The sequence below is a fragment of the Pseudomonas khavaziana genome (assembly GCF_019145205.1).
In the GTDB taxonomy this organism is placed as follows: Bacteria; Pseudomonadota; Gammaproteobacteria; order Pseudomonadales; family Pseudomonadaceae; genus Aquipseudomonas; species Aquipseudomonas khavaziana.
In genome coordinates this window covers 1-55,522 of record NZ_JAHSTT010000020.1, presented here as the reverse complement: position 1 = coordinate 55,522, position 55,522 = coordinate 1, and the positions used below count along the sequence as shown (strand labels likewise).

At 57.1% G+C, this 55,522-nt stretch carries 60 protein-coding genes and 4 tRNA genes (1 of these 64 cut by a window edge); 8 read left to right on the top strand and 56 right to left on the bottom strand.

What is annotated here, in order from left to right; all coding sequences use genetic code 11:
* A protein-coding gene (locus KVH01_RS28245) for a DEAD/DEAH box helicase (protein WP_217883678.1) crosses the window boundary here: on the top strand, positions 1 to 2,987 show its 3' portion. It extends 1,261 nt beyond the left edge of the window; 2,987 of the gene's 4,248 nt are visible here — the last part of the coding sequence; its start codon lies beyond the left edge, outside the window; the stop codon is at positions 2,985 to 2,987.
* Positions 2,988 to 3,095: 108 nt separating this feature from the next.
* Here KVH01_RS28245 and KVH01_RS28240 read toward each other — a convergent pair whose 3' ends face one another.
* Positions 3,096 to 5,186 (bottom strand): mechanosensitive ion channel family protein, encoded by a 2,091-nt coding sequence (locus KVH01_RS28240; protein WP_217883677.1) that lies wholly within the window; start codon positions 5,184 to 5,186, stop codon positions 3,096 to 3,098.
* 280 nt (positions 5,187 to 5,466) lie between these two features.
* Here KVH01_RS28240 and KVH01_RS28235 point away from each other — a divergent pair, with 280 nt between their 5' ends.
* Genes KVH01_RS28235 through KVH01_RS28220 form a run of 4 tightly spaced genes read left to right on the top strand, consistent with a single transcriptional unit; the run spans position 5,467 to position 9,371 of the window.
* Positions 5,467 to 6,393, top strand: a complete 927-nt coding sequence (locus KVH01_RS28235; RefSeq protein WP_217883676.1) for a DUF72 domain-containing protein — start codon at positions 5,467 to 5,469, stop codon at positions 6,391 to 6,393.
* Positions 6,390 to 7,166 carry an endonuclease/exonuclease/phosphatase family protein gene (locus tag KVH01_RS28230; protein ID WP_217883675.1) on the top strand — a complete coding sequence of 259 codons (777 nt, stop codon included), beginning with the start codon at positions 6,390 to 6,392 and terminating at the stop codon, positions 7,164 to 7,166. Before KVH01_RS28235 ends, KVH01_RS28230 begins: the two co-directional genes overlap by 4 nt.
* Positions 7,163 to 8,425: a cardiolipin synthase ClsB gene (gene clsB / locus KVH01_RS28225; RefSeq protein WP_217883674.1), complete on the top strand. Its 1,263-nt coding sequence runs from the start codon at positions 7,163 to 7,165 to the stop codon at positions 8,423 to 8,425. The genes KVH01_RS28230 and clsB overlap by 4 nt, the downstream gene beginning before the upstream one ends.
* Positions 8,415 to 9,371, top strand: a complete 957-nt coding sequence (locus KVH01_RS28220) for a lysylphosphatidylglycerol synthase domain-containing protein (RefSeq protein WP_217883673.1) — start codon at positions 8,415 to 8,417, stop codon at positions 9,369 to 9,371. The genes clsB and KVH01_RS28220 overlap by 11 nt, the downstream gene beginning before the upstream one ends.
* Positions 9,372 to 9,375: 4 nt before the next feature.
* Here KVH01_RS28220 and KVH01_RS28215 read toward each other — a convergent pair whose 3' ends face one another.
* The 3 genes from KVH01_RS28215 to KVH01_RS28205 all read right to left on the bottom strand — a co-directional run bounded on the left by KVH01_RS28215 (position 9,376) and on the right by KVH01_RS28205 (position 12,374).
* Positions 9,376 to 10,131, bottom strand: coding sequence for an alpha/beta hydrolase family protein (locus KVH01_RS28215; RefSeq protein WP_124379631.1), 756 nt, complete (start codon positions 10,129 to 10,131; stop codon positions 9,376 to 9,378).
* Positions 10,121 to 11,230 (bottom strand): DUF3182 family protein, encoded by a 1,110-nt coding sequence (locus KVH01_RS28210; protein ID WP_217883672.1) that lies wholly within the window; start codon positions 11,228 to 11,230, stop codon positions 10,121 to 10,123. Before KVH01_RS28210 ends, KVH01_RS28215 begins: the two co-directional genes overlap by 11 nt.
* Positions 11,231 to 11,402: 172 nt before the next feature.
* On the bottom strand, positions 11,403 to 12,374 hold the full coding sequence (locus KVH01_RS28205; protein WP_217883671.1) for a GlxA family transcriptional regulator: 972 nt from the start codon (positions 12,372 to 12,374) through the stop codon (positions 11,403 to 11,405).
* Between the two features lie 96 nt (positions 12,375 to 12,470).
* Between KVH01_RS28205 and KVH01_RS28200 the strand changes: the two genes are divergently transcribed.
* Positions 12,471 to 13,034, top strand: coding sequence for a cysteine hydrolase family protein (locus tag KVH01_RS28200; RefSeq protein WP_217883670.1), 564 nt, complete (start codon positions 12,471 to 12,473; stop codon positions 13,032 to 13,034).
* Between the two features lie 22 nt (positions 13,035 to 13,056).
* Here KVH01_RS28200 and tam read toward each other — a convergent pair whose 3' ends face one another.
* Entirely contained in the window at positions 13,057 to 13,818 is a 762-nt protein-coding gene (tam, locus tag KVH01_RS28195) for a trans-aconitate 2-methyltransferase (RefSeq protein WP_217883669.1), read from the bottom strand.
* A gap of 278 nt (positions 13,819 to 14,096) precedes the next feature.
* Between tam and KVH01_RS28190 the strand changes: the two genes are divergently transcribed.
* Positions 14,097 to 14,921 carry an alpha/beta fold hydrolase gene (locus tag KVH01_RS28190; RefSeq protein ID WP_124402061.1) on the top strand — a complete coding sequence of 275 codons (825 nt, stop codon included), beginning with the start codon at positions 14,097 to 14,099 and terminating at the stop codon, positions 14,919 to 14,921.
* A gap of 73 nt (positions 14,922 to 14,994) precedes the next feature.
* Here the strand turns inward: KVH01_RS28190 and KVH01_RS28185 are convergent, their stop codons facing one another.
* On the bottom strand, positions 14,995 to 15,510 hold the full coding sequence (locus KVH01_RS28185) for a single-stranded DNA-binding protein (protein ID WP_043050064.1): 516 nt from the start codon (positions 15,508 to 15,510) through the stop codon (positions 14,995 to 14,997).
* A gap of 9 nt (positions 15,511 to 15,519) precedes the next feature.
* Entirely contained in the window at positions 15,520 to 16,914 is a 1,395-nt protein-coding gene (locus KVH01_RS28180; RefSeq protein ID WP_217883668.1) for an MFS transporter, read from the bottom strand.
* Between the two features lie 178 nt (positions 16,915 to 17,092).
* Here KVH01_RS28180 and uvrA point away from each other — a divergent pair, with 178 nt between their 5' ends.
* Positions 17,093 to 19,927, top strand: a complete 2,835-nt coding sequence (gene uvrA, locus KVH01_RS28175; RefSeq protein WP_043050066.1) for an excinuclease ABC subunit UvrA — start codon at positions 17,093 to 17,095, stop codon at positions 19,925 to 19,927.
* A gap of 65 nt (positions 19,928 to 19,992) precedes the next feature.
* On the opposite strand, the gene bfr is transcribed toward uvrA, so the two are convergent.
* The 49 genes from bfr to birA form a co-directional block, all read right to left on the bottom strand.
* On the bottom strand, positions 19,993 to 20,457 hold the full coding sequence (bfr, locus tag KVH01_RS28170; protein WP_003176400.1) for a bacterioferritin: 465 nt from the start codon (positions 20,455 to 20,457) through the stop codon (positions 19,993 to 19,995).
* 155 nt (positions 20,458 to 20,612) lie between these two features.
* Positions 20,613 to 22,061, bottom strand: a complete 1,449-nt coding sequence (locus KVH01_RS28165; protein WP_217883667.1) for a catalase — start codon at positions 22,059 to 22,061, stop codon at positions 20,613 to 20,615.
* A gap of 238 nt (positions 22,062 to 22,299) precedes the next feature.
* The gene (gene rplQ / locus KVH01_RS28160; protein WP_003176402.1) at positions 22,300 to 22,686 is read right to left on the bottom strand and encodes a 50S ribosomal protein L17; all 387 of its coding nucleotides are present in this window, start codon (positions 22,684 to 22,686) and stop codon (positions 22,300 to 22,302) included.
* 41 nt (positions 22,687 to 22,727) lie between these two features.
* The gene (locus tag KVH01_RS28155; RefSeq protein WP_003176403.1) at positions 22,728 to 23,729 is read right to left on the bottom strand and encodes a DNA-directed RNA polymerase subunit alpha; all 1,002 of its coding nucleotides are present in this window, start codon (positions 23,727 to 23,729) and stop codon (positions 22,728 to 22,730) included.
* A 22-nt stretch (positions 23,730 to 23,751) separates the two neighbouring features.
* Positions 23,752 to 24,372, bottom strand: coding sequence for a 30S ribosomal protein S4 (rpsD, locus tag KVH01_RS28150; protein ID WP_003176404.1), 621 nt, complete (start codon positions 24,370 to 24,372; stop codon positions 23,752 to 23,754).
* An 18-nt stretch (positions 24,373 to 24,390) separates the two neighbouring features.
* Positions 24,391 to 24,780 (bottom strand): 30S ribosomal protein S11, encoded by a 390-nt coding sequence (gene rpsK, locus KVH01_RS28145; protein ID WP_002555466.1) that lies wholly within the window; start codon positions 24,778 to 24,780, stop codon positions 24,391 to 24,393.
* A 30-nt stretch (positions 24,781 to 24,810) separates the two neighbouring features.
* Positions 24,811 to 25,167, bottom strand: coding sequence for a 30S ribosomal protein S13 (gene rpsM / locus KVH01_RS28140; protein WP_003194635.1), 357 nt, complete (start codon positions 25,165 to 25,167; stop codon positions 24,811 to 24,813).
* A gap of 129 nt (positions 25,168 to 25,296) precedes the next feature.
* Entirely contained in the window at positions 25,297 to 25,413 is a 117-nt protein-coding gene (gene rpmJ, locus KVH01_RS28135; RefSeq protein WP_002555468.1) for a 50S ribosomal protein L36, read from the bottom strand.
* Between the two features lie 27 nt (positions 25,414 to 25,440).
* Positions 25,441 to 26,769 carry a preprotein translocase subunit SecY gene (secY, locus tag KVH01_RS28130; RefSeq protein WP_003194637.1) on the bottom strand — a complete coding sequence of 443 codons (1,329 nt, stop codon included), beginning with the start codon at positions 26,767 to 26,769 and terminating at the stop codon, positions 25,441 to 25,443.
* Entirely contained in the window at positions 26,770 to 27,207 is a 438-nt protein-coding gene (gene rplO, locus KVH01_RS28125; RefSeq protein ID WP_003176407.1) for a 50S ribosomal protein L15, read from the bottom strand. It lies immediately after the preceding gene.
* A gap of 3 nt (positions 27,208 to 27,210) precedes the next feature.
* Positions 27,211 to 27,387 (bottom strand): 50S ribosomal protein L30, encoded by a 177-nt coding sequence (gene rpmD / locus KVH01_RS28120; protein WP_003176408.1) that lies wholly within the window; start codon positions 27,385 to 27,387, stop codon positions 27,211 to 27,213.
* A 2-nt stretch (positions 27,388 to 27,389) separates the two neighbouring features.
* The gene (gene rpsE, locus KVH01_RS28115; protein ID WP_003176409.1) at positions 27,390 to 27,890 is read right to left on the bottom strand and encodes a 30S ribosomal protein S5; all 501 of its coding nucleotides are present in this window, start codon (positions 27,888 to 27,890) and stop codon (positions 27,390 to 27,392) included.
* Positions 27,891 to 27,893: 3 nt separating this feature from the next.
* Positions 27,894 to 28,244 (bottom strand): 50S ribosomal protein L18, encoded by a 351-nt coding sequence (rplR, locus tag KVH01_RS28110; protein WP_003186037.1) that lies wholly within the window; start codon positions 28,242 to 28,244, stop codon positions 27,894 to 27,896.
* Between the two features lie 10 nt (positions 28,245 to 28,254).
* Positions 28,255 to 28,788, bottom strand: a complete 534-nt coding sequence (rplF, locus tag KVH01_RS28105) for a 50S ribosomal protein L6 (RefSeq protein ID WP_003194640.1) — start codon at positions 28,786 to 28,788, stop codon at positions 28,255 to 28,257.
* 12 nt (positions 28,789 to 28,800) lie between these two features.
* Positions 28,801 to 29,193: a 30S ribosomal protein S8 gene (rpsH, locus tag KVH01_RS28100; protein ID WP_003176413.1), complete on the bottom strand. Its 393-nt coding sequence runs from the start codon at positions 29,191 to 29,193 to the stop codon at positions 28,801 to 28,803.
* 208 nt (positions 29,194 to 29,401) lie between these two features.
* Entirely contained in the window at positions 29,402 to 29,707 is a 306-nt protein-coding gene (gene rpsN, locus KVH01_RS28095; RefSeq protein WP_003176414.1) for a 30S ribosomal protein S14, read from the bottom strand.
* A gap of 13 nt (positions 29,708 to 29,720) precedes the next feature.
* Positions 29,721 to 30,260 (bottom strand): 50S ribosomal protein L5, encoded by a 540-nt coding sequence (gene rplE / locus KVH01_RS28090; RefSeq protein ID WP_003194642.1) that lies wholly within the window; start codon positions 30,258 to 30,260, stop codon positions 29,721 to 29,723.
* Between the two features lie 22 nt (positions 30,261 to 30,282).
* Positions 30,283 to 30,597 (bottom strand): 50S ribosomal protein L24, encoded by a 315-nt coding sequence (rplX, locus tag KVH01_RS28085; protein WP_003176416.1) that lies wholly within the window; start codon positions 30,595 to 30,597, stop codon positions 30,283 to 30,285.
* Between the two features lie 11 nt (positions 30,598 to 30,608).
* Positions 30,609 to 30,977, bottom strand: coding sequence for a 50S ribosomal protein L14 (gene rplN / locus KVH01_RS28080; RefSeq protein WP_002555479.1), 369 nt, complete (start codon positions 30,975 to 30,977; stop codon positions 30,609 to 30,611).
* Positions 30,978 to 31,000: 23 nt separating this feature from the next.
* Complete coding sequence (gene rpsQ / locus KVH01_RS28075; protein ID WP_003444370.1) at positions 31,001 to 31,267, bottom strand: 30S ribosomal protein S17; 267 nt, start codon at positions 31,265 to 31,267, stop codon at positions 31,001 to 31,003.
* Between the two features lie 2 nt (positions 31,268 to 31,269).
* Complete coding sequence (gene rpmC / locus KVH01_RS28070; protein WP_002555481.1) at positions 31,270 to 31,461, bottom strand: 50S ribosomal protein L29; 192 nt, start codon at positions 31,459 to 31,461, stop codon at positions 31,270 to 31,272.
* On the bottom strand, positions 31,461 to 31,874 hold the full coding sequence (rplP, locus tag KVH01_RS28065; protein WP_003176421.1) for a 50S ribosomal protein L16: 414 nt from the start codon (positions 31,872 to 31,874) through the stop codon (positions 31,461 to 31,463). The genes rpmC and rplP overlap by 1 nt, the downstream gene beginning before the upstream one ends.
* Before the next feature lie 12 nt (positions 31,875 to 31,886).
* Entirely contained in the window at positions 31,887 to 32,573 is a 687-nt protein-coding gene (gene rpsC, locus KVH01_RS28060) for a 30S ribosomal protein S3 (RefSeq protein WP_003176422.1), read from the bottom strand.
* Between the two features lie 13 nt (positions 32,574 to 32,586).
* Positions 32,587 to 32,919 carry a 50S ribosomal protein L22 gene (gene rplV, locus KVH01_RS28055; protein WP_003103908.1) on the bottom strand — a complete coding sequence of 111 codons (333 nt, stop codon included), beginning with the start codon at positions 32,917 to 32,919 and terminating at the stop codon, positions 32,587 to 32,589.
* An 11-nt stretch (positions 32,920 to 32,930) separates the two neighbouring features.
* A complete protein-coding gene (rpsS, locus tag KVH01_RS28050; protein ID WP_002555486.1) occupies positions 32,931 to 33,206 on the bottom strand; it encodes a 30S ribosomal protein S19 in 276 nt (91 codons plus the stop codon).
* Between the two features lie 16 nt (positions 33,207 to 33,222).
* The gene (rplB, locus tag KVH01_RS28045) at positions 33,223 to 34,047 is read right to left on the bottom strand and encodes a 50S ribosomal protein L2 (RefSeq protein ID WP_003210080.1); all 825 of its coding nucleotides are present in this window, start codon (positions 34,045 to 34,047) and stop codon (positions 33,223 to 33,225) included.
* Positions 34,048 to 34,061: 14 nt separating this feature from the next.
* Complete coding sequence (gene rplW / locus KVH01_RS28040) at positions 34,062 to 34,361, bottom strand: 50S ribosomal protein L23 (RefSeq protein WP_002555488.1); 300 nt, start codon at positions 34,359 to 34,361, stop codon at positions 34,062 to 34,064.
* Positions 34,358 to 34,960, bottom strand: a complete 603-nt coding sequence (rplD, locus tag KVH01_RS28035) for a 50S ribosomal protein L4 (RefSeq protein WP_003176424.1) — start codon at positions 34,958 to 34,960, stop codon at positions 34,358 to 34,360. Before rplD ends, rplW begins: the two co-directional genes overlap by 4 nt.
* Before the next feature lie 12 nt (positions 34,961 to 34,972).
* Entirely contained in the window at positions 34,973 to 35,608 is a 636-nt protein-coding gene (gene rplC, locus KVH01_RS28030; RefSeq protein WP_003176425.1) for a 50S ribosomal protein L3, read from the bottom strand.
* Positions 35,609 to 35,689: 81 nt separating this feature from the next.
* Complete coding sequence (gene rpsJ, locus KVH01_RS28025; RefSeq protein ID WP_003186070.1) at positions 35,690 to 36,001, bottom strand: 30S ribosomal protein S10; 312 nt, start codon at positions 35,999 to 36,001, stop codon at positions 35,690 to 35,692.
* 158 nt (positions 36,002 to 36,159) lie between these two features.
* Positions 36,160 to 37,353 carry an elongation factor Tu gene (gene tuf / locus KVH01_RS28020; RefSeq protein WP_003176426.1) on the bottom strand — a complete coding sequence of 398 codons (1,194 nt, stop codon included), beginning with the start codon at positions 37,351 to 37,353 and terminating at the stop codon, positions 36,160 to 36,162.
* A gap of 30 nt (positions 37,354 to 37,383) precedes the next feature.
* Positions 37,384 to 39,489: an elongation factor G gene (gene fusA / locus KVH01_RS28015; RefSeq protein WP_043050068.1), complete on the bottom strand. Its 2,106-nt coding sequence runs from the start codon at positions 39,487 to 39,489 to the stop codon at positions 37,384 to 37,386.
* Between the two features lie 30 nt (positions 39,490 to 39,519).
* Entirely contained in the window at positions 39,520 to 39,990 is a 471-nt protein-coding gene (rpsG, locus tag KVH01_RS28010; RefSeq protein WP_002555493.1) for a 30S ribosomal protein S7, read from the bottom strand.
* Positions 39,991 to 40,108: 118 nt separating this feature from the next.
* Entirely contained in the window at positions 40,109 to 40,480 is a 372-nt protein-coding gene (gene rpsL / locus KVH01_RS28005) for a 30S ribosomal protein S12 (protein ID WP_002555494.1), read from the bottom strand.
* Between the two features lie 216 nt (positions 40,481 to 40,696).
* Positions 40,697 to 44,896, bottom strand: coding sequence for a DNA-directed RNA polymerase subunit beta' (gene rpoC / locus KVH01_RS28000; RefSeq protein ID WP_005791982.1), 4,200 nt, complete (start codon positions 44,894 to 44,896; stop codon positions 40,697 to 40,699).
* Positions 44,897 to 44,960: 64 nt separating this feature from the next.
* Positions 44,961 to 49,034, bottom strand: a complete 4,074-nt coding sequence (rpoB, locus tag KVH01_RS27995) for a DNA-directed RNA polymerase subunit beta (protein WP_046069767.1) — start codon at positions 49,032 to 49,034, stop codon at positions 44,961 to 44,963.
* 219 nt (positions 49,035 to 49,253) lie between these two features.
* Complete coding sequence (rplL, locus tag KVH01_RS27990; protein ID WP_003176432.1) at positions 49,254 to 49,619, bottom strand: 50S ribosomal protein L7/L12; 366 nt, start codon at positions 49,617 to 49,619, stop codon at positions 49,254 to 49,256.
* Between the two features lie 78 nt (positions 49,620 to 49,697).
* The gene (gene rplJ, locus KVH01_RS27985; RefSeq protein ID WP_003232405.1) at positions 49,698 to 50,198 is read right to left on the bottom strand and encodes a 50S ribosomal protein L10; all 501 of its coding nucleotides are present in this window, start codon (positions 50,196 to 50,198) and stop codon (positions 49,698 to 49,700) included.
* Between the two features lie 199 nt (positions 50,199 to 50,397).
* The gene (rplA, locus tag KVH01_RS27980) at positions 50,398 to 51,093 is read right to left on the bottom strand and encodes a 50S ribosomal protein L1 (RefSeq protein WP_003176434.1); all 696 of its coding nucleotides are present in this window, start codon (positions 51,091 to 51,093) and stop codon (positions 50,398 to 50,400) included.
* Complete coding sequence (gene rplK, locus KVH01_RS27975; RefSeq protein ID WP_003176435.1) at positions 51,093 to 51,524, bottom strand: 50S ribosomal protein L11; 432 nt, start codon at positions 51,522 to 51,524, stop codon at positions 51,093 to 51,095. The genes rplA and rplK overlap by 1 nt, the downstream gene beginning before the upstream one ends.
* Before the next feature lie 117 nt (positions 51,525 to 51,641).
* Positions 51,642 to 52,175: a transcription termination/antitermination protein NusG gene (gene nusG / locus KVH01_RS27970; protein ID WP_003176436.1), complete on the bottom strand. Its 534-nt coding sequence runs from the start codon at positions 52,173 to 52,175 to the stop codon at positions 51,642 to 51,644.
* Positions 52,176 to 52,184: 9 nt separating this feature from the next.
* Positions 52,185 to 52,553, bottom strand: a complete 369-nt coding sequence (gene secE, locus KVH01_RS27965; protein WP_003194658.1) for a preprotein translocase subunit SecE — start codon at positions 52,551 to 52,553, stop codon at positions 52,185 to 52,187.
* Positions 52,554 to 52,598: 45 nt separating this feature from the next.
* Positions 52,599 to 52,674: transfer RNA gene (locus tag KVH01_RS27960), tRNA-Trp, on the bottom strand.
* Positions 52,675 to 52,837: 163 nt separating this feature from the next.
* A tRNA-Thr gene (locus KVH01_RS27955) sits at positions 52,838 to 52,913 on the bottom strand.
* A 26-nt stretch (positions 52,914 to 52,939) separates the two neighbouring features.
* Positions 52,940 to 53,013, bottom strand: a tRNA-Gly gene (locus tag KVH01_RS27950).
* Positions 53,014 to 53,036: 23 nt separating this feature from the next.
* Positions 53,037 to 53,121: transfer RNA gene (locus KVH01_RS27945), tRNA-Tyr, on the bottom strand.
* A 142-nt stretch (positions 53,122 to 53,263) separates the two neighbouring features.
* Positions 53,264 to 53,710 carry a hypothetical protein gene (locus KVH01_RS27940; RefSeq protein ID WP_217883666.1) on the bottom strand — a complete coding sequence of 149 codons (447 nt, stop codon included), beginning with the start codon at positions 53,708 to 53,710 and terminating at the stop codon, positions 53,264 to 53,266.
* 7 nt (positions 53,711 to 53,717) lie between these two features.
* The gene (locus KVH01_RS27935; protein WP_217883665.1) at positions 53,718 to 54,467 is read right to left on the bottom strand and encodes a pantothenate kinase; all 750 of its coding nucleotides are present in this window, start codon (positions 54,465 to 54,467) and stop codon (positions 53,718 to 53,720) included.
* The gene (gene birA / locus KVH01_RS27930; RefSeq protein ID WP_217883664.1) at positions 54,457 to 55,416 is read right to left on the bottom strand and encodes a bifunctional biotin--[acetyl-CoA-carboxylase] ligase/biotin operon repressor BirA; all 960 of its coding nucleotides are present in this window, start codon (positions 55,414 to 55,416) and stop codon (positions 54,457 to 54,459) included. Before birA ends, KVH01_RS27935 begins: the two co-directional genes overlap by 11 nt.
* Positions 55,417 to 55,522: the final 106 nt, after the last annotated feature.

Sequence of the window (55,522 nt, the reverse complement as noted above, 5' to 3'; positions counted from 1 at the left end):
AGATCATCGCCGAGGTCAGCGCCCAGGAATGGCCGGAACAGACGCTGCTGGCGCTTATCCACCGCGCCGCGCCCTACGCCGAACTGGATGAACGCCACTACCAGGCTCTTTTGCAGATGCTCAGCGAGGGCTACAACGGCCGCCAGGGCATGCGCAGCGCCTACCTGCACCGCGACGCCGTGGCCCACACCCTGCGCGGCCGCCGTGGCGCCAGGCTCACGGCGGTAACCAGCGGCGGCACGATCCCCGACAATGCCGACTACAGCGTGTTGCTGGAGCCGCAAAGCCTGAATATCGGCAGCGTCAACGAAGACTTTGCGGTGGAAAGCATCGCCGGGGATATCTTCCAGCTCGGCAATACCTCCTATCGCATCCTGCGGGTCGAAGCCGGCAAGGTGCGGGTCGAGGATGCCCAGGGCCAACCTCCGACCATTCCGTTCTGGTTGGGTGAAGCCCCCGGGCGCAGCAACGAGTTATCGGTGGCCGTGGCCCGCTTGCAAGGGCAATTGGACAGTTTGCTCGGTGCCACGCCCGGCGACCTGCAACCGGCCCTCGACTGGCTTACCGGCACCCTGGGCCTCGATGTCGCCAGCGCCGATCAACTGTTGGACTACCTCGCCCGGTCGCGCCAGGCCCTGAGCGCCCTGCCGTCCCAGGACACATTGATCATGGAACGGTTTTTCGATGCATCCGGCGGCACCCAACTGATCATCCACACGCCGTTTGGCAGCCGCATCAACCGCGCCTGGGGCCTGGCCTTGCGCAAGCGCTTTTGCCGTACCTTCAATTTCGAGCTGCAAGCGGCGGCCAGTGAAAATGCCATCGTGCTGTCGTTGTCCACCAGTCACAGCTTCGCGCTGGATGAGGTGTGGCGTTACCTCAACAGCAACAGTGCCGAACACATCCTGATCCAGGCCGTGCTGGATGCGCCACTGTTCGGTGTGCGCTGGCGCTGGAATGCCGGCGTGGCCCTGGCGCTGCCGCGTTATACCGGTGGGCGCAAGGTGGCACCGCAGATCCAGCGCATGAAGAGCGAAGACCTGATCGCCAGCGTATTCCCCGACCAGATCGCCTGCCTGGAAAACCTCGCCGGCGAACGCGAAATCCCCAACCACCCGCTGGTGGAGCAAACCCTCGACGACTGCCTGCACGAGGCCATGGACAGCGACGCCTGGCTGGCGCTGCTGCGGCGCATGGAACGCGGCGACGTGCGGTTGATCAGCCGCGACCTGCCCGCGCCCTCGCCCATGGCCGCAGAAATCCTCAGCGCTAAACCCTATACCTTCCTCGACGACGCGCCCCTGGAGGAGCGCCGCACCCAGGCCGTGCTCAACCGCCGCTGGAGCGACCCGCAGAGCACTGACGACTTGGGCGCCCTGGATGCCGACGCCATCGCCGGTGTACGCGAAGAAGCCTGGCCGGCCCCCAATGGCCTGGATGAAATGCATGAAGCGTTGATGAGCCTGGCCTGCATCGCAGCGGGCGAAGTTACGCCGCAATGGGCCCAATGGTTGCAGGCATTGCGCAAGGCCGGGCGGGCCTATCAGTTGCCCAACGGCATGTGGGTCGCCGTGGAGCGCTTGAATTGTTTGCAGGCGCTGTATCCCAACGATCTGCCGTTGCTGCCGGGGTTCGATGAACCCTGGTCCTTTGATGAAGCGCTGGTGGAAGTGCTGCGTGCGCGCCTCAGTGGTTTTGGCCCGCTGACCCTGGTCGAGATCGCGTCGCCCCTGGCCTTACCGGTGGTGTCGATTACCCAGGCCCTGGCACGCCTGGAACAGGAAGGCTACGTGCTGCGCGGCCACTTCAGCCCCGGCGTGGCTGAAGAACAATGGTGCGAACGTCATTTGCTGGCGCGCATTCATCGCTACACGGTCAAGCGCCTGCGCCGGGAAATCGAGCCGGTGGCATTGCAGGATTTCACGCGCTTTCTGTTCGACTGGCAGCACCTGTCCGACAGCACCCGCGGCCAGGGCAGCGCGGTGTTGCCGCAGATTGTCGGCCAGTTCGAAGGCTATGCCGCCGCCACGTCGGCCTGGGACACCGACCTGCTCAGCGCCCGCATCAAGGATTACTCATCGACCTGGCTCGATGACCTGTGCCGCAGCGGCAAGCTGGTCTGGACGCGCCTGAGCAACAAGGCCGGGGCCATGGCGTTGCGCAGCACCCCGGTGGTTTTGCTCCCCCGTAGCCAGGTAGCGTTGTGGAGCGGGCTGACCGAGCCTACCGACAGCACCACCTTGTCGCTCAAGGCGCAGAAGGTCCACCTGGCCCTGCGCGAGCATGGCGCGCTGTTTTTCGATGAACTGGTGCACGAGGCCCATTTGCTGCGCAGCGAGCTGGAGACCGCCTTGCAGGAACTGGTAGGCGCCGGCCTGGTAAATGCTGACAGCTTCGCCGGCCTGCGCGCCTTGACCACTCCCGCCAGCAAACGCCAGGCGCGCAGCAGTCGACGTGGGCGCGGGGCGTTTGTCGGCGGCATGGACGACGCCGGGCGTTGGGCCTTGGTTCGCCGCTCGGCGACCGCCGCCGGCGCGCATTCGGCCGAGACCCTGGAGCATGTGGCGATGACCCTGCTTCGCCGTTATGGCGTGGTGTTCTGGCGGCTGCTGGAGCGCGAGGCGGATTGGTTACCGAGTTGGCGCGAACTGCTGCGCACTTTCCATCGGTTGGAGGCGCGGGGCGAGATCCGTGGCGGGCGGTTTGTCAGTGGGTTGGCGGGAGAGCAGTTTGCATTGCCGGAGGCGATACCGTTGCTGCGCGAGGTGCGGCGGCGGCCCCATGATGGGAGTTTGATTGCGGTGTGTGGGGCCGATCCGTTGAATCTTGTCGGCACGCTGTTGCCGGGAGCCAAGGTGCCAGCGGTGAGCGGTAATCGGGTTGTCTATCGTGATGGGGTGCCGGCGGCGGTGATGGTCGCCGGCAAGCAACAGGTGTTGCTGGAGGTGGATCAGCAGGCGGTGCAGGAGAAGTTGATCAGGCGCTGAACTTGAGGGCCTCATCGGGAGCAAGCCCCCTCCCACATTTAGATGCGTGAACACATTTCAAGTGTGGGAGGGAGCTTGCTCCCGATGAGGCCAGAACAGCCACTTTCATCATTGAGACCTGGGCTGCTCGGTCAGCACCGGCGCATCCGGCTCTTCCACCTGCGCCACACGCTTAGGCAACAACACCTGCTGTGGATAAGTCTGCGCAAAGTGCACCTCATCACAGTTATCCACAAGCTTTTTCAGCCGCTGGTTAAACGCCCGGCTGACCGCATACTGCCCACCCGACACCGTACGGAACTGTGCGGTGAGCACCACGCCATTGAGGTCCATCTTGTCCACGCCAAATACTTCCAGCGGCCCTTGCAGGTTGTACTTGAGGAACACGTCGTCGCGAATCGATTGGCCCGCTTCGCGGATCAGCTCCACGGCCTTGTCCACGTCGGTGTCGTAGGTGAACTGCACCGAGAAGAAGGCATAGGCGAACTGCCGCGACTGGTTGGTGACCGCCTTGATCTGCCCGAACGGCACCGAATGCACAAAACCCTTGCCGTCGCGCAGGCGCAGGGTGCGAATGGTCAGGCCTTCGACGGTGCCCGCATGGCCGGAGTCGAGCACCACCCAGTCGCCGATGGACAGGGTGTCTTCGATAATGATGAACAGGCCGGTAATCACGTCCTGCACCAACTGCTGGGAGCCGAAACCGATGGCCAGGCCCACCACCCCGGCACCCGCCAGCAACGGCGCGACGTTGATGCCAAGATTTGCCATGGTGGTGATCGCGCAAATCACCACCAGGATAATCTTCACCGCATTGCGCAGCAGCGGCAGGATGGTTTTCACCCGGGTGCTGGGCTGGCGGCCGGAGCGTTTATTCACCGGCGGCTTGAGCGCTTCCTGGATCGCCGTATCGAGCACCACCCAGAACAGCCAGGTCACCAACAGGATCAGGCCGATGCTGCTGAGGGAATCACTGATGGCCCGGCCCACCGAGTTGCGCTGGGCGAACTCAAATAGCGATACGCCCCAGATACGCCCGAGGATTTCGATAAAGGCAATGGCCATGACGATACGCAGGATCGCGTGCAGCAAACTGAGGAAGCGCTCCTTGTAGGCGCTGCTGCGTTGGATCGACACTTGGCTGCGGGACTTGAACAGGTGTTGCAGCACGGTGCTGAGAAACACTGTGCCGATCAGCAGCAGCGTGGTGAGCAGTGCGCAACGCAGGGCCTTTTGGTTGTCGTCGCCGGCGCCGATCAGGTTCACCGCGGACACCAGCACCATCAACAGGATCGGCCAGTACCAAAGCCCGGAAAACACCCGCAGCGATTGCTGCAAGGCCGGATGCTGGAGGCGCTGGGCCAACGGGCGGTTACGGATCAAATGGGCCACCGGACGACGCAGGCGCACCACCAGCACGCCGAAAATCACTGCGGCAAACAGGCCGGTAAATACCGCGATACTGCTGGTGATATTGCCGCCCAGTTGACGAGCGATCTGCGGGCTGGTCAACGCGTCGCTGAGGGCGGCAAGGAAGCCGATCAGGAACAGCGGCTTAGGGCAGTAGTCACGAATAATCTGCACGGCGGGCCGCTTGTGCCCGACGTTAAACATCACAATGACGCACAGCAGCATCGAGGTCGAAAAGATGCCGCTGCTGGTGGCATAGGCAAAACACAGCGCCAGCGCACGGCCCACCGAAGCGGCCAAGAAGTGGCTTACATAGAGGGTCAGCGGCAGGCAGATCAACGCTGGAATCGTGTAGGGCACTACGTAGCCGAGCAAGCCTTGCAAGCGCTGGCGTCGTGCGACGAACGAGCGGCGGCTGGAGCGCTGCACCACCCAGTGCCCCAGTAAAGTCAACGCGGCAAAGGCACCGATCCACACCCCGGACAACAGCAGAAAATCGCCGGCCACACTCCACGGCGAGCGCGCGGCGGTCTGGTCGACCAGGCGCCCCACTTCATCCGCCGCCCGGTCGGCACGTAGGCGCCAGGCGTCGACGAGGTTCTGGTTGAGGTCGAGCTTGTCCTGCACGTCATCAATACTGGAACTGATGGCTCCGAGTAGCCCGCCCTCCACCAACAGCTCCGGCTTGGCCGGCGTTTCGGATGCAGGCGCAGTGGCCGCAGCTTGCAGTGCGCCGTTGCCGCACAGCAACAGCGCGGCGAGCAGAAATGCGGTCTTTAGATTCAGCAAAACGGCGGGCTCCTTCGGCAGGGTCTGTAAGGAACTGACGGGTTTGGCCTTGGATCGTTCCCTGCGCTTTTTGGGCATGTGATTTAAAACGGTGGGAGGGACTTGCCCCCGATAGCGGCGCATCAGTCGGGGAATCTGTTGACTGACACTCTGCTATCGGGGCAAGCCCCCTCCCACATTTGGTACCCCATACCGTCTGTAGGAACGTGGAAACTTTCAGGCAAATATCGCAGTCATCCCATAACGGAGGTCAATCCACCCATCATTTACGGGAGCAAGCATGGCGGCGATTCATATCGGCATTTCCGGCTGGCGCTACACGCCCTGGCGCGGGGACTTCTACCCCGAGGGGCTGACCCAGAAACGCGAGCTGCAGTTTGCGTCACGTGCCGTCAACAGCATCGAAATCAACGGCTCGTTCTACGCGCTGCAAACCCCCAAGCGCTACGCCGAATGGTATGCCGATACGCCTGAGGGCTTTGTGTTCAGCGTCAAGGCGCCGCGCTATATCACCCATATTCTGCGCCTGCGGGAGGTTCACAAGCCGATGGCGAATTTCTTCGCCTCCGGGGTATTGGAGTTGAAGGAAAAACTCGGCCCCATCCTTTGGCAGTTCCCACCCAGTTTCAAGTTCGACGCCGCGCTGTTTGAAACCTTCCTTGCCGAACTACCCACCGACACCCATCAGGCCGCCGCCCTGGCCCGCCAACATGAGTCACGCCTGAACGGCAAGGCCAGCATGAAAGCCTACGCCAAGAAGCCGTTGCGCCATGCGGTGGAGATTCGCCACAAGAGTTTTGCCGTGCCGGAGTTTGTGCAGATGCTGGACAAGCACGGCGTCGCTCTGGTGGTTGCGGACACCGCCGGCAAGTGGCCATATCTCGAAGACGTCACCGCCAATTTCATGTACTTGCGCTTGCACGGCGACAAGCAGTTGTATGCCAGTGGCTATAGCGCCGAAGCGCTAAAGCGCTGGGGCGATCGCATCGAGCGCTGGGCCCATGGCAAGCAACCTGCGGACGCGCACCTCGTCGCTCCCCAGCATAAGCCTCGCGTCCGTAAACAGCGCGACGTGTTCTGCTTTTTCGACAACGACATCAAGGTACGTGCGCCCTTCGATGCACGCCAATTGCTGCAGCGTTTCGAACTGGACAAGCACCTGGCCACCGAGCCCGGCAAGTTGCCGGAACCCGGAGTATTGCCATGACCCATCCCGAGTTGATCCCGATCACACCAACCACCGCCATCACCCGCTTCACTGTGCTGACGGTCAATATCCACAAGGGCTTCACGGCCCTGAATCGGCGCTTCATCTTGCCCGAACTGCGTGAAGCGGTGCGTAGCGTGGGCGCCGACATGGTGTTCCTGCAGGAAATTCACGGCACCCACGAACGTCATCCCCAGCGCTACAGCGACTGGCCGAAAATGCCGCAGTACGAATTCCTCGCCGACAGCATCTGGCCGCAGTTTGCCTACGGTCGCAATGCGGTCTACCCCCATGGCGACCACGGCAATGCGCTGCTGTCGAAATTCCAGATCATTCGCTACGACAACCTCGATATTTCCCAAAGCGGCCACGAAAACCGTGGCCTGCTGCATTGCGTGCTGCGCTTGCCGGGTGGCGAGCGCGAGATACATGCGATCTGCATCCACCTGGGCTTGCGCGAGGTGCATCGCCAGCAGCAATTGCGTTTGCTGGAGCAGCGCATACGCGAGATCCCGGCCGATGCGCCGTTGGTGGTCGCCGGTGATTTCAACGACTGGCGCCAGAAGGCCGACCTGAGCCAAAGCGGCCTCCAAGAGGTGTTTGTCCATGCCCATGGCAGGCCGGCACGCACCTTTCCGGCGCGCCTGCCATTGCTGCCTCTGGATCGCATCTATGTGCGCAACCTGACGATCCATAATCCCCGCGTGCTCACCACGCGGCCCTGGTCTCACCTGTCAGACCATGTGCCCCTGTCGGTGGAGATTGAGCTATGAACGTTGCGGTAGAGCATATCGCCACCGACCAGCCGCCGGACGACAGCAAGGCGCGCGACCTGGATTACGGCTGGCAGAGCGGCAACCGTGTGGAGTTGCTGGAAAATGGCGAGGCCTACTTTCCCGCCGTGTTCGACGCCTTGCGCGGCGCCCAGCGCGAAATCCTGCTGGAGACCTTCATCCTGTTTGAAGACAAGGTTGGCCACGAGCTGCAAGGCATCCTTATCGAAGCGGCGCAGCGCGGGGTGAAAGTGGTGGTCAGCCTCGATGGCTTTGGTTGCGGCGAGCTGAGCCCGGCCTTTCTCAGCGAATTGGCCGAGGCTGGCGTGATGGTGCAGATGTTCGACCCAGCCTCCAAGACCTTGGGCATTCGCACCAACTGGTTCAGACGCCTGCATCGCAAGATCGTGGTAGTGGACGCCAACGTGGCGTTTATCGGGGGGATCAATTTTTCCGCCGACCACTTGGCGGACTTCGGCCCCGAGGCCAAGCAGGATTATTCAGTGCAGGTGATCGGCCCAGCCGTGGCTGACCTGCACCACTTCGCCCTGGCCCAAAGTGGCCGCCAGGTGCGCAGCCGTCGTGGCTGGCGACGGCGCCAGCAACGGCCTTCACCCTGGACCGACGAACAAGGTGACGGCCTGGTGCGCCTGATTTATCGCGACAATATCCAGCACCGCGACGACATCGAGGACGCGTACATCCACGCCTTGAGCCAGGCCCGGCAGCGCGTAGTGATCGCCAACGCGTACTTCTTCCCCGGCTATCGCCTGCTGCGCGAGATTCGTAACGCGGCGCGCCGTGGCGTACATGTGCAATTGATCATGCAGGGCCAGCCCGATGTGCTGCTGGCCAAGCTGGCGGCGCGCATGCTCTACGACTATCTGCTCAAGGATGGCGTGGTAATTCACGAATACTGCCAACGCCCGTTGCACGGCAAGGTTGCGCTGGTGGACGACGAATGGAGCACCGTGGGCTCCAGCAACCTCGACCCGCTGAGCCTGGCATTGAACCTGGAAGCCAATGTGCTGATTCGCGACCGAGCCTTCAATCAGCAACTGTACGAAAGCCTGGAAACACTCGCCAGCAATCATTGCCAGACCATTCCCGCAAAGCGCAAGCCGCGCCTGTGGCTCTGGCGCCTGACCGTGGGGTTCCTGGTGTTCCATGTGATGCGCCACTTCCCTGCGCTGACCGGCTGGTTGCCAGCGCACAAGCCGCGCCTGAAACCTTTTGAGAGTAGGCCCCATGACGCCTGAAACCAGCGGTTCGCGGTTCAAGCGCTGGAAGAAACCGCTGACGATTGCGTTCTTCCTGCTGCTGATCGTGCTGTTCACCCTGCTCGCCCGGCGTATCGACTGGAGCGAAGTGTTCCAGACCCTGAGCGACTTCAAGCTGCGCACGCTGCTCATTGCTGGCGCACTGACCTTGTGCAGTTTTATCGTCTACGCCTGTTTCGACCTGATCGGCCGCACCTACATTCGCCAGCCGCTGCGCTGGAAGCAGATCCTGCCGGTGGGCATCATCAGTTACGCGTTCAACCTCAACCTCAGCGCCTGGGTAGGCGGCATCGCCATGCGCTATCGCCTGTATTCCCGACTGGGCGTGAGCACCAGCAATATCGCCAAGATCCTCGGCCTGAGCCTGGCCACCAATTGGTTTGGCTATATGGCTCTGGCCGGGGTGGTGTTCAGCAGCGGGCTGGTTACCATGCCGCCCGGCTGGAAGCTCAGCAGTGGCGCCTTGCAAGGTGTCGGCGTGTTGTTGGTAGTCGCGAGCCTTGGGTATCTGGCGGCATGCCGGTTTTCGAAAAAACGCGCATGGTCGATCCGTGGCGTCGAGATCAACCTGCCGTCGCTGCGCATGGCCTGCCTGCAACTGGCCCTGGGCGCCTTGAACTGGTCGCTGATGGCAGCGGTGATTTTTACCCTGCTGCCGGCCAAACTGGATTACCCGCTGGTGTTGGGGGTGCTGCTGATCAGCGCGATTGCCGGCGTGGTCACTCATATACCTGCCGGGCTTGGGGTGTTAGAGGCAGTGTTTATCGGCCTGCTGCAACACGAGGCGTCGCGAGGGAGTTTACTGGCAGGGCTGATCGCGTATCGGGCGATTTATTTTATCTGCCCGCTGCTGATTGCGTTGGTGATGTACCTGGGCGTGGAAGCCAAGGCCAAGGCCCTGCGGGTGAAGAAAACACCCGCTTAGCGCGTCAGCGGGATTGAATGATGCTTAACCGCTCGCCCACCACCATCTCGGTAATCCAGTCCACCAGGATTGAGGTGTAGGCCTGTTGCGACACCGGGTCACTCAGGGAATGGTCGGCACCATCGATGATGCGGTGGGTCAGGGAGTGAGTCTGCTGGCACGCCGCACGATAGCTCATGATGGTGGCGTGGGGCACATGATCGTCGGTTTCCGATTCGACGATCAGCACATCGCCAGTAAATTGTGCACAGGCATGCAGGGCACGGTTGGTCTCGGCATGCACGAGGGTGCCGCGGTAATCCATCAAGTCGACTTTATCCAAGTCACGCTTGGGCTTGAGCCATTCCTGGTCGCGGTACAGCGCGGGCACCCGCAGCGCCAGCCAACGCACTGGGCGTAACGAGGTGAGGATGGCCGCCAGGTAGCCGCCATAGCTGGTGCCAACCACCGCCACCGCCGAGGTGTCGATAGCCGGGTGAGACAGCAGGCGGTCGTAGGCGGCCAGCAGGTCACGCAGGTTGTCTTCACGGGTAACGCGGGATAAGGGAATGCCGGTGCCGGCGTGGCCGCGCAGGTCGAAGGTCAGGCATACGCAGCCCAGGCCAGCAATGCCTTTGGCTCGCTCGAGGTCGCGCTCCTGGCTACCCCCCCAGCCGTGCACGAATAACACGCCAGGCACTTTGGATTTAGGGCTGAGAAATGTCCCGCTCATCTGTTCGTCGTCTATATCGATGGTGATGCTCTCGCTTCTAGCCGTCATAAGGTTTAACCGTCACATACTTAAGAAGAAAGTCGCTGTTTTCTGCCGGGCCTCGGTACACCTCGATGGCATCCGCCGGCAGTGCTTGCTCCACATAGGTTTCCACCGAGGACACACGAATAGCCTTTAGGCCCGGATTGTTGATGAAGCTCTGCAGCGCCGCGACTTCCGCGCTGCTGGCCCCGCCCATGCGCCAGGATTGCTCGAGTACGCCACTGCGGCGTTGGCCGTCGTTGTCCAGGCCCTGGGCAATGTCGTAGTTGCGCCGCGAGGCGTAGAAGCCCGGGTAGGCTTCGTCGGCAGCGTTGTCGAACACTTGCGCTTGCTCGATGGCTTCACGCACATCCTCTGGCAAGTCCAGGTTGAGCAGGTCTTCGTAGTAGCCGGGGACGACCAATAGGTTGGAGCCGCCGTAAACCTCTTCGCCCTGCCCGTCCTGAGTGAGGTACTGCTTGCCGCAGTAGCTGAATACGTGATCGCCGATAAAGCTCTGGCCCACACTGTGGGTGACCACGTCGTGCAGGTCCTGTTCCAGCACCACGCCCTCGCTGAACATCTTGCTCGCTTCTGGACGCGCCAAGATTGCGTCGAATTCATCGAGGCTGTGGATAACTTCCTGACCACGTCCGGCACAGGCGTGCACCGGTTTCAGGCGGATCGGCCCGCTGTAGAGCAGGCGCGTGGCGGCGGGTCTTGCGTCTTCAAGACTGAACACGCTCAGCCCATCCAACACCACGTTACGCACGCGCTGGCAGAATAGCGGCGACCAACCTTCAGGCGCTTTTGCCTCAGGGCTCAGCAGGCCGTGGCTGATAGCTTTGGTGCAGATGAAATCGTGATCGACATAACCGCCCCACAAATCTTCGGGCCCCTTGATATTGAGTTCACGCGCTTGAGCGGGCCCAACCAGAGTTTGTGTAGGTAAAAGATACAGATCACGCCCGGCGTGCAAATCGGAGTCGTAACTGCCACCGAACTTGAGTCCCAGGATCTGCGCCAGCCAGCGAGCCAAGGCGCGGTTGGTTTCAACTTCATGCTGCGGCGCGCCCTCTCGCGTTGAGTGTGCAACCACCAGCTTCTTGCAATTCGTTGGGGTCATGCGTTCCCCTTGGCTATCCCGTCCATATGTGTAGCAAGGAGGGTGCATGGATCAGGCCAACGCACGGCTAATAAGGATGGGCGTTAAATCAATCAGTTGCGGGAAAAGTGATGGCCGTTAGCCTGTTTTATTCTGCACGACACGCGTTACACCACACTGCGTTCTGCACGATTCAAACACCAAATCGGTTGCGGTAATCACTGGGGGCCAGGCCAGTGATCTTCTTGAAAATCGCTCGAAAAGCGCTGGGGTCCTGATAACCCACGGTCCAGGCAATGTGGTCGATGGTACCGTTAGTGAACTCCAGCATTTGTCGCGCCTTGCCTACCCGCAGGTGCTGACAATACTCGGTGGGCTTTAACCCGGTCGCAGTGCGAAAACGCCGCAGAAACGTGCGCTCTTCAAGGTTCGCCTCCCGTGCCATCGCCGCCACGCCGACATCCACCGCGCCACTGGCTTGCAGCCAATGCTGGACCTTGAGGATCGCACTGTCGCCGTGCCTGAGAATCGGCGCAAAATTGCTGCCGCACTGGCTGGCGCTGTCGCTGTGTTCGATCACCAGAAACCGCGCCGTGTCAGCCGCGATGCTTGGGCCCATCAGCCGGTCGACCAGGCGCAGGCCCAGCTCTGACCAGGCCATCAGCCCAGCGGTGGTGATCAGGTCGCCGTCATCGACGATGGGTTTATCCGCTTCCAGGCGCACTGCCGGGTAATGGGCCGCGAAGGTTTTCGCGGATGACCAGTGGGCGGTGGCGCTGCGCCCGTCCAACAGGCCGCTGCGCGCCAGCATGATCGAGCCGATGCACACACCGCCGAGCACCGTGCCGGCGGCATGCTGCTGGCGGATCCACTCCAGCAGCGCCGGCGGCGCCTGGTCTTCGGTGAACTCGCCAATCGATGGGGGCACCAGCACGGCCATCATCGATTGATCCGCGCCTGGGTGGCTGTCGAACACGCGCGCAGGCGTACCGTGGGCATCCACCTGCCAGTGGCTGACCCGCAACAGCGGCAGTTGCCCGGTACGATGCTCGGCGGCGATGCGATTAGCCACCCCGAACAGGTCGGTCAGGCCATGCACCGCCGCCATTTGCGCCCCCTGGTAGATCAACACCCCCAGCTCGACGGTCCCGCGTTCCACGGCCATTGTCAGTTTTCCCCCTGTTATTGTCGGTGCAGCCAATCCTCGGCCTGATCGCCAGCTAAGATACTAGGCCCATCAACCCATCACGAGGCAATACACATGGCCAAGCAGGCGCTCATCCTAATCGATATCCAGAACGACTACTTCCCCCAGGGCAAGTGGCCCCTCGACGGTGTGGAAGCCGCGGCGGACAAGGCGGCGCAAGTGCTACAGGCGTTTCGCCAGGCCGGCGATGCAGTGATTCATGTTCGGCATGAATTCGAAGGCGCCGACGCACCGTTCTTTACACCGGGCTCCGAAGGCGCGCATTTGCATGCCAAGGTGTTGAACGAGGGCGATGAACCGGTCGTGCTCAAGCACTTCGTGAATGCGTTTCGCCAAACCAACCTGCGCACTTTGTTGGAACAGCGCAGCATCACCGAGGTGGTGGTAGTCGGCAGCATGAGCCATATGTGCGTGGATGCGGTGGTGCGGGCGGCGGCGGACCTTGGTTACAAAGTCACGGTGATCCATGACGCGTGTGCCACTCGCGATCAGGAATTCAACGGGCAGGTCATCCCGGCGGCTCAGGTGCAAGGGGCATACATGGCGGCCCTGGCCTTCGGCTATGCGGGCGTGGTGTCGGCGGATGAATTCTTGAAGGCGCAAGCGGCGGCCGCGTGACCGCCCCCCCGGGTCGATGGCTTTAGCGTGTAGCAATGATGAACAGGCGCGGAAATGGCAGCAATACAGTGCCATCGGCCAGGGCCGGGTAGGCCTGGGTGATTCGCGCCTGATATGCCTGCAGGAAAGCGGCTTTTTCATCACTGCTTAACGGCGCGAGAAAGGGCCGCAATGCCGACGCCTTGAACCACTCCACTACCGCCGCGTGATCCGCCAGCGGGTGCTGATAAGTGGTGCGCCACACATCCACGGCACTGCAATGCTTGCTCAGCAGTTCGTAATAGTAGCTCGCGGTGTGCCGCTCATTGTGTTTGACCGCACCGATCTTTGCGGACCATGGACCGTCGGCCGCGACTTCGCGGGCCAGCCGATGAGCAGGTTCGTCAAGGTTATCGGGTGTTTGCACCGCCAGCGTGCCGCCTGGGTTCAGTTGGTTGACCAAGTGCGGGTAGAGCGTGGCGTGGTCGGGCAGCCATTGCAGCGAGGCATTGGCCAGGATCACATCGAAACTCTGTGCCGGACTCCAGGCGCCGATATCTGCAAGCTCGAAGTTCAGCGCCGGCAGGCGCTTGCGCGCATCGGCCAACATGTCATCGGAGCTGTCCATGCCGGTCACCTGCGCCTCGGGGAAGCGTTCGGCCAGCACTTCAGTGGAGTTGCCCGGCCCACACCCCAAGTCAACGGCTGTGCGCACGTCAGGTGTGGGAATGGCCGCGACCAGGTCACGGACGGGGCGAGTGCGCTGCTGTTCGAACAGCGTGTATTGCTTGGCAGACCAGGTCATCGCAGTTTTCCTTGTTCTAGAGATGAACGACAGCCTAAAACTTGAGAGGCATGAGGACAAATAGCCGAATTGATCGCCGCCCCTGTTAAAAGCCTGTCCGTGAGCGGAAAACTCGGCGCTGTCTCCACACGCCTGCGCCGGTACAGACTAGAATTATTATCGACCCGAACAGGTTGAGTCTTCTTAGGGTCATCAACTCAACGCCAGCGTAGTGTCCACGGACGATTTTTCTGGCCTCCATCAGCCAAAAATTATCCACGCTTCAATGGAGCTGAGCCATGGCCTATTTGAAAACTCGCGAAGGTAACGATCTTTACTACAAGGACTGGGGCAGTGGTCAGCCCGTTGTGTTTTGCCACGGCTGGCCGCTGAACAGCGACAGTTGGGAGTCTCAAATGCTGCACTTCGCCAACCATGGTTTTCGTGCCATTGCGCATGACCGCCGCGGGCATGGCCGATCAAGTCAACCGTGGGCCGGCAATGACATGGATCACTACGCAGATGATTTGGCGCAACTGATCGAGCACTTGGATCTGAACGCCGTGATTCTCTTCGGTTTTTCCACCGGGGGCGGGGAAGTGGCACGCTATATCGCACGGCACGGCACTGCACGCGTGGCCAAGGCAGGGTTGATCTGCGCCGTGACGCCCTTGATGTTAAAAACCCCCAGTAATCCGCAGGGGACGCCGATAGATGTTTTCGACGGCCTGCGCGCCGACTCCATTGCCAACCGTTCGCAGCTCTATCTTGACCTCGCAAGCGGACCATTCTTTGGATTCAACCGAACAGGGGTCGAGCCGTCGCCAGGCTTGATCAATTCGTTTTGGATGCAAGGCGTAATGGGAGGGCACAAAAATACGTTTGACAGTATCGAGGCTTTTTCGGAGACCGACTTCAGGGATGATCTGAAGTACTTCAACATCCCCACGCTGATCATCCATGGAGGCGACGATCAAATTGTACCGATCCAAGCTTCGGCCTTGGAGAGCAAGCGCTTGATCCCACACGCCCAACTGCTGGTATACACAGGCGCCCCTCATGGGTTGACCGACACGCACAAGGAGCGAGCCAATCAAGATATGTTGCGCTTTGCGCAATTATAGTCGGCAGCAGTACACAAAAAAACGCGCTGCCTTAGGCAGCGCGTTCTTTTGCAGCTAGTCGCTTCGATGTGGCCTAGAACGGAATATCGTCATCAAAACTGTCGAAATCCTGGGCCGGTTGCGGCGCCGCCTGTTGTGGCGCTGGGCGCGATTCACGCTGTGGCTGCTGGGCTGGCTGCGGACGCGACTGCTGTGGACGCGGTGCCGAGTTGGACATGCCGCCCTGACCTTGTTGGTCGCCCTGTGGACGGCCACCCAGCAGCTGCATGGTGCCTTGCATGTCGACCACGATTTCGGTGGTGTAGCGCTTGATACCGTCTTTTTCCCACTCGCGGGTTTGCAGTTTGCCTTCGATGTAGACCTGCGAACCTTTGCGCAGGTACTCACCGGCGATCTCAGCGACCTTGCCGAACATCGACACGCGGTGCCATTCGGTTTTCTCGACCTTCTGGCCGGTCTGCTTGTCGGTCCACTGTTCGCTGGTCGCCAGACTCAGGTTGGTCACGGCATTACCGTTAGGCAAGTAGCGAACTTCGGGATCCTGGCCGCAAGTACCGACCAATATGACTTTGTTAACCCCACGGGCCATAACGTTCTCCTAGGCTGGGCGCGCTGTCGGCACTGGGTTGACCAGTTGCTCGAGCGTCGCGCGATCCAATAATTCGGTGTCCAATTTGATGTAAATGGCCGCTTCTTCAGCGACCACGACTGCATCCGTTACCCCTACGACGGCCTTCAGGCGCTCTACCAGGCCGACTTCGCGGATCGCCTCGGGCGATAGCGGCAAACGCAGGCTTGTGACGTAGGGAGGTTCGCGCATGGTAACAGCAAAGACCAGCCAAAGTGCAGCCAGCCCGGCGCATCCTAGGAAGACAACCGACAAACCGCCATGCTGGAACATCCAGCCCCCCATGATGCCGCCCAGCGCAGAGCCGAGGAACTGGCTGGTGGAATACACCCCCATGGCCGTGCCCTTGCCACCGGCCGGTGAAACCTTACTGATCAACGACGGCAGCGAGGCCTCCAGCAGGTTGAACGCGGTGAAGAACACCACGGTACCGATGACCAGTGCTCGCAAGCTATCGCCGAACTTCCAGAAGAATAGCTCAGTGAGCAGCAGCGTCGCGACGGCACCGAGCAGAACTCGTTTCATTTTGCGTTTCTTCTCGCCATAGATGATGAACGGGATCATGGCGAAGAACGAAATCAGCAGCGCGGTAAGGTATACCCACCAATGCTGCTCCTTGGGCAGGCCGGCTTTTTCCACCAGGGCCAGGGGCAAGGCGACGAAGCTGCACATCAACATGGCGTGCAACACGAAGATACCCAAATCCAGGCGCAGCAGGTCTGGGTGTTTGAGCGTGGGCAGCAACGCCTGGCGGGCGACACCGGATTCACGATGGGCCAGCGTGCCAGTAGAGCTCGGCACCATAAAGGCCACGATCACGATACCGAACAACGCCATGCCTCCAGTGGCCAGGAATAGCCCGTGCAAGCCAAACGCACGGGTCAGCAAAGGGCCGATCACCATGGCCACGGCGAACGACAGGCCGATGGTCATGCCGATCATGGCCATGGCCTTGGTGCGGTGCTGTTCACGGGTCAGGTCCGACAGCAAGGCCATGACCGCAGCGGAAATCGCGCCCGCGCCCTGCAGGATGCGCCCGGCGATCACGCCCCAGATCGAGTCGGATTGGGCCGCGAGCAGGCTGCCGAGGGCGAACACGATCAAGCCGAGGTAAATCACCGGGCGGCGACCAATGCGGTCGGAAATGATCCCGAACGGAATCTGGAAAATCGCTTGGGTCAGGCCATAGGCGCCAATCGCCAGGCCGATCAAAGCGGGGGTCGCGCCTGCGAGATCCATTCCATAGGTCGCCAGTACCGGCAACACCATAAACATGCCCAGCATACGGAAGGCGAACACCAGGGCCAGACCGCTTGCCGCTCGGGTCTCGCCGCTACTCATGCGTTCGCTGTGGGGATCGTGCATGGAAAAACCTCGTGTGAACCGGCGGCGATTCTACCAGTCCCATCGATTGAGAGGGTATATGCGGCGCTTTGCCGCGCAGCTTTCATGTAAGGCTGCAAGCGGCCTTTTGACAGTGTATATTCATCCAGTCTTTAGCCGTATACTCCGGCATTATTTACGCCCGCCGTGCGAGGCCATCTTGGACAAGATCCTGATTCGTGGGGCTAGAACCCACAACCTGAAGAACATCGACCTGACCCTGCCCCGGGACAAACTGATCGTCATCACCGGTTTGTCCGGCTCCGGCAAGTCGTCCCTGGCGTTCGACACGCTGTATGCCGAAGGTCAGCGTCGTTATGTGGAATCGCTGTCGGCCTATGCCCGGCAGTTCCTGTCGATGATGGAAAAGCCCGACGTCGACACCATCGAAGGCCTGTCGCCGGCGATTTCCATCGAGCAGAAGTCGACCTCCCACAACCCGCGTTCCACCGTGGGCACCATTACCGAGATCTACGACTACCTGCGCCTGCTGTACGCGCGGGTTGGTATTCCGCGTTGCCCGGACCACGACATTCCTCTGGAAGCCCAGACCGTCAGCCAAATGGTCGACCTGGTGCTGGCCCAGCCGGAAGGCGCCAAGCTGATGCTGCTGGCGCCCGTTATCCGCGAGCGCAAAGGCGAACACCTTTCGGTCTTCGAAGAGCTTCGGGCCCAAGGCTTCGTACGCGCACGCATCAACGGCAAGCTTTATGAGCTGGATGAAGCGCCGAAGCTCGACAAGCAGAAAAAGCATTCGATCGATGTGGTGGTCGACCGCTTCAAGGTCCGCGCCGACTTGCAGCAGCGTTTGGCGGAATCCTTCGAGACCGCGCTGAAGCTGGCCGATGGCATTGCCTTGGTAGCACCCATGGATGACGAGCCGGGCGAAGAGATCATCTTCTCCGCGCGCTTCGCCTGCCCGATCTGTGGCCATGCCATCAGCGAGCTGGAACCCAAGCTGTTTTCCTTCAACAACCCGGCCGGCGCCTGCCCGACGTGCGATGGCCTGGGCGTGAAGCAGTTTTTCGATATCAAGCGCCTGGTCAATGGCGACCTGACCCTGGCCGAGGGGGCGATACGTGGCTGGGACAGGCGTAACGTCTACTACTTCCAGATGCTCGGGTCGTTGGCGTCCCACTACAAGTTCAGCCTGGAAGTGCCGTTCAACCAACTGCCGGCCGACCAGCAGAAGGTCATTCTCCACGGCAGCGGTTCGCAGAACGTCGACTTCAAGTACCTGAACGACCGCGGCGATATCGTCAAGCGCTCGCACCCGTTCGAAGGCATCGTGCCGAACCTGGAGCGCCGCTACCGCGAAACCGAATCGGCGAGCGTGCGTGAAGAACTGGCTAAATTCCTCAGCACCCAGCCTTGCCCGGATTGCCGTGGCACGCGCCTGCGCCGTGAAGCACGACACGTATGGGTAGGCGAGAAAACCCTGCCGGCGGTGACCAATCTACCGATTGGCGATGCGTGCGAATATTTTGGCGTGCTCAAGCTGACCGGGCGTCGCGGGGAGATTGCCGACAAGATCCTCAAGGAGATTCGCGAGCGGTTGCAGTTCCTGGTCAACGTCGGCCTGGACTACCTGTCTCTGGATCGCAGCGCCGATACCTTGTCGGGTGGTGAAGCACAGCGGATCCGCTTGGCCAGCCAGATTGGTGCGGGCCTGGTAGGCGTGCTGTATATCCTCGACGAGCCTTCGATTGGGTTGCACCAGCGGGATAACGATCGCCTGCTGGGTACGTTGAAACACCTGCGGGATATCGGCAACACCGTGATTGTGGTCGAGCACGATGAAGACGCTATCCGGCTGGCAGATTATGTGGTCGATATCGGCCCAGGTGCTGGCGTGCATGGCGGACATATCGTTGCCGAGGGCACGCCTGCCGAAGTAATGGCCCACCCCGATTCGTTGACCGGCAAGTATTTGTCTGGCCGGGTGAAGATCGAAGTACCTGCCAAGCGTACTCCGCGTAACAAGAAAATGGCGCTGCATCTTAAAGGCGCGCGCGGGAACAACCTGCGCAATGTCGACCTGGAGATTCCGCTGGGCCTGCTGACCTGCGTGACCGGTGTTTCCGGCTCGGGCAAGTCGACGCTGATCAACAACACGTTGTTCCCATTGAGTGCCACCGCCCTGAACGGCGCGACCACCCTGGAAGCGGCTGCCCATGACAGTATCAAGGGCCTGGAACACCTGGACAAGGTGGTCGATATTGACCAGAGCCCGATCGGCCGCACACCGCGTTCCAACCCGGCGACCTACACCGGGTTGTTTACACCGATTCGCGAGCTGTTTGCTGGCGTTCCGGAGTCCCGTTCGCGGGGGTATGGGCCTGGCCGGTTCTCGTTCAACGTCAAGGGCGGGCGCTGTGAAGCATGCCAGGGCGACGGCCTGATCAAGGTAGAGATGCACTTCCTGCCGGACATCTACGTGCCGTGCGACGTGTGCAAGAGTAAGCGCTACAACCGCGAGACCCTGGAGATCAAGTACAAGGGCAAAAGCATCCACGAAACCCTCGAGATGACCATCGAGGAAGCCCGGGTATTCTTCGACGCGGTACCGGCACTGGCGCGTAAGCTGCAGACGTTGATGGATGTGGGCCTGTCGTATATCAAGCTGGGGCAATCGGCGACCACCTTATCGGGGGGCGAGGCGCAGCGGGTCAAGTTGTCTCGCGAACTGTCCAAGCGCGATACCGGCAAGACCCTATACATCCTCGATGAGCCGACCACCGGACTGCACTTCGCGGATATCCAGCAACTGCTGGACGTACTGCATCGCCTTCGCGACCACGGCAATACCGTGGTGGTGATCGAGCACAACCTCGATGTAATCAAGACCGCTGACTGGTTGGTGGACCTGGGGCCGGAAGGTGGCTCCAAGGGTGGCCAGATCATCGCCGTGGGCACACCGGAGCAAGTCTCCGAGATGTCGCAGTCACACACGGGTTATTACTTGAAGCCGTTGTTGGCGCGCGACCGGGCCTGATTTTCAGGCCCCAATAAAAAGCCCCTGTCACGTTGCGGTGACAGGGGCTTTTTTGTAGCCGGACGTTAGAACTGCGACTGCAGGTAATTCTCCAGGCCAATCAACTTGATCAGGCCCAACTGCTTTTCCAGCCAGTAGGTGTGATCTTCTTCGGTGTCATTCAACTGGACACGCAGTATTTCCCGGGTGACATAGTCGTTGTGCTGCTCACACAGCTCGATGCCCTTGCACAGGGCCGCACGGACCTTGTATTCGAGACGCAGGTCGGCAGCGAGCATGTCAGGTACCGTTGTGCCCACATCCAGGTCATCGGGACGCATGCGTGGCGTACCTTCGAGCATCAGGATACGGCGCATCAGCGCGTCAGCATGCTGTGCCTCTTCTTCCATCTCGTGGTTGATACGCTCGTAGAGCTCGGTGAAGCCCCAGTCTTCGTACATACGCGAGTGGATGAAATATTGGTCACGAGCTGCCAGTTCGCCCGTCAGCAACGTGTTGAGGTAATCGATTACGTCGGGGTGACCTTGCATCGCCCTACATCTCCCTACTTGAAAGGCTGTAGTTTGAACCATGATGACTTGAAGGTCACGGGATCAACGGCAGAAAAGTGAAGATTTCCTGAGAAAAGTAGCTGAAATAACGCAAAAACCGCCCAAATGAGGGCGGTTCTGCTTATCGTTTAGAGTCAGTTAAGCGATACACCCAGTGCCTTTGCGATTGCTTCTCCATAAGCCGGGTCGGCCTTGTAGAAATGCTGCAATTGACGCTGGACCACATCGCTGGAAACCCCCGCCATCGCACCGGCAATGTTGCTGGTAAGCAGGGCTTTTTGCTCATCGTTCATCAGGCGGAACAACGCACCCGCATGGCTGTAGTAGCCGGTGTCTTCACGATGATCGTAACGATCCGCGGCGCCGCTCAGGGTCAATGCAGGTTCTGCATATTGCGGGGCTTGTTTTGGCGCATCGGCGTAGCTGTTTGGTTCGTAGTTGGGAGCCGCACCACCGTTACTGCCGAAGGCCATCGAACCGTCACGCTGGTAGCTGTTCACCGGGTTGCGTGGCGCATTCACCGGCAATTGCTGGTGGTTGGTGCCAACACGGTAGCGGTGGGCATCTGCGTAAGCGAAAACCCGACCTTGCAGCATGCGGTCCGGCGACAGGCCAACACCTGGAACCATGTTGCTTGGGCCGAATGCAGCCTGTTCCACTTCAGCGAAGTAGTTCTGCGGATTGCGGTTGAGCTCCAGCTCACCCACTTCAATCAACGGGAACTCTTTTTGCGACCAGGTCTTAGTCACGTCAAACGGGTTCTCGTAATGAGCATTCGCCTGGGCTTCAGTCATGATCTGGATGCAGACGCGCCATTTCGGGAAGTCACCGCGCTCAATCGCCCCAAACAGATCACGCTGGGCATAGTCAGGATCAGTCCCTGCAAGTCGGGCAGCCTCGGCTGGCGCCAGATTCTTGATACCTTGCTTGGTCTTGTAGTGCCATTTCACCCAATGACGTTCGCCCTTGGCATTGATAAGGCTGTAAGTGTGGCTACCGAAGCCATGCATGTGACGATAACCGTCTGGAATACCGCGGTCCGAAAACAGGATGGTGACCTGGTGCAGCGCCTCAGGAGAGTGCGACCAGAAGTCCCACATCATCTGCGCGCTTTTCAAGTTGCTTTGCGGCAGGCGTTTCTGGGTGTGGATAAAGTCCGGGAATTTCAATGGGTCGCGGATGAAGAACACCGGGGTGTTGTTACCCACGATGTCCCAGTTGCCTTCTTCGGTGTAGAACTTCAAGGCGAAGCCACGTGGATCGCGCTCGGTGTCAGCCGAACCGCGCTCGCCACCTACAGTGGAGAACCGCAGAAAGGTCGGCGTTTGCTTACCAACCGATTCGAACAGCTTGGCGCTGGTGTACTGGGTGATGTCTTTTGTCACAGTGAACGTACCGTAGGCACCCGACCCTTTGGCGTGCACACGACGCTCAGGGATGTTTTCACGGTTGAAGTGAGCGAGCTTCTCGATCAGGTGAAAATCGTCGAGCAGCAACGGCCCGCGAGGACCGGCGGAACGCGAGTTTTGGTTGTCTGCGACGGGGGCGCCGCTGGCGGTGGTAAGGACTTTATTCTGGCTCATGCGCAATCTTCCTCAGGTCGGGCTTGGAACTGCCGGCTAATCGGCTTGGAGGGAGTATTGATCATCAACATGACGTGTACAAATTCATTAAATCGTAAGCATCAATAGAAAATAACTAATAACTCCCCAATGGTCATAGTACCCAGCGTCGATGAGTGAAAGCTTGTATCTATTGAGCTTTTCTTACGCGCACAAAAAACCGGGCACTAGGCCCGGTTCTTCGTTATAGCTTGTCGTCTTACTCGGCGGATACAGCTTCGCCAGCAGTAGCACGATCAACCAACTCGACGTACGCCATAGGCGCGTTGTCGCCAGCGCGGAAACCGCACTTGAGGATGCGCAGGTAGCCACCCTCACGGGTAGCGTAACGCTTGCCCAGGTCGTTGAAGAGCTTACCAACGATAGCTTTCGAACGAGTACGGTCGAAAGCCAGACGGCGGTTAGCCAGGCTGTCTGTCTTGGCCAAAGTGATCAGCGGCTCAGCAACGCGACGCAGTTCTTTAGCTTTCGGCAGTGTAGTTTTGATCAGCTCGTGCTCGAACAGCGACACCGCCATGTTTTGGAACATGGCCTTGCGGTGCGAGCTGGTACGGCTCAGGTGACGACCACTTTTACGATGACGCATGGTTCATTCCTTACCAAACTCACGTTCGGTGATTACGACGATCAGGCAGTCGCCTTGTCGTCCTTCTTAAGACTTGCAGGCGGCCAGTTGTCGAGGCGCATGCCGAGGGACAGACCGCGGGAGGCCAGAACGTCCTTGATTTCAGTCAAGGATTTCTTGCCCAGGTTCGGAGTCTTCAACAGTTCTACTTCGGTACGCTGAATCAGGTCGCCGATGTAGTAAATGTTTTCCGCCTTAAGGCAGTTAGCCGAACGTACAGTCAGTTCCAGATCGTCAACCGGGCGAAGCAGGATCGGATCGATCTCGTCTTCTTGCTCGATTACCACTGGTTCGCTGTCACCCTTGAGGTCGACGAACGCAGCCAACTGCTGTTGCAGAATGGTTGCAGCGCGGCGAATAGCCTCTTCAGGATCCAGGGTACCGTTGGTTTCCAGATCAATAACCAGCTTGTCCAGGTTAGTCCGCTGCTCGACACGGGCGTTTTCCACCACGTATGCGATACGGCGAACCGGGCTGAACGAAGAGTCAAGCTGCAAGCGACCAATGCTGCGGCTTTCGTCTTCATCGCTCTGACGCGAGTCGGCCGGTTCATAACCACGACCACGAGCTACAGTGAGCTTCATGTTCAGGGCGCCGTTAGACGCCAGGTTAGCGATTACGTGATCGGGGTTAACGATCTCGACATCATGATCCAGCTGAATATCGGCAGCGGTAACCACCCCCGAACCCTTCTTCGACAAGGTCAGCGTAACTTCGTCACGGCCGTGCAGCTTGATAGCCAGACCTTTAAGGTTCAACAGGATTTCAATTACGTCTTCCTGTACACCTTCGATGGCGCTGTACTCGTGGAGCACACCGTCAATCTCGGCCTCGACTACTGCACAGCCGGGCATTGAGGACAACAGGATGCGGCGCAGCGCGTTGCCCAGGGTGTGGCCAAAACCACGCTCGAGAGGCTCGAGAGTGATCTTGGCGCGGGTTGGACTGACAACCTGCACATCAATGTGGCGGGGTGTCAGGAACTCATTTACCGAAATCTGCATGGATGCACCTATTTTCTAGCCCTTACTTGGAGTAGAGCTCGACAATCAGGCTTTCGTTGATGTCGGCGGACAGATCACTGCGAGCAGGAACGTTCTTGAAAACGCCCGACTTCTTCTCAGTGTCTACTTCTACCCATTCTACGCGGCCACGTTGGGCACACAGATCGAGAGCTTGGACAATGCGAAGTTGGTTTTTAGCTTTCTCGCGAACTGCGACCACGTCACCAGCACGAACCTGGTAGGACGGAACGTTTACGGTCTGACCGTTAACGCTGATCGACTTGTGCGATACCAGCTGACGGGATTCGGCACGAGTCGAACCAAAGCCCATACGGTATACAACGTTGTCCAGACGGCATTCGAGCAGTTGCAGCAGGTTTTCACCGGTTGCACCTTTCTTGCCAGCAGCTTCTTTGTAGTAGCCGCTGAACTGACGCTCGAGAACGCCGTAGATACGACGGACCTTCTGCTTTTCACGCAGTTGGGTGCCGTAATCGGACTGGCGACCGCGGCGTTGGCCATGGATACCAGGTGCTGCTTCAATGTTGCACTTCGATTCGATCGCGCGCACGCCGCTCTTCAGGAAGAGATCGGTGCCCTCGCGACGAGCGAGTTTGCATTTTGGACCAATGTAACGAGCCATTCTTTACAATCTCCTGGATTACACGCGGCGCTTCTTCGGCGGACGGCACCCGTTGTGCGGGATTGGCGTCACGTCGGTGATGCTGGCGATCTTATAGCCACAGCCGTTCAAAGCACGGACAGCAGACTCACGACCTGGACCTGGACCTTTGACGTTAACGTCGAGGTTTTTCAGGCCATATTCCAGCGCAGCTTGACCAGCACGTTCAGCAGCTACTTGAGCAGCAAACGGGGTGGACTTGCGGGAACCGCGGAAACCCGAACCACCGGAGGTAGCCCAAGAAAGCGCGTTACCTTGACGGTCGGTGATGGTCACGATGGTGTTGTTAAAAGATGCATGGATGTGGGCGATGCCATCAACCACTGTCTTTTTAACTTTTTTACGAGGACGAGCAGCAGGTTTTGCCATGATAATTTTCCTGTCGATTCGCTGGGGCGATTACTTGCGGATCGGCTTACGCGGACCTTTACGGGTACGCGCGTTAGTCTTGGTACGCTGACCGCGTACTGGAAGACCACGACGATGACGCAGACCGCGATAGCAACCGAGGTCCATCAAACGCTTGATTTTCATGTTGATTTCGCGACGCAGGTCACCTTCAGTGGTGAACTTCGCCACTTCGCCACGCAGCTGTTCAATCTGCTCGTCGCTCAGATCCTTGATCTTAGCGGCTGGGTTTACCCCAGCAACTGCGCAAATCTTCTGCGCAGTAGTGCGACCAACACCATAGATGTAGGTCAGCGAGATAACAGTGTGCTTGTTATCTGGAATGTTAACGCCTGCAATACGGGCCATTCAGTGGGACTCCAATTGACAGCTACCTACGCCCCGGAAGCCAAGAAATAGGGCGCGAGATAATATCGCTGTAATAACAAATAATCAACCCGGCAGCGCACTAGCTGCCGGGCTTCAAGCGGATCACACTCAGCCTTGGCGCTGTTTGTGACGCGGTTCCGCGCTGCAAATTACTCGAACAACACCTTCGCGGCGAATAATCTTGCAGTTACGGCACAGCTTTTTCACCGATGCACGAACTTTCATCACCAACTCCTCGAACCTTATGGGTACTCAGCGCAACATGCCGCTGCCGTAACCCTTCAGGTTGGCTTTCTTCATCAGGGATTCGTACTGGTGCGAAACGAGGTGCGATTGTACTTGGGACATGAAGTCCATCACAACCACGACCACGATCAGCAACGAGGTCCCGCCAAGGTAGAACGGAACGTTTGCTGCAACCACCAGGAACTGGGGCAACAAGCACACGGCCGTCATATATAGAGCACCGAACAGGGTCAAACGAGTCAGAACGCCATCAATGTAGCGTGCCGACTGCTCACCTGGACGGATGCCCGGAATAAAGGCACCGGACTTCTTCAGGTTTTCCGCTACGTCTTTCGGATTGAACATCAACGCCGTATAGAAGAAGCAGAAGAAAATAATCCCTGCACTAAACAGCAGAATATTCAACGGCTGACCAGGAGCGATCGACTGAGAGAGGTCCTGCAGCCAGCCCATGTTTTCGGACTGACCAAACCAGGTACCCAACGAAGCCGGAAACAGCAAGATGCTGCTCGCGAAAATTGCCGGAATAACGCCGGCCATATTCACTTTCAGCGGCAAGTGGCTGGTCTGCGCAGCAAAGACCTTACGGCCCTGCTGACGCTTGGCGTAGTGAACAGCAATACGACGCTGGCCACGCTCAATGAACACCACAAAACCGATAATCGCTACTGCCAGCAAACCGATGGCAACCAAGGCGAAGATATTGATATCACCCTGACGCGCAGACTCGAAAGACTGCCCGATTGCTCTCGGAAGACCGGCGACGATACCTGCGAAAATCAACATCGAGATACCGTTACCAACACCACGTTCAGTAATCTGCTCACCCAGCCACATCATGAACATCGCACCAGCCACAAAAGTGGATACTGCGACGAAATGGAAGCCAAAGTCACCAGTGAACGCAACGCCCTGCCCTGCCAGGCCAACGGACATGCCGATAGCTTGAACCAGGGCAAGGACGACAGTGCCGTAGCGGGTGTACTGGCTAATCTTGCGACGGCCAGCTTCACCTTCCTTCTTCAACTGCTCCAGTTGCGGGCTGACGGCTGTCATCAGTTGCATGATGATCGATGCCGAAATGTACGGCATGATCCCCAGTGCAAAGATGCTCATCCGCTCCAGCGCGCCACCGGAAAACATGTTGAACAAGCTAAGAATGGTCCCCTCATTCTGTCGAAACAGGTCTGCGAGTCGGTCCGGGTTGATACCTGGAACCGGGATGTGTGCGCCTATTCGGTAGACGATAATCGCCAGGAACAGAAAACGCAGACGAGCCCAAAGTTCAGACATACCGCCTTTGCCGAGCGCTGAGAGAGCACCTTGCTTAGCCATTTATTCCTCGAACTTGCCGCCAGCTGCTTCGATAGCCGAACGCGCACCTTTGGTGGCGCCGATTCCCTTGCCGATAGTGACAGCGCGAGTCACTTCACCGGACAGCATGATTTTCACACGCTGTACGTTGACGTTGATCACGTTGGCATCTTTCAGGGTCTGCACAGTAACGATGTCGCCTTCCACTTTCGCCAGCTCGGACAGACGCACTTCTGCGCGGTCCATGGCTTTCAGGGATACGAAACCGAACTTAGGCAGGCGACGATGCAGCGGCTGTTGACCGCCTTCAAAGCCTGGAGCGATGGTGCCACCGGAGCGGGAGGTTTGACCTTTGTGGCCACGGCCACCAGTCTTACCCAAACCGCTACCGATACCACGGCCCGGACGATGCTTTTCGCGACGGGAACCCGGCGCTGGACTCAGATCATTGAGTTTCATCGATTAACCCTCTACACGCAGCATGTAGTAAGCCTTGTTGATCATCCCGCGATTCTCGGGAGTATCCTGGACTTCTACAGTGTGACCGATGCGACGCAGACCCAAACCTTTAACGCACAGTTTGTGGTTAGGGATGCGGCCGGTCATGCTTTTGATCAGCGTTACTTTAACGGTAGCCATGATCAGAAGATCTCCTTGACAGTCAGACCACGCTTGGCAGCGATGGACTCAGGAGATTGCATAGCCTTCAAACCCTTGAAAGTGGCGTGAACCACGTTTACCGGGTTAGTCGAGCCGTAGCACTTGGCCAGAACGTTCTGAACGCCAGCAACTTCGAGGACAGCACGCATAGCGCCGCCAGCGATGATACCGGTACCTTCAGAAGCAGGCTGCATGTACACCTTCGAAGCGCCATGGGCGGACTTCATCGCGTACTGCAGAGTGGTGCCGTTCAGATCAACCTGGATCATGTTGCGACGAGCAGCTTCCATTGCCTTCTGGATCGCAGCAGGCACTTCACGTGACTTGCCACGGCCGAAGCCAACACGCCCTTTACCATCACCCACCACGGTCAACGCGGTGAAAGTGAAGATACGGCCGCCTTTAACGGTTTTGGCTACGCGGTTAACTTGAACCAGCTTCTCAATGTAGCCTTCGTCGCGCTTTTGGTCGTTATTTGACATAACTTAGAACTCCAGCCCAGCTTCACGAGCAGCATCAGCCAGCGCTTTCACGCGACCGTGGTACTTGAAGCCAGAGCGGTCGAAAGCCACTTGCGAGACGCCAGCGGCCTTAGCACGCGTAGCGACCAGCTGGCCAACCTTTGTGGCCGCGTCGATGTTGCCAGTGGCACCATCACGCAGTTCTTTATCCAAAGTCGAGGCGCTTGCCAGGACTTTGTTGCCGTCGGCCGAGATGACCTGGGCGTAGATGTGCTGCGACGAGCGGAACACGCAGAGACGCACGACTTCGAGTTCGTGCATTTTCAGGCGTGCTTTGCGAGCGCGACGCAGTCGAGTAACTTTTTTGTCGGTCATTTGCTATGCCCTACTTCTTCTTGGCTTCTTTACGACGGACGACTTCGTCCGCGTAGCGCACACCTTTGCCTTTGTACGGCTCTGGTGGACGGAAGTCGCGGATCTCAGCGGCCACTTGACCTACCAGCTGCTTGTCGATGCCCTTGATCAGGATATCGGTCTGGCTAGGAGTCTCAGCAGTGATGCCCGCTGGCAGTTCGTAATCCACAGGGTGCGAGAAGCCAAGGGCAAGGTTCAGAACCGTGCCTTTTGCTTGCGCTTTGTAACCAACACCGACCAGCTGGAGCTTACGCTCGAAGCCTTGGCTTACGCCTTGGACCATGTTGTTTACCAACGCACGCGTGGTACCGGCCATTGCGCGAGTTTGTTGATCGCCATTGCGAGCAGCGAAACGCAGCTCACCAGCTTCTTCAACGATCTCAACGGACGAATGGATGTTCAGTTCAAGAGTACCCTTGGCACCCTTCACCGAAAGCTGTTGGCCTGCGAATTTGACTTCGACACCGGCTGGCAGCTTAACGGGGTTCTTAGCGACGCGTGACATGCTTATCCCCCCTTAGAACACAGTGCAAAGAACTTCGCCGCCGACACCGGCAGCGCGCGCAGCACGATCCGTCATCACACCTTTGTTGGTGGAGACGATAGACACGCCCAGACCGCCACGAACTTTCGGCAGATCTTCAGCGGACTTGTACTGACGCAGGCCTGGACGGCTAACGCGCTTCACTTCCTCGATGACCGAACGGCCTTCGAAGTACTTCAGCTCGATGGACAGCAGTGGTTTGATTTCGCTGCTGATCTGATAACCCGCAATGTAGCCTTCGTCTTTCAGGACTTTGGCAACAGCTACCTTCAACTTGGAAGATGGCATGCTTACGACGGACTTTTCAGCCATCTGGGCATTACGGATACGAGTTAGCATGTCCGCTAACGGGTCCTGCATACTCATGGGCTAGACGCTCCTAATACAAAAAAATTAGCCTTGCGGCTACATATGTCGCCGAGAATCTCCGAGCACAAAAAACACGGGCTCAGGCGAGCCGCGTATTTTAGACATACTCCAGAAATGAAACAAGCCCCAAAAGGGGCTTGATCCAGATTCAAGGTCACCGGCGGTCAGTATCTTGCGATTCCGACCACCTGGACGTTGAAAGTACTTACCAGCTGGCTTTAACCAGACCTGGTACGTCACCACGCATTGCCGCTTCACGCAGTTTGTTACGGCCGAGGCCGAACTTGCGGTAAACGCCGTGTGGACGACCGGTCAGGCGGCAGCGGTTACGCATGCGCGAAGCGCTTGCGTCACGTGGCTGCTTCTGCAGAGCAACTGTAGCTTCCCAACGCGCTTCTGGACTTGCGTTCAGATCAACGATGATTGCTTTCAGTGCTGCACGCTTCTTGGCGTACTTGGCAACCGTGAGCTGACGCTTCAGCTCGCGGTTTTTCATGCTCATCTTGGCCATGGTCCTACTCCAATCAGTTGCGGAACGGGAATTTGAACGCACGCAGCAGAGCGCGGCCTTCATCATCGTTCTTGGCAGTGGTGGTCAGGGTGATGTCCAGACCGCGGAGAGCATCGATCTTGTCGTAGTCGATTTCCGGGAAGATGATCTGCTCTTTAACGCCCATGCTGTAGTTACCACGACCATCGAAGGACTTGGCATTCAGGCCGCGGAAGTCGCGTACCCGAGGCAGGGAGATCGACAGCAGACGATCCAGGAATTCGTACATACGCTCACGGCGCAGAGTCACTTTGACGCCGATCGGCCAACCTTCACGGACTTTAAAGCCAGCGATGGATTTCCGAGCGTAAGTCACAACGACTTTTTGACCGGTGATCTTTTCCAGGTCAGCAACAGCGTGCTCGATGACTTTTTTGTCGCCGATCGCTTCGCCCAGACCCATGTTCAGGGTGATTTTGGTGACGCGCGGAACTTCCATCACGTTCCCGAGCTTAAGTTCTTCCTTAAGCTTAGGGGCGATTTCCTTCCGGTAAATCTCTTGTAGTCGTGCCATGGTCTAATCTACCTAGCAGTGTTCAAGCATCAACCGCTTTTTGGGTCGACTTGAAGACACGAATTTTCTTACCGTCTTCTACTTTGAAACCAACGCGGTCAGCCTTGTTGGTTTCGCCGTTGAAGATGGCGACGTTAGAAGCGTCCAGCGGAGCTTCTTTCTCGACGATACCGCCCTGCACGCCCGACATCGGGTTAGGCTTGGTATGACGCTTGACCAGGTTCAGACCACCGATAACCAGACGGTTATTGGCGAGAACCTTAAGCACCTTACCGCGCTTACCTTTGTCTTTGCCGGCGATCACGATGATCTCGTCGTCACGACGAATCTTTTGCATGTCGGATCTCCTTACAGCACTTCTGGGGCGAGCGAGACGATCTTCATGAACTTCTCAGTACGAAGTTCACGGGTCACTGGCCCAAAGATACGGGTGCCGATAGGCTCTTGCTTGTTGTTCAGAAGAACAGCAGCGTTGCCATCAAAGCGGATAATGGAGCCATCTGCACGACGTACGCCGTGACGAGTGCGGACTACGACAGCAGTCATCACTTGGCCTTTTTTCACCTTACCGCGAGGAATTGCTTCCTTCACGGTAACTTTGATGATGTCACCGATACCAGCGTAACGACGATGGGAGCCACCCAGCACCTTGATGCACATAACACGGCGAGCGCCGCTGTTATCGGCCACATCGAGCATGGATTGAGTCTGAATCATATAATTTCTCCGACCCCTAGTCCTTAGACTTCCACAGCGCGTTCGAGAATATCAACCAGTGCCCAAGACTTGGTCTTGGCCAGCGGACGAGTTTCACGAATAGTGACTTTGTCGCCGATGTGGCACTGGTTGGTTTCGTCGTGCGCGTGCAGCTTAGTCGAACGCTTAACATATTTACCGTAGATCGGGTGCTTAACGCGACGCTCGATCAAAACGGTGATGGTTTTGTCCATCTTGTCGCTGACAACACGGCCAGTCAGCGTACGGACAGTCTTTTCGGCTTCAGCCATGATCACTTACCTGCCTGCTGGTTGAGCACAGTCTTCACGCGAGCGATGTCACGCTTAACTTGCGAGAGCAGATGAGACTGCCCCAACTGGCCAGTTGCTTTCTGCATGCGCAGATTGAACTGGTCGCGCAGCAGGCCGAGCAGTTGCTCGTTCAGCTGCTGTGCGGATTTTTCACGAAGTTCATTCGCTTTCATCACATCACCGTCCGTTTAACAAAGGAGGTGGCGAGCGGCAGCTTTGCAGCAGCCAGGGCGAAAGCCTCACGCGCCAGCTCTTCAGAAACGCCCTCGATTTCATACAGGACTTTGCCTGGCTGAATCTGGGCTACCCAGTATTCCACGTTACCCTTACCTTTACCCATCCGAACCTCGAGAGGTTTTTTGGAGATCGGCTTGTCCGGGAATACACGGATCCAGATCTTGCCGCCACGTTTTACGTGACGGGTCAGGGCACGACGCGCTGACTCGATCTGACGAGCGGTGAGACGACCACGAGCTACAGACTTCAGCGCGAACTCGCCGAAGCTGACTTTGCTACCGCGCTGAGCCAGACCACGGTTGTGGCCTGTCATCTGCTTGCGGAACTTCGTACGCTTAGGTTGCAACATTTGGCGTACCCCTTACTTAGCAGCTTTTTTACGAGGCGCTGGTGCTTGTGGTTTCAGTTCTTCTTGGCGACCACCAATTACTTCGCCTTTGAAGATCCAAACCTTTACACCGATCACACCGTAAGTGGTGTGAGCTTCGTAGTTGGCATAGTCGATGTCGGCACGCAGGGTGTGCAGTGGCACACGACCTTCGCGATACCATTCAGTACGTGCGATTTCAGCACCGCCGAGACGACCGCTCACTTGGATTTTGATGCCTTTGGCACCAATACGCATGGCGTTCTGTACGGCACGCTTCATAGCGCGACGGAACATTACGCGGCGTTCCAGCTGCTGAGCTACGCTCTGCGCAACCAGCATACCGTCGAGCTCCGGCTTACGGATCTCTTCGATATTGATGTGCACAGGCACACCCATTTGCTTGGTCAGGTCCTGACGCAGTTTCTCAACATCTTCACCTTTCTTCCCGATAACGATACCTGGACGAGCGGTGTGGATGGTGATACGTGCAGTTTGCGCCGGACGATGGATATCGATACGGCTTACGGACGCGCTTTTTAGTTTGTCTTGGAGATACTCACGCACCTTCAGATCAGCGAACAAATAGTCCGCATAAGTCCGACCGTCTGCGTACCAGACGGAGGTGTGCTCCTTGACGATTCCCAGGCGAATGCCAATGGGATGTACTTTCTGACCCATCTCTTCGACTCCGTTACTTGTCAGCAACCTTGACAGTGATATGGCAAGACCGCTTGACGATGCGATCAGCACGGCCTTTGGCACGCGGCATGATGCGCTTCAGCGAACGCCCTTCGTTGACGAAAACGGTGCTGACCTTCAGGTCATCAACGTCTGCGCCTTCGTTATGCTCGGCGTTGGCTACGGCCGACTCCAGCACTTTCTTCATGATCTCGGCGGCTTTCTTACTGCTGAAAGCCAACAGGTTGAGCGCTTCGCCCACCTTCTTCCCGCGGATCTGGTCGGCGACCAAGCGGGCTTTCTGGGCGGAGATTCGAGCGCCCGACAACTTAGCGGCTACTTCCATTTCCTTACCCCTTAACGCTTGGCTTTCTTGTCTGCCACGTGCCCACGATAAGTGCGGGTACCGGCAAACTCGCCTAGTTTGTGGCCGACCATGTCTTCGTTAACGAGAACTGGGACGTGTTGGCGACCGTTGTGTACTGCGATGGTCAGACCGACCATTTGTGGCAGGATCATCGAACGACGCGACCAGGTTTTAACTGGTTTGCGATCGTTCTTTTCCGCCGCCACTTCGATCTTCTTCAGTAGGTGAAGATCAATAAAAGGACCTTTTTTCAGAGAACGTGGCACTGTCGTATCCCTCTATTTACTTGCGACGACGGACGATCATTTTGTCGGTACGCTTATTACCACGAGTCTTCGCGCCCTTAGTCGGGAAGCCCCATGGCGATACCGGATGACGACCACCAGAGGTACGACCTTCACCACCACCGTGTGGGTGGTCAACCGGGTTCATGGCAACACCACGAACGGTTGGGCGAACGCCACGCCAGCGTTTGGCACCAGCTTTACCCAACGAACGCAGGCTGTGCTCGGAGTTCGAGACTTCACCCAGGGTCGCACGGCATTCAGCCAGCACTTTACGCATCTCACCAGAACGCAGACGCAGGGTCACGTAGACACCTTCACGAGCGATCAGCTGAGCCGAAGCACCAGCGGAACGAGCGATTTGCGCGCCTTTACCTGGCTTCAATTCGATGCCGTGTACGGTGCTACCAACTGGAATGTTACGCAGTTGCAGAGCGTTGCCCGGCTTGATCGGCGCCAGGGCACCTGCGATCAGCTGGTCGCCAGCACTCACGCCTTTAGGGGCGATGATGTAGCGACGCTCGCCATCTGCGTACAGCAGCAGAGCGATGTGAGCAGTACGGTTTGGATCGTATTCGATACGCTCGACAGTGGCAGCGATGCCATCTTTGTCGTTGCGACGGAAGTCGACCAGACGATAATGCTGCTTATGGCCACCACCGATGTGACGAGTGGTAATACGACCATTGTTGTTACGACCACCAGTCTTCGATTTCTTCTCGAGCAGCGGTGCGTGAGGAGCGCCTTTATGCAGCTCCTGGTTGACCACCTTGACCACAAAACGGCGGCCAGGGGAAGTCGGTTTGCATTTAACGATTGCCATGATGCACCCCTTCCTTACTCAGCACTGCTGCTGAAATCGAGATCTTGGCCTGGCTGAAGGGAGATAACTGCCTTCTTCCAGTCATTACGCTTGCCCAGACCGCGAGCAGTGCGCTTGCTCTTACCCAGAACATTCAGGGTAGTAACACGCTCTACTTTCACGCTGAACAGGCTTTCGACGGCCTTCTTGATTTCCAGCTTGGTTGCGTCAGTTGCAACCTTGAAAACGAACTGGCCTTTCTTGTCAGCCAGAACCGTAGCCTTTTCGGAAACGTGCGGGCCAAGCAGAACTTTAAATACGCGTTCCTGGTTCATCCCAGCAGCTCCTCGAATTTCTTCACGGCCGACACGGTGATCAACACCTTGTCGTATGCGATCAGACTAACTGGATCGGAACCTTGCACGTCACGTACATCAACGTGTGGCAGGTTGCGAGCAGCCAGGTACAGGTTCTGATCAACAGCTTCAGACACGATCAAAACGTCGGTCAGGCTCATGTTGTTCAGTTTGCCCAGCAGATCTTTGGTTTTTGGACTTTCAACAGCGAAGTCTTGAACCACGACCAGGCGATCAGTACGCACGAGTTCAGCAAGGATGGAGCGCAGTGCTGCGCGATACATCTTCTTGTTGAGCTTCTGAGAGTGATCCTGAGGACGAGCTGCGAAAGTGGTACCGCCGCCGCGCCAGATTGGGCTACGGATAGTACCGGCACGAGCACGGCCAGTACCTTTCTGACGCCAAGGGCGCTTACCGCCACCACGAACGTCGGAACGGGTCTTTTGCTGCTTGCTACCTTGACGGCCGCCGGCCATGTAGGCCACGACTGCTTGGTGAACCAGCGTCTCGTTGAATTCGCCGCCAAATGTCAGTTCGGAAACTTCAATCGCTTGAGCGTCATTTACATTTAATTGCATGTCAGCTTCCCCTTAACCGCGAGCCTTGGCCGCTGGACGTACAACCAGGTTGCCGCCAGTAGCGCCAGGAACAGCACCCTTGACCAACAACAGATTGCGTTCAGCGTCGACGCGCACTACTTCGAGGGACTGCACGGTCACGCGCTCAGCGCCCATATGACCGGACATTTTCTTGCCCTTGAATACACGACCAGGAGTCTGGCACTGGCCAATAGAGCCCGGGACGCGGTGGGAAACGGAGTTACCGTGAGTGTTGTCTTGACCACGGAAATTCCAACGCTTGATCGTACCCTGGAAGCCTTTACCCTTGGACTGACCGGTTACATCAACCAGTTGACCAGCGGCGAAGATTTCAGCGTTGATCAGATCGCCAGCCTTGTAGTCGCCGTCTTCAAGACGGAACTCCATGACGGTGCGACCAGCTGCAACGTTTGCTTTAGCGAAGTGACCTGCTTGAGCAGCAGTCACGCGCGAAGCACGACGCTCGCCGACAGTGACTTGCACTGCACGATAGCCATCGGTTTCTTCAGTTTTGAACTGGGTGACGCGATTCGGTTCGATCTCAATGACCGTGACCGGAATGGAGACACCTTCTTCGGTGAAAATACGGGTCATACCGCATTTACGACCGACTACACCAATAGTCATGTTGTAAACCTCATGAGTGTACGGGGCTTTCACCCGCTATGGCCGCCCATTTCAGAGCGTTACACGACTAAGACCCAAGTCTTAGCCGAGGCTGATCTGTACTTCCACACCGGCCGCCAGATCGAGCTTCATAAGTGCATCAACGGTTTTATCCGTTGGCTGGACGATGTCCAGTACGCGCTTATGAGTACGGATCTCGTACTGGTCACGCGCGTCTTTGTTGACGTGCGGGGAGACCAGAACGGTAAACCGCTCTTTACGGGTAGGCAGTGGAATTGGACCACGCACTTGAGCACCAGTACGTTTCGCGGTTTCCACGATTTCCTGGGTGGATTGGTCGATCAGGCGATGGTCAAAAGCCTTCAACCTGATACGGATTTGCTGATTTTGCATTGGATTTCAGACTCCGGCTGCTATTCCCAGCGAGCGCAATACGCCCGTTAAAAGGAGGCGCAATTCTATAGACGGCCCTGATAGGTGTCAACCCAATAAAAAAGGCCCCCGCTGAGCGGGGGCCTTTTCAAAACATCGAGCCATCTCAGAAGAGATAATTACTCGATGATTTTAGCTACAACGCCAGCACCAACGGTACGGCCGCCTTCACGGATTGCGAAACGCAGACCGTCTTCCATAGCGATGGTTTTGATCAGGGTGACAACCATTTTGATGTTGTCGCCTGGCATTACCATTTCTACGCCTTCCGGCAGTTCGCAGTTACCAGTTACGTCGGTAGTACGGAAGTAGAACTGTGGACGGTAGCCTTTGAAGAACGGAGTGTGACGGCCGCCTTCTTCTTTGCTCAGCACGTACACTTCAGCTTCGAACTTGGTGTGCGGCTTAACCGAACCCGGCTTAACCAGAACCTGACCACGCTCAACGTCGTCACGCTTGGTACCACGCAGCAGAACGCCGCAGTTCTCGCCAGCACGACCTTCGTCGAGCAGTTTACGGAACATTTCAACACCGGTGCAGGTGGTGACGGTGGTGTCACGCAGACCAACGATTTCCAGTGGGTCTTGAACCTTGACGATACCGCGCTCGATACGACCAGTTACAACAGTACCGCGACCGGAGATCGAGAATACGTCTTCGATTGGCATCAGGAACGGCTTGTCGATAACACGGACTGGATCTGGGATGTAGCTGTCCAGAGTCTCAACCAGCTTACGAACGGACGTGGTGCCCATTTCGTTATCGTCTTTGCCTTCCAGAGCCATACGAGCAGAACCGATGATGATCGGAGTGTCGTCACCTGGGAAGTCGTAAGTGCTCAGCAGATCGCGCACTTCCATCTCAACCAGTTCCAGCAGCTCAGCGTCGTCTACCAGGTCAGCCTTGTTCAGGTAAACCACGATGTACGGAACGCCAACCTGGCGGGACAGCAGGATGTGCTCACGGGTTTGTGGCATCGGACCATCAGCGGCCGAACAAACCAGGATTGCGCCGTCCATCTGGGCAGCACCGGTGATCATGTTCTTCACATAGTCAGCGTGACCTGGGCAGTCAACGTGAGCGTAGTGACGGATCAGCGAGTTGTATTCAACGTGCGCGGTGTTGATGGTGATACCACGAGCTTTTTCTTCTGGTGCGCTGTCGATTTTATCGAAATCAACGATTGCAGAACCGAATACTTCGGAGCAAACGCGAGTCAGAGCAGCAGTCAGAGTGGTTTTACCGTGGTCAACGTGACCGATGGTGCCAACGTTGACGTGCGGTAGGGAACGATCAAATTTTTCTTTAGCCACGACAATTAACTCCTTGCCTAAAGGACTGAATCAGCCTTGTTTTTTGGATACAGTTTCAGCGATGTGCGCCGGAGCTGTGTTGTATTTTTTGAATTCCATAGAGTAGCTTGCGCGACCCTGGGACATGGAGCGAACGTCGGTCGCATAACCGAACATCTCACCCAACGGAACCTCAGCGCGAATCACTTTGCCGGAAACCGTGTCTTCCATACCCAAGATCATGCCGCGACGACGGTTAAGGTCGCCCATGACATCACCCATATAGTCTTCAGGTGTAACAACTTCTACCGCCATGATTGGCTCAAGCAACTCACCACCGCCCTTCTGGGCCAGTTGCTTGGTTGCCATGGAGGCAGCCACCTTAAACGCCATCTCGTTGGAGTCGACGTCGTGGTAAGAACCGTCAAAAACGGTTGCTTTCAGGCCGATCAGCGGATAGCCGGCAACAACACCGTTCTTCATCTGCTCTTCGATACCCTTCTGGATAGCAGGGATGTATTCCTTAGGAACAACACCACCTACTACTTCGTTCACGAATTGCAGACCTTCCTGACCTTCGTCAGCAGGCGCAAAACGGATCCAGCAGTGACCGAACTGACCACGACCGCCGGACTGACGAACGAACTTGCCTTCGATTTCACAGTTCTTCGTGATGCGCTCACGATAGGAAACCTGAGGCTTACCGATGTTGGCTTCGACGTTGAACTCACGGCGCATCCGGTCAACCAGGATGTCCAGGTGAAGCTCGCCCATGCCCGAGATGATCGTTTGACCAGTCTCTTCATCAGTCTTGACGCGGAAAGATGGATCTTCCTGAGCAAGCTTGCCCAGAGCGATACCCATTTTTTCCTGGTCATCCTTGGTCTTAGGCTCTACGGCAACCGAAATAACCGGCTCCGGGAAGTCCATGCGAACCAGGATGATTGGCTTGTCAGCGTTGCACAAGGTTTCACCAGTGGTGACGTCCTTCATGCCGATCAAGGCCGCGATGTCTCCAGCGCGCACTTCCTTGATCTCTTCGCGGGCGTTTGCGTGCATTTGCACCATACGACCCACGCGCTCTTTCTTGCCTTTAACCGAGTTGATCACGCCGTCGCCGGAGTTCAACACGCCCGAGTAAACGCGGACGAAGGTCAAGGTACCCACGAATGGGTCAGTGGCAATTTTAAATGCCAGAGCGGAGAACGGTTCTGCATCGTCTGCATGACGCTCCAGCTCGATGGTCTCGTCATCCGGGTCAGTACCCTTGATGGCAGGAATATCGATTGGTGCAGGCAGGTAGTCGATCACAGCATCGAGAACCAGAGGAACACCCTTGTTCTTGAACGAGGAGCCGCAAACAGCCAGGACGATTTCACCAGCGATAGTACGCTGACGCAGAGCGGCCTTGATTTCCACGTTGGTGAGCTCTTCACCTTCGAGGTACTTGTTCATCAGCTCTTCATTGGCTTCGGCAGCAGCCTCAACCATGTTGTTGCGCCATTCGTCAGCCAGCTCCTGCAGCTCGGCAGGGATAGGCTTGCGAACAGGGACCATACCCTTGTCGGCATCGTTCCAGTAGACAGCTTCCATGGTCAGCAGATCAATCTGCCCCTGGAAGTTATCTTCGGAACCGATCGCCAACTGGATTGGCACCGGAGTGTGACCCAAGCGCTGCTTGATCTGACCGATCACGCGCAGGAAGTTCGCACCGGCACGGTCCATCTTGTTTACGTAAACAAGGCGTGGAACGCCGTATTTGTTGGCTTGACGCCATACGGTTTCCGACTGCGGCTCAACACCCGAGGTACCGCAGAACACAACGACAGCGCCGTCGAGTACGCGCAGGGAACGCTCAACTTCAATAGTGAAGTCTACGTGGCCCGGGGTATCGATTACGTTGAAGCGGTGCTCATCCTTGTACTGCTTCTCGGAACCTTTCCAGAAGGCGGTAATAGCAGCAGAAGTAATGGTAATACCACGCTCCTGCTCCTGAACCATCCAGTCTGTGGTCGCGGCGCCATCATGCACCTCGCCCATCTTGTGACTTTTGCCGGTGTAAAACAGTACGCGCTCAGTGGTGGTGGTTTTACCAGCATCCACGTGAGCAACGATACCGATGTTACGGTAGCGGCTAATCGGAGTAGTACGAGCCATAAAGCCCTCGCAAAATTAGTGAAGCTAAAATTAGAAGCGGTAGTGCGAGAAAGCTTTGTTAGCTTCAGCCATACGGTGCACGTCTTCACGCTTCTTAACAGCAGCACCTTTACCTTCAGCAGCGTCCAACAATTCGCCGGCCAAACGCAGAGCCATAGACTTCTCGCCGCGCTTACGGGCGAAGTCTACCAACCAGCGCATTGCCAGAGCGTTACGACGGGACGGGCGAACTTCAACCGGAACCTGGTAAGTAGCACCGCCTACACGGCGCGACTTCACTTCGACCAGCGGAGCGATGGCGTCGAGAGCTTTCTCGAAGATTTCCAGGGGGTCGCTGTTCTTGCGTTCTTTAACCTTTTCCAGCGCGCCATAAACGATACGCTCGGCAACGGCTTTCTTGCCGCTTTCCATCACGTGGTTCATGAACTTGGCCAGGATTTGGCTTCCGTATTTTGGATCGTCAAGCACTTCGCGCTTGGCTGCTACGCGTCTTCTTGGCATGGATAAGCCCTCAAACGGTCTTCAGGTTCGCTCGGAATCGGTGCCCTTTCGGGACGCCTCCGACCTTACTCTTATCGACTCAGAAAATAAGATGATTCAGGTTTACAAAAAGCCGCTACTACTTAGGCTTTTTAGTACCGTACTTCGAACGACCCTGGTTACGACCTTTAACGCCGGAAGTATCCAAGGAGCCGCGTACGGTGTGGTAACGAACACCTGGCAAGTCTTTTACACGACCGCCGCGGATCAGTACCACGCTGTGCTCTTGCAGGTTGTGGCCTTCACCACCGATATACGAGGAAACCTCGAAACCGTTGGTCAGACGCACACGGCATACTTTACGCAGTGCCGAGTTAGGTTTTTTCGGCGTGGTGGTATACACACGGGTGCATACGCCACGACGTTGCGGGCAGTTCTGCAGCGCAGGCACGTCGGATTTCTCGACGATACGCTTACGCGGCTGACGTACCAGCTGGTTGATAGTTGCCATCTACTAGCTCCACTGTTGTCTTGCGACGCTATTGTCTTGCAAGAAAAGCAAAATGGCAGGAACGAATTCCCGCCAAATTTAGGGGTACAAGAGTCTAAAGAGGATCTTGTCCCCAGTCAAGGCAAGGCCCCGACCTCCCCCCTCGTCGAACCGGGGCAGAAATGCCTCGATCCGACGAATGGGACTGCCAGGGCCCAGACTTATCTACTGCAGAACTCAGTTACCGCTTGAGTTCAGTGCTTCGGTCAGTGCAGCTTCCACTTCACTGGCGCTTACGCGCAACGGCTTGTCAGCATCACGGCGACGCTTGCGCTCGCTGTGGTAAGCCAAACCGGTACCGGCTGGGATCAGACGACCCACAACCACGTTTTCTTTCAGGCCGCGCAGGTAATCGCGCTTGCCGGTTACCGCTGCTTCGGTCAGCACACGAGTGGTCTCCTGGAAGGAGGCCGCCGAGATGAACGACTCAGTGGACAACGACGCCTTGGTGATACCCAGCAGCACGCGAGTGAACTTGGAAACGAATTTCTCTTCGTTCGCCAGGCGCTCGTTTTCTACCAGTACGTGAGTCAGCTCCATCTGGTCGCCCTTGATGAAACTGGAATCGCCGGATTCAGCGATTTCAACTTTACGCAGCATCTGACGCAGGATGGTCTCGATGTGCTTGTCGTTGATCTTCACGCCCTGCAGACGGTAAACGTCCTGGATCTCGTTGACGATGTACTTGGCCAGCGCACTCACACCCAGCAGACGCAGGATGTCATGTGGATCGCTCGGGCCGTCGGAGATAACTTCGCCGCGGTTTACCTGTTCGCCTTCGAAGACGTTCAGGTGACGCCACTTCGGAATCAGCTCTTCATACGGATCGCTACCGTCGTTCGGAGTAATGACCAGACGGCGCTTGCCCTTGGTCTCTTTACCGAACGCGATGGTGCCGCTGACTTCAGCCAGAATCGACGCTTCTTTCGGACGACGAGCTTCGAACAAGTCGGCAACACGCGGCAGACCACCGGTGATGTCACGAGTCTTCGAAGTTTCTTGCGGGATACGCGCGATAACATCACCGATCGCGATCTTCGCACCATCCGCTACACCGACCAGGGCGTTGGCTGGCAGGAAGTACTGAGCGATTACGTCAGTGCCTGGCAGCAACAGGTCCTTGCCGTTGTCGTCGACCATCTTCACGGCAGGACGGATGTCTTTGCCGGCAGCTGGACGATCTTTGGCGTCGAGTACTTCAATGTTGGTCATACCGGTCAATTCGTCAGTCTGACGCTTGATCGTGATGCCTTCTTCCATGCCCACGTAGGTCACGGTACCTTTCATTTCGGTAACGATTGGGTGAGTGTGCGGATCCCACTTGGCCACGATTGCGCCAGCGTCGACCTTGTCACCTTCTTTAACCGAAATCACAGCACCGTACGGCAGCTTGTAACGCTCGCGCTCACGACCGTAGTCATCAGCGATTGCCAGCTCACCGGAACGGGACACAGCAACCAGGTGGCCATCCACTCGCTCAACGTGCTTGAGGTTGTGCAGACGGACGGTACCGCCATTCTTAACCTGAACACTGTCGGCTGCGGAGGTCCGGCTTGCCGCACCACCGATGTGGAACGTACGCATGGTCAGCTGGGTACCCGGCTCACCGATGGATTGGGCAGCGATAACGCCGACCGCTTCACCGATGTTCACCTGGTGACCACGAGCCAAGTCACGGCCGTAGCACTTGGCGCAGATGCCATAACGGGTTTCGCAGCTGATCGGCGAGCGAACGATCACTTCGTCGATACTGTTGAGCTCGATGAACTCGACCCACTTCTCGTCTACCAGAGTGCCGGCAGGAACGATAACTTCCTCGGTGCCTGGCTTGAAGACGTCACGGGCAATCACACGACCCAATACGCGTTCACCCAGCGGCTCTACAACGTCACCGCCTTCAATGTGCGGAGTCATCAGCAGGCCGTGTTCGGTGCCGCAATCGATCTCGGTTACAACCAGATCTTGTGCAACGTCTACCAAACGACGTGTCAGGTAACCGGAGTTAGCGGTTTTCAACGCGGTATCCGCAAGACCCTTACGAGCACCGTGAGTGGAGATGAAGTACTGGAGTACGCTCAAACCTTCACGGAAGTTCGCGGTAATCGGCGTTTCGATGATGGAACCGTCCGGCTTGGCCATCAGGCCACGCATACCGGCGAGCTGACGGATCTGCGCAGCAGAACCCCGTGCGCCCGAGTCGGCCATCATGTACATCGAGTTGAAGGACTCTTGGTCAACTTCGTCACCGTGACGGTCGATGACTTTCTCTTTCGAGAGGTTGGCCATCATCGCCTTGGAAACTTCGTCGTTCGCCTTGGACCAAAGGTCGATCACCTTGTTGTACTTCTCGCCCTGGGTTACCAGGCCGGAGGCGTACTGGCTCTCGATCTCTTTCACTTCGTCAGTAGCAGCACTGATGATGCGGGCTTTTTCATCCGGGATAACGAAGTCGTTAACACCGATGGAAACGCCGGAGATAGTCGAGTAAGCGAAACCGGTGTACATCAACTGGTCAGCGAAGATAACGGTCTCTTTCAAACCAACCACGCGGTAGCACTGGTTGATCAGCTTGGAGATCGCCTTTTTCTTCATCGGCAGGTTGACGACATCGTACGACAGACCTTTTGGCACAACCTGGTACAACAGCGCACGGCCGACAGTGGTGTCGACGATACGGGTGTTGCTCACGCTGCCGCCGTCACGGTCGTTGACCGTTTCGTTGATCCGCACTTTGACCTTGGCATGCAGTGCGGCTTCGCCGGCACGGAATACACGGTCAACTTCTTGCAGGTCAGCGAACACACGACCTTCGCCCTTGGCGTTGATCGCTTCACGGGTCATGTAGTACAGACCCAATACAACGTCCTGCGACGGAACGATGATTGGCTCACCGTTGGCTGGCGACAGGATGTTGTTGGTCGACATCATCAACGCACGCGCTTCCAACTGGGCTTCCAGCGTCAGCGGTACGTGCACGGCCATTTGGTCGCCGTCGAAGTCGGCGTTGTACGCAGCACAGACCAGAGGGTGCAGCTGGATAGCCTTACCTTCGATCAGTACCGGTTCAAACGCCTGGATACCCAGACGGTGAAGGGTCGGTGCACGGTTAAGGAGAACCGGGTGTTCGCGAATCACTTCAGCGAGAACGTCCCAAACCTCTGGCAGTTCGCGCTCGACCATTTTCTTGGCCGCTTTGATGGTGGTCGCGAGACCGCGCATTTCCAGCTTGCCGAAGATGAACGGCTTGAACAGCTCGAGTGCCATTTTCTTAGGCAGGCCGCACTGGTGCAGACGCAGGGTCGGGCCTACGGTAATTACCGAACGACCGGAGTAGTCAACACGCTTACCGAGCAAGTTCTGACGGAAACGACCTTGCTTACCCTTGATCATGTCAGCCAGGGATTTCAGGGGACGCTTGTTGGAACCGGTGATAGCGCGGCCACGACGACCGTTGTCGAGCAAGGCATCGACAGCTTCCTGCAACATACGCTTTTCGTTGCGCACGATGATGTCCGGAGCGGACAGATCAAGCAGGCGCTTCAAGCGGTTGTTACGGTTGATCACACGGCGGTACAGGTCGTTGAGGTCGGACGTCGCGAAACGACCACCGTCCAACGGTACCAGCGGACGCAGGTCTGGCGGCAGAACCGGCAGAACGGTCAGCACCATCCACTCTGGCAAGTTGCCGGAACCCTGGAAGGCCTCCATCAACTTCAGACGCTTGGACAGTTTCTTGATCTTGGTTTCGGAGTTGGTTTGCGGAATTTCTTCGCGCAGGCGGCCAATCTCGTGCTCCAGGTCGATGGCGTGCAGCAGTTCGCGAACAGCTTCAGCACCCATGCGGGCATCGAAATCGTCACCGAATTCTTCCAGCGCTTCGAAGTACTGCTCATCGTTCAGCAACTGACCCTTTTCAAGGGTGGTCATGCCTGGATCGATAACGACATAGCTCTCGAAGTAGAGAACGCGTTCGATATCACGCAGGGTCATGTCCATCAGCAAGCCGATACGGGACGGCAGTGATTTCAGGAACCAGATGTGGGCAACTGGCGAAGCCAGTTCGATGTGCGCCATGCGCTCACGACGAACCTTGGCCAGTGCAACTTCAACGCCGCACTTCTCGCAGATCACACCACGGTGCTTCAAGCGCTTGTACTTACCGCACAGGCACTCGTAATCCTTGACCGGGCCAAAGATCTTGGCGCAGAACAGGCCGTCACGTTCAGGTTTGAACGTACGGTAGTTGATGGTTTCCGGCTTTTTAACTTCACCGAACGACCACGAACGGATCATCTCAGGCGATGCCAACCCAATACGGATGGCGTCGAACTCTTCGACTTGACCCTGGTTTTTCAGCAAATTCAGTAGGTCTTTCAAGGCCTTTCCTCCTGGCGGAGCAGAGAGCGGGCCAAACGGCTCCGCTCTCGATTCGCGTCACGTGTTATTCGGTTTCCAGATCGATATCGATGCCGAGGGAACGAATTTCTTTGATCAACACGTTGAAGGACTCGGGCATGCCCGGCTCCATACGGTGATCGCCGTCCACGATGTTTTTGTACATCTTGGTACGACCGTTCACATCGTCCGACTTCACTGTGAGCATTTCTTGCAGAGTGTATGCAGCACCGTATGCTTCCAGTGCCCAAACCTCCATCTCCCCGAAACGCTGACCACCGAACTGAGCCTTACCACCCAGCGGCTGCTGGGTAACCAGGCTGTACGAACCAGTAGAACGAGCGTGCATCTTGTCGTCTACCAAGTGGTTCAGCTTCAGCATGTACATGTAGCCAACAGTAACCGGACGCTCGAACTTGTTGCCGGTACGGCCGTCGAACAGCTGCATCTGGCCGCTTTCTGGCAAGTCTGCCAGCTTGAGCATGGCCTTGATTTCGCTTTCCTTGGCACCGTCGAACACCGGGGTAGCCATTGGAACGCCGCCGCGCAGGTTCTTCGCCAGATCCAGGATTTCCTGGTCGGAGAAGGTATCCAGCTCTTCATTGCGACCGCCGATCTCGTTGTAGATCTCGTGCAGGAACTTACGCAGGTCTGCGACCTTGCGCTGCTCTTCGATCATGCGGTTGATCTTTTCGCCCAGACCTTTGGCCGCGAGGCCCAGGTGGGTTTCAAGGATCTGACCAACGTTCATACGCGAAGGTACGCCCAACGGGTTGAGGACGACGTCGACCGGGGTGCCATTGGCATCGTGCGGCATGTCTTCAACCGGCATGATCACGGAGACCACACCTTTGTTACCGTGACGACCGGCCATCTTGTCGCCCGGCTGGATGCGGCGACGGATTGCCAGGTAAACCTTGACGATTTTCAGCACACCTGGAGCCAGGTCATCGCCCTGCTGCAGTTTGCGCTTCTTGTCCTCGAACTTGTCGTCCAGCAGACGGCGACGATCAACGATATAGGCCTGAGCCTTCTCGAGCTGCTCGTTCAGAGCATCTTCAGCCATGCGCAGTTTGAACCACTGGCCGTGCTCAAGACCGTCGAGGATTTCGTCGGTGATGTCCTGACCCTTCTTCAGACCTGCACCGCCTTCAGCCTTGTGGCCTACCAGAGCGGAACGCAGACGTTCGAAGGTCGCGCCTTCAACGATACGGAACTCTTCGTTCAGGTCCTTGCGGATTTCGTCGAGCTGGGTCTTCTCGATGGACAGTGCACGAGCATCACGCTCAACGCCGTCGCGAGTGAAGACCTGTACGTCGATGACAGTACCCTTGGTACCGGTAGGTACACGCAGGGAGGTGTCTTTAACGTCGCTGGCTTTTTCACCGAAAATGGCACGCAGCAGTTTTTCTTCCGGCGTCAGCTGGGTCTCGCCTTTCGGAGTGACTTTACCGACCAGGATGTCGCCTGCGCCAACTTCAGCACCTACATAAACGATACCGGCTTCGTCCAGCTTGTTCAGTGCAGCTTCACCCACGTTAGGGATGTCCGCAGTGATTTCCTCTGGCCCAAGCTTGGTGTCACGTGCCACACAGGTCAGTTCCTGAATGTGGATCGTGGTGAAACGGTCTTCCTGAACAACGCGCTCCGACAGACAGATGGAGTCTTCGAAGTTGTAACCGTTCCAGGCCATGAACGCGATGCGCATGTTCTGACCCAGTGCCAGCTCACCCATGTCGGTGGACGGGCCATCGGCCATGATGTCGCTACGCTGAACGCGATCACCCTTACGCACCAGCGGACGCTGGTTAATGCAGGTGTTCTGGTTAGAGCGGGTGTACTTGGTCAGGTTGTAGATGTCGACACCAGCTTCACCGGTTTCAACTTCGTCATCGGCAACACGAACCACGATACGGCTGGCATCAACAGAGTCGATCACGCCACCACGACGAGCCACGACGCAAACGCCGGAGTCACGGGCTACGTTACGCTCCATGCCGGTACCTACCAGCGGCTTGTCGGCACGCAGGGTCGGTACAGCTTGACGCTGCATGTTGGAACCCATCAACGCACGGTTGGCGTCATCGTGTTCCAGGAACGGGATCAGCGACGCTGCAACCGATACTACCTGCTTCGGCGAAACGTCCATCAAGGTGACGTCTTCCGGCGCCTTGACCGTGAACTCGTTCAAGTGACGAACAGCTACCAGCTCGTCGATCAGGACTTTCTTGTCGTTCATCGTGGCCGAAGCCTGAGCGATCACGTGATCAGCTTCTTCGATGGCGGACAGGAAGACGATCTCGTCGGTGACCAGACCCTCTTTCACCACACGATACGGGCTCTCAAGGAAGCCGTACTGGTTGGTGCGCGCATAAGCGGCCAAGGAGTTGATCAGACCGATGTTCGGACCTTCCGGCGTTTCGATCGGGCAAACACGACCGTAGTGCGTCGGGTGTACGTCACGGACTTCGAAGCCTGCGCGCTCACGGGTCAGACCGCCCGGGCCCAGTGCAGAGACACGGCGCTTGTGGGTGATCTCGGAGAGCGGGTTGTTCTGGTCCATGAACTGCGAGAGCTGGCTGGAACCGAAGAACTCTTTCACCGCCGCAGCCACTGGCTTGGCGTTGATCAGGTCTTGCGGCATCAGGCCTTCGCTTTCAGCCATCGACAGACGCTCTTTGACCGCACGCTCAACACGTACCAGGCCAACGCGGAACTGGTTTTCAGCCATTTCGCCTACGCAGCGAACACGACGGTTACCCAGGTGGTCGATGTCATCGACGATGCCTTTGCCGTTACGGATGTCGACCAGGGTCTTCAAGACCGCAACGATGTCTTCCTTGCACAGCACACCCGAACCTTCGATCTCGGTACGACCGATACGACGGTTGAACTTCATCCGGCCGACCGCAGACAGGTCATAGCGCTCAGGGCTGAAGAACAGGTTATTGAACAGGGTTTCGGCAGCGTCTTTGGTTGGTGGCTCGCCAGGACGCATCATGCGATAGATCTCGACCAGCGCTTCCAATTGGTTGCTGGTGGAATCGATCTTCAGTGTGTCGGAGATGAACGGACCGCAGTCGATGTCGTTGGTGTATAGGGTCTCGATGCGAACAACCTGGGCCTTGGCGATTTTAGCCAGGATCTCGGTGTTCAGCTCGGTGTTGCACTCGGCCAGGATTTCGCCTGTGGCCGGGTGAACGATGACCTTGGCGGTAGTACGGCCCAGGACATAGTCCAGAGGTACTTCCAGCTCCTTGATACCGGCTTTTTCGATCTGATTGATGTGGCGCGCAGTGATACGACGGCCAGCCTCAACGATGACCTTGCCTTTTTCATCCTGGATGTCCAGGACGGCAATTTCACCACGCAGACGCGAAGCGATCAGCTCCAGCTTGAGGGTTTCATCCTTCAGGCTGAATACGTTGGTGGTGTAGAAAGCGTCCAGCACTTGCTCGGTGGTATAGCCGAGCGCGCGCAGCAGTACCGAGGCCGGCAGCTTGCGACGACGGTCGATACGCACGAACACGCAGTCTTTCGGATCGAACTCGAAGTCCAACCACGAACCGCGGTACGGAATGATCCGCGCGGAGTACAGGAGTTTGCCGGAGCTGTGCGTCTTGCCGCGGTCGTGGTCGAAGAACACGCCCGGGGAACGGTGCAGCTGGGAAACGATTACACGCTCGGTACCGTTGATAACGAAGGTACCGTTCTCAGTCATCAATGGGATTTCGCCCATGTAGACTTCTTGCTCTTTGATGTCCTTGATCGCTTTGTTCGACGATTCTTTGTCGAAAATGATCAGGCGGACTTTTACCCGCAAAGGTACGGCGTACGTAACGCCACGCAACACGCATTCTTTGACATCAAATGCCGGTTCGCCCAGGCGATAACCGACGTACTCCAGCGCAGCATTGCCGGAGTAGCTGATGATCGGGAAAACGGATTTGAAGGCCGCATGCAGGCCCACGTCGCGGAACTGATCTTTGGTCGCTCCCGCCTGCAAGAATTCACGATACGAATCCAGCTGGATAGCCAGAAGGTACGGGACATCCATGACGTCCGGCAACTTGCTAAAGTCCTTGCGGATACGTTTTTTCTCAGTATATGAGTAAGCCATCAGCGTTCCCCAGCTTGGTCACCTGCTTGTTTGGCCCTCCCGACGGGAGCAGCCAGAAAATCTTGCAAACCCCATGGTTTGCACCACCGCATCGGGTGGCTACAGCGCGTTAATGGCGGCGACCGAGTCGACAGCCAAGAACGGAAAAAGGCCGGTGGCAAGAGCCACCAGCCATCAGCCTTCAGCTTAACGCTTGGGCTGGAGACGCAAGGTCGATGCTTACTTCAGCTCGACTTTAGCGCCTGCTTCTTCCAGAGTAGCTTTGGCTTTGTCAGCAGCGTCTTTCGACACAGCTTCCAGAACCTGGGCAGGAGCGCCGTCAACTACAGCCTTGGCTTCTTTCAAGCCCAGACCGGTCAGTTCACGTACTGCCTTGATCACGTTTACTTTCTTCTCGCCAGCTTCCAGCAGCATGACGTTGAATTCGGTTTGCTCTTCAGCAGCAACAGCAGCAACAGCTGGGCCAGCGGAAGCAGCGGCAGCGGAAACGCCGAATTTTTCTTCGAAAGCTTTGATCAGCTCAACAACCTGCAGAACCGACATTTCAGCTACGGCGTTGAGGATATCGTCTTGGGAGATAGACATTGCTGTATTTCCTGAATTGGGGGACGGCCTACGCGGCCATCGAAATAAACAAAAATACGCGAGAGAATTTGCTCAGCCTTAGGCTGCGGCAGCTTCTTTTTGCTCGCGAACTGCAGCCAGAGTACGAGCCAGCTTGCTGGTAGCGCCTTGAATCACGCTCATCAGCTGCGAAATGGCTTCGTCGCGGGTCGGCAGTGTTGCCAGTACGTCGATTTGGTTAGCTGCGAGGAACTTGCCCTCGAACGCAGCTGCCTTGATCTCGAACTTATCCTGACTCTTGGCGAACTCTTTGAACAAACGGGCAGCAGCGCCCGGATGATCCTTGGAGAATGCGATCAGAGTCGGGCCGGTGAACACGTCGTTGAGAACACTGTATTCAGTGTCAGCAACGGCGCGCTTGAGCAGGGTGTTACGTACAACACGTACGTATACGCCAGCTTCACGAGCCTCTTTACGGAGTCCGGTCATAGCGCCTACTGTCACACCACGGGCATCAGCCACGACAGCGGACAGAGCAGCTTTGGCAGCCTCGTTGACTTCAGCGACGATGGCCTTCTTGTCTTCGAGATTAATTGCCACGGGTTTAACTCCTGCTTGTTACCGTTTCATCTGGCCGAAGCCGGATGTCGTTTTGGTGTCTGATTCGGTAAGGAACCGGGAGCACCATCTGCGTAGGCTTGTTGGTTTAAGACTCGCGTCGCCTACGGTCTTGGATAGCCCCCGCCAGGCAGGGACCCCAATCTTTCAATTGGCGCAATCGCTTGCGCCAATTTGTGTCTTATACGTCCAGCGAGCCTTGGTCGATGACCAGACCTGGGCCCATAGTGGTGCTCAGGGTAACGCGCTTGACGTAGATACCTTTCGAGGAAGCCGGCTTGATACGCTTCAGATCAGCGATCAGGGCTTCAACGTTTTCCTTCAGCTTGACGGCATCGAAGCCGACTTTGCCAACGGAGGTATGAATGATGCCGTTTTTGTCGGTGCGATAACGAACCTGACCAGCCTTGGCGTTTTTAACCGCGGTAGCTACGTCTGGCGTTACGGTGCCGACTTTAGGGTTAGGCATCAGACCACGTGGACCGAGGATCTGACCCAACTGGCCTACAACGCGCATTGCATCCGGGGAGGCAATAACTACGTCGTAGTTCAGGTCGCCACCTTTCATTTCGGCAGCCAGGTCGTCCATGCCAACGCGATCAGCACCAGCGGCCAGAGCAGCTTCAGCTGCCGGGCCCTGGGTGAAGACGGCAACACGTACAGTCTTGCCAGTACCGTGTGGCAGCACAGTAGCGCTACGAACGACCTGGTCAGATTTACGTGGGTCAACACCCAGGTTTACAGCAACGTCAACAGACTCGCTGAACTTGACAGTCGACAGCTCGGTCAGCAGGGCAGCAGCGTCTACAAAGTTGTAGGACTTGCCTGCTTCGATTTTGCCGGCGATAGCCTTTTGGCGCTTGGTCAGCTTAGCCATTACACACCCTCCACGTTAAGGCCCATGCTACGAGCAGAACCGGCGATGGTACGCACGGCTGCATCCATATCAGCTGCAGTCAGATCCGCGTTTTTGGTTTTCGCGATCTCTTCCAGCTGAGCACGAGTTACGGTGCCAACCTTAACGGTGTTAGGACGAGCGGAACCGCTAGTCAGACCAGCAGCCTTCTTCAGCAGAACCGAAGCCGGGGTCGACTTGGTTTCGAAAGTAAAGCTACGGTCGCTGTATACAGTGATGATCACTGGAGTCGGCAGACCTGGCTCAAGACCCTGAGTACGGGCGTTGAAGGCCTTGCAGAATTCCATGATGTTCACGCCGTGCTGACCCAGAGCTGGGCCGACAGGTGGACTTGGGTTGGCCTGAGCGGCCTTCACTTGCAGCTTGATGTAAGCGGTAATCTTCTTGGCCATGAGGCACTCCAATTACGGGTTCAAACGCCTCGAAAGGCTCCCCGGTTACTTGCGCGTTTATCCCAGTGACGACAAAACCCCACAGCCTAAGGCTGCGGGGTTGGGATGCTTGCTCAGCTAGACCTTCTCGACCTGGCTGAACTCCAACTCTACCGGAGTAGAGCGACCGAAAATGAGCACTGCCACTTGGATCCGGCTCTTTTCGTAGTTAACTTCTTCGACGGTGCCATTGAAATCAGCAAACGGACCATCAGTCACACGAACAACCTCACCCGGCTCGAACAACGTCTTCGGCTTGGGCTTGTCACTACCATCAGCAACACGACGCAGAATTGCTTCCGCCTCTTTGTCAGTGATAGGAGCAGGCTTATCAGCGGTACCGCCAATGAAACCCATGACACGAGGAGTGTCCTTGACCAAGTGCCAAGTACCTTCATTCATGTCCATCTGAACCAGCACGTAGCCAGGGAAGAACTTGCGTTCGCTTTTGCGCTTCTGGCCATTGCGCATCTCAACCACTTCTTCAGTGGGGACCAGAATCTCGCCAAAGCCATCTTCCATGCCTGCAAGCTTTACGCGCTCCAGCAAAGAGCGCATAACATGCTTCTCGTAACCCGAGTAAGCATGCACAACGTACCAACGCTTAGCCACGGGACACCCTTAGCCAACAATCAAGGAAACAAGCCAGCCGAGCAGGGAATCAAGCCCCCACAACAGCAACGCCATAACCAGAACAACAGCCACGACAATCAATGTGGTCTGCGTGGTTTCTTGGCGAGTCGGCCAAACGACTTTACGTATTTCGGTGCGAGCTTCCTTTACCAGGACCGCGAAAGACTTGCCTTTGGCAGTCTGCAGGCCTACAAAGGCAGCTACAGCAGCAAGGGCCAGCAAAGCGAGCACACGGTACAGGATCGGCGAAGCAGAATAGTACTGATTGCCAACAACGCCTACGACCACCAAGGCGACTACAGCGAGCCACTTGACCAGATCGAAACGAGAGCTTTGAGCTTCAGCCTTAGGAGTCATCTATGAAGATCCTGTGAAAAGAAAGCCAGACACACCACGTGAATCTGGCAGGTCAGGAGGGAATCGAACCCCCAACCTACGGTTTTGGAGACCGTCGCTCTGCCAATTGAGCTACTGACCTAAAACAAAATCAGGCCGACCATTATGCAGGCCTGAAAAAGACTTTACAACAACCAACCCCAACAGACTTGAAATCATCCGACAATCAACGCCAGACACAACACGAAACAAGCCGAGGCAGCTGTTAAAACAAAGGCAGATATTTTCATATCTGCCTTGTTATATGGAGCTCTTGAGCGGATTTGAACCGCTGACCTCACCCTTACCAAGGGTGTGCTCTACCAACTGAGCTACAAGAGCAAAACACCGTGCACAACCTGCAAACTTGGAGCGGGTAGCGGGAATCGAACCCGCATCATCAGCTTGGAAGGCTGAGGTTCTACCACTAAACTATACCCGCGGAGCTTGCAGCTCACGCTAAAATGGTGGAGGGGGAAGGATTCGAACCTTCGAAGTCGTAGACGTCAGATTTACAGTCTGATCCCTTTGGCCGCTCGGGAACCCCTCCTAAGCGAGCCGGCATTTTACATCACGCCGACCTTCTGTCAAGCATTTTCTCATTAAAAATATGAGGTTAGCTGCGTTGACCTTCGCTTCACCATGTAGACCTTAAAGGTCTTCACTGCGAAGCGGGCGCCATTCTATGCAAACTATTCGAGAGTTGCAATGCCTTCGCACTGCATTATTTTATGTTTTAACTCATTGAATTCCTTAGTAAGGTTTTCAAACGGCAGATCATCAGCCAGGCGTCGGCTTTCAGGCGCGACACGCAACCAGTAACCCGAGGTATCTGGCGCACTCAACAATTGAACCTTGACCTTTATATCCAGGCTTGTCAGCCGCTGCTCGACAGATAGGGCTTGGCGCCGATCAGAGAACCCACCGATGTATAGACAGTTATTTTGCCCATCAGACGGCTTTATTCGATCACGCCGAGCTACGCCATCTGCAGATTCACTCAAGAGCCGAATGTCTTGCTGCGTCCCACGATAAAGACTCAAAGGCGTGACATCCTTGGCGCGCAATGGAGCCTCTTGCTGATGCCAGACGTAATAGAAAGCATTGAGGACAAGTAAAAGCAAAAACAGCCAGCGCATAATCACCTCAGGACAAAGGACACGCCATCGCCAGACCAACAAACACAAGGTCCGGGATCAGTCGAGCGCGAGGCGCAGCATCAGAAACCAACTCAGCATCCCCTCCAGTCAGGAAGACGGTGAAATCGTCACCCCAGTAGGTCCGAGCCAGCTCGAGCTGTGTCAGCACAAACCCTCTAAGCATGAGCGTACAGCCGCGCTCGACGGCTTCTACGGTAGTCCGCCCAGGAGAGAGTCGCTCCAGGGCCCTCTCCGCCGCCGCGTCGCCGTAACGTATCTTACGCGTATGGGTTCGCAGTTGATTGCGCATGAGGGGCATACCTGGGCAAATGAACCCTCCCAAGTGCTCACCATTCGAACCGATGAAATCTGCGGTCGCCGCCGTGCCGAAATCGAGCACCAGGCATGCGCCTGAAGCCAATTTGAATGCCCCGAGCATCGCCAACCAGCGATCAAGCCCAAGACGCTCGAAATCTTCGTAGCCGTTACGCACCCCAGCCATTTCCCGCGCAGGGGCAGCACATGAAACGCTAACGCCAAATGCATCCACCAACGCAGCTACCAGCTGGTCGGTTTCCTCAAGCGCACGGACACTCACCAATCGGCAACGCGTAAGCAGAAGATCGGGAAGAGCCACCAGGCTATCAATTAATGACACATCCGAACCGGCGATGCCTTCCGCGCAAGCGTTTGCCTCACTCGACTCAAGCACACGCCACTTAATGAAGCTGTTTCCACAGTCGAGCTCAAGAATCATCACGCAACCTCAGGCTTAGCTCACCACCGCTATATATTTTCTCAACTCCATCGACATTCAAACGCAACGCGCCCTGACGATCCACACCCAGCACCACCCCTTCAATCCGGTTTACGCCAGCAATGAGACATACACTCCTGCCCTGCCACAGGTGATGCTTCTCCCACTCTTCTTGCAAACCGGCAAAACCAGTAGCCTTATGTCGGTCTAGATAGGCCTGCAGTTGCCCTCCAAGGCGCGCCGCAAGGCGGTTGCGATCAACAGGGGTTCCGGTCTCAAGCTGCATCGAGGTCCACTGCTGATCGACCTCAACTGCCTTCTGCATATTCACGTTGATACCGATGCCCAGCACAACGTGACATATATCTCCAGGATCTCCGACTAACTCGAGCAAGATGCCAGAAATTTTCTTATTTCCAACCAGGACATCGTTTGGCCACTTCAAGGCCACGCCCTGGACGCCCAACTCGTGCAGGGTTTGCATGACCGCTAAACCCACCACAAGGCTTAGCCCCTCCAACTGCCGCAGACCGCCTTCAATGCGCAGCACGAGACTGTAGTAAAGATTTTGCGCATACGGACTGACCCATTTTCGGCCACGCCTTCCCCTTCCAGCCGTTTGTTGCTCCGCCAATACAACAAAGGGTGGCACGCAGCCTGACTCCACAAGACGCAAAGCCTCGGCATTAGTGGAATCAACGGAATCGTAAATGTGAACCGGCCAGGCTGAAGAAGCTGCCTCCAGAGAAATCTCCTCAGCATTCAAAAACACCAGCGGCGCAGCTAATTGATATCCACGACCACGGACCTTATGAATGGGCAGATTCATCTCGGCCTCAAGATGCTGGAGCTGCTTCCACACAGCACTTCGACTAACCCCCAGGGCAGCGCCAAGCGCCTCCCCAGAATGGAATCGACCGTCTTTCAGAAGTTTCAACAACATCAGCATGCAGGTATCGCCTCACAATGAGGCACGCATAATAGCCATGCGTAGGGTCATTGCATAGAAAGGCCGCTCGTTAGCATTCAAGACATAAGCGACATTTTTTGATTTC

What these genes read in the sequence shown, in the direction of transcription:
- KVH01_RS28235 (WP_217883676.1), top strand. Translation starts at nt 5,467, where the DNA reads ATGGCGGCGATTCATATCGGCATTTCCGGCTGGCGCTACACGCCCTGG.
- KVH01_RS28230 (WP_217883675.1), top strand. Translation starts at nt 6,390, where the DNA reads ATGACCCATCCCGAGTTGATCCCGATCACACCAACCACCGCCATCACC.
- clsB (WP_217883674.1), top strand. Translation starts at nt 7,163, where the DNA reads ATGAACGTTGCGGTAGAGCATATCGCCACCGACCAGCCGCCGGACGAC.
- KVH01_RS28220 (WP_217883673.1), top strand. Translation starts at nt 8,415, where the DNA reads ATGACGCCTGAAACCAGCGGTTCGCGGTTCAAGCGCTGGAAGAAACCG.
- KVH01_RS28215 (WP_124379631.1), bottom strand. Translation starts at nt 10,131, where the DNA reads ATGACGGCTAGAAGCGAGAGCATCACCATCGATATAGACGACGAACAG.
- KVH01_RS28210 (WP_217883672.1), bottom strand. Translation starts at nt 11,230, where the DNA reads ATGACCCCAACGAATTGCAAGAAGCTGGTGGTTGCACACTCAACGCGA.
- KVH01_RS28205 (WP_217883671.1), bottom strand. Translation starts at nt 12,374, where the DNA reads ATGGCCGTGGAACGCGGGACCGTCGAGCTGGGGGTGTTGATCTACCAG.
- KVH01_RS28200 (WP_217883670.1), top strand. Translation starts at nt 12,471, where the DNA reads ATGGCCAAGCAGGCGCTCATCCTAATCGATATCCAGAACGACTACTTC.
- tam (WP_217883669.1), bottom strand. Translation starts at nt 13,818, where the DNA reads ATGACCTGGTCTGCCAAGCAATACACGCTGTTCGAACAGCAGCGCACT.
- KVH01_RS28190 (WP_124402061.1), top strand. Translation starts at nt 14,097, where the DNA reads ATGGCCTATTTGAAAACTCGCGAAGGTAACGATCTTTACTACAAGGAC.
- KVH01_RS28185 (WP_043050064.1), bottom strand. Translation starts at nt 15,510, where the DNA reads ATGGCCCGTGGGGTTAACAAAGTCATATTGGTCGGTACTTGCGGCCAG.
- KVH01_RS28180 (WP_217883668.1), bottom strand. Translation starts at nt 16,914, where the DNA reads ATGCACGATCCCCACAGCGAACGCATGAGTAGCGGCGAGACCCGAGCG.
- bfr (WP_003176400.1), bottom strand. Translation starts at nt 20,457, where the DNA reads ATGCAAGGTCACCCCGACGTAATCGATTACCTCAACACGTTGCTGACG.
- KVH01_RS28165 (WP_217883667.1), bottom strand. Translation starts at nt 22,061, where the DNA reads ATGAGCCAGAATAAAGTCCTTACCACCGCCAGCGGCGCCCCCGTCGCA.
- rplQ (WP_003176402.1), bottom strand. Translation starts at nt 22,686, where the DNA reads ATGCGTCATCGTAAAAGTGGTCGTCACCTGAGCCGTACCAGCTCGCAC.
- KVH01_RS28155 (WP_003176403.1), bottom strand. Translation starts at nt 23,729, where the DNA reads ATGCAGATTTCGGTAAATGAGTTCCTGACACCCCGCCACATTGATGTG.
- rpsD (WP_003176404.1), bottom strand. Translation starts at nt 24,372, where the DNA reads ATGGCTCGTTACATTGGTCCAAAATGCAAACTCGCTCGTCGCGAGGGC.
- rpsK (WP_002555466.1), bottom strand. Translation starts at nt 24,780, where the DNA reads ATGGCAAAACCTGCTGCTCGTCCTCGTAAAAAAGTTAAAAAGACAGTG.
- rpsM (WP_003194635.1), bottom strand. Translation starts at nt 25,167, where the DNA reads ATGGCCCGTATTGCAGGCGTTAACATTCCAGATAACAAGCACACTGTT.
- rpmJ (WP_002555468.1), bottom strand. Translation starts at nt 25,413, where the DNA reads ATGAAAGTTCGTGCATCGGTGAAAAAGCTGTGCCGTAACTGCAAGATT.
- secY (WP_003194637.1), bottom strand. Translation starts at nt 26,769, where the DNA reads ATGGCTAAGCAAGGTGCTCTCTCAGCGCTCGGCAAAGGCGGTATGTCT.
- rplO (WP_003176407.1), bottom strand. Translation starts at nt 27,207, where the DNA reads ATGAAACTCAATGATCTGAGTCCAGCGCCGGGTTCCCGTCGCGAAAAG.
- rpmD (WP_003176408.1), bottom strand. Translation starts at nt 27,387, where the DNA reads ATGGCTACCGTTAAAGTAACGCTGATCAAAAGCATGACCGGCCGCATC.
- rpsE (WP_003176409.1), bottom strand. Translation starts at nt 27,890, where the DNA reads ATGTCAAATAACGACCAAAAGCGCGACGAAGGCTACATTGAGAAGCTG.
- rplR (WP_003186037.1), bottom strand. Translation starts at nt 28,244, where the DNA reads ATGACCGACAAAAAAGTTACTCGACTGCGTCGCGCTCGCAAAGCACGC.
- rplF (WP_003194640.1), bottom strand. Translation starts at nt 28,788, where the DNA reads ATGTCACGCGTCGCTAAGAACCCCGTTAAGCTGCCAGCCGGTGTCGAA.
- rpsH (WP_003176413.1), bottom strand. Translation starts at nt 29,193, where the DNA reads ATGAGTATGCAGGACCCGTTAGCGGACATGCTAACTCGTATCCGTAAT.
- rpsN (WP_003176414.1), bottom strand. Translation starts at nt 29,707, where the DNA reads ATGGCCAAGATGAGCATGAAAAACCGCGAGCTGAAGCGTCAGCTCACG.
- rplE (WP_003194642.1), bottom strand. Translation starts at nt 30,260, where the DNA reads ATGGCACGACTACAAGAGATTTACCGGAAGGAAATCGCCCCTAAGCTT.
- rplX (WP_003176416.1), bottom strand. Translation starts at nt 30,597, where the DNA reads ATGCAAAAGATTCGTCGTGACGACGAGATCATCGTGATCGCCGGCAAA.
- rplN (WP_002555479.1), bottom strand. Translation starts at nt 30,977, where the DNA reads ATGATTCAGACTCAATCCATGCTCGATGTGGCCGATAACAGCGGCGCT.
- rpsQ (WP_003444370.1), bottom strand. Translation starts at nt 31,267, where the DNA reads ATGGCTGAAGCCGAAAAGACTGTCCGTACGCTGACTGGCCGTGTTGTC.
- rpmC (WP_002555481.1), bottom strand. Translation starts at nt 31,461, where the DNA reads ATGAAAGCGAATGAACTTCGTGAAAAATCCGCACAGCAGCTGAACGAG.
- rplP (WP_003176421.1), bottom strand. Translation starts at nt 31,874, where the DNA reads ATGTTGCAACCTAAGCGTACGAAGTTCCGCAAGCAGATGACAGGCCAC.
- rpsC (WP_003176422.1), bottom strand. Translation starts at nt 32,573, where the DNA reads ATGGGTCAGAAAGTACATCCCATTGGCATTCGCCTGGGAATCGTCAAG.
- rplV (WP_003103908.1), bottom strand. Translation starts at nt 32,919, where the DNA reads ATGGAAGTAGCCGCTAAGTTGTCGGGCGCTCGAATCTCCGCCCAGAAA.
- rplB (WP_003210080.1), bottom strand. Translation starts at nt 34,047, where the DNA reads ATGGCAATCGTTAAATGCAAACCGACTTCCCCTGGCCGCCGTTTTGTG.
- rplW (WP_002555488.1), bottom strand. Translation starts at nt 34,361, where the DNA reads ATGAACCAGGAACGCGTATTTAAAGTTCTGCTTGGCCCGCACGTTTCC.
- rplD (WP_003176424.1), bottom strand. Translation starts at nt 34,960, where the DNA reads ATGCAATTAAATGTAAATGACGCTCAAGCGATTGAAGTTTCCGAACTG.
- rplC (WP_003176425.1), bottom strand. Translation starts at nt 35,608, where the DNA reads ATGACTATTGGTGTAGTCGGTCGTAAATGCGGTATGACCCGTATTTTC.
- rpsJ (WP_003186070.1), bottom strand. Translation starts at nt 36,001, where the DNA reads ATGCAAAATCAGCAAATCCGTATCAGGTTGAAGGCTTTTGACCATCGC.
- fusA (WP_043050068.1), bottom strand. Translation starts at nt 39,489, where the DNA reads ATGGCTCGTACTACTCCGATTAGCCGCTACCGTAACATCGGTATCGTT.
- rpsG (WP_002555493.1), bottom strand. Translation starts at nt 39,990, where the DNA reads ATGCCAAGAAGACGCGTAGCAGCCAAGCGCGAAGTGCTTGACGATCCA.
- rpsL (WP_002555494.1), bottom strand. Translation starts at nt 40,480, where the DNA reads ATGGCAACTATCAACCAGCTGGTACGTCAGCCGCGTAAGCGTATCGTC.
- rpoB (WP_046069767.1), bottom strand. Translation starts at nt 49,034, where the DNA reads ATGGCTTACTCATATACTGAGAAAAAACGTATCCGCAAGGACTTTAGC.
- rplL (WP_003176432.1), bottom strand. Translation starts at nt 49,619, where the DNA reads ATGTCTATCTCCCAAGACGATATCCTCAACGCCGTAGCTGAAATGTCG.
- rplA (WP_003176434.1), bottom strand. Translation starts at nt 51,093, where the DNA reads ATGGCTAAGCTGACCAAGCGCCAAAAGGCTATCGCCGGCAAAATCGAA.
- rplK (WP_003176435.1), bottom strand. Translation starts at nt 51,524, where the DNA reads ATGGCCAAGAAGATTACCGCTTACATCAAGCTGCAAGTGAAGGCCGCT.
- secE (WP_003194658.1), bottom strand. Translation starts at nt 52,553, where the DNA reads ATGACTCCTAAGGCTGAAGCTCAAAGCTCTCGTTTCGATCTGGTCAAG.
- KVH01_RS27940 (WP_217883666.1), bottom strand. Translation starts at nt 53,710, where the DNA reads ATGCGCTGGCTGTTTTTGCTTTTACTTGTCCTCAATGCTTTCTATTAC.
- KVH01_RS27935 (WP_217883665.1), bottom strand. Translation starts at nt 54,467, where the DNA reads ATGATTCTTGAGCTCGACTGTGGAAACAGCTTCATTAAGTGGCGTGTG.
- birA (WP_217883664.1), bottom strand. Translation starts at nt 55,416, where the DNA reads ATGCTGATGTTGTTGAAACTTCTGAAAGACGGTCGATTCCATTCTGGG.